The 49,999-nt window shown below is 73.5% G+C and carries 50 protein-coding genes and 1 rRNA gene; 32 read left to right on the plus strand and 19 right to left on the minus strand.

The window, feature by feature from the left end; translation table 11 throughout:
• Positions 1-8 precede the first annotated feature (8 nt).
• From rrf to LPA54_RS29585, 9 genes are all read left to right on the plus strand, one after another.
• Positions 9-125: ribosomal RNA gene (gene rrf / locus LPA54_RS29545) — 5S ribosomal RNA — on the plus strand.
• A gap of 69 nt (positions 126-194) precedes the next feature.
• A complete protein-coding gene (locus LPA54_RS29550; protein ID WP_228983517.1) occupies positions 195-839 on the plus strand; it encodes an HAD family phosphatase in 645 nt (214 codons plus the stop codon).
• Positions 840-882: 43 nt separating this feature from the next.
• Complete coding sequence (locus LPA54_RS29555) at positions 883-2,142, plus strand: MFS transporter (RefSeq protein ID WP_228983519.1); 1,260 nt, start codon at positions 883-885, stop codon at positions 2,140-2,142.
• Positions 2,111-3,289 carry an acetoin utilization protein AcuC gene (locus LPA54_RS29560; RefSeq protein ID WP_228983521.1) on the plus strand — a complete coding sequence of 393 codons (1,179 nt, stop codon included), beginning with the start codon at positions 2,111-2,113 and terminating at the stop codon, positions 3,287-3,289. The genes LPA54_RS29555 and LPA54_RS29560 overlap by 32 nt, the downstream gene beginning before the upstream one ends.
• Before the next feature lie 242 nt (positions 3,290-3,531).
• Positions 3,532-4,347, plus strand: a complete 816-nt coding sequence (locus LPA54_RS29565) for a phosphatase (RefSeq protein ID WP_228983523.1) — start codon at positions 3,532-3,534, stop codon at positions 4,345-4,347.
• Positions 4,348-4,474: 127 nt separating this feature from the next.
• On the plus strand, positions 4,475-4,687 hold the full coding sequence (locus LPA54_RS29570) for a helix-turn-helix domain-containing protein (protein ID WP_058944276.1): 213 nt from the start codon (positions 4,475-4,477) through the stop codon (positions 4,685-4,687).
• Between the two features lie 163 nt (positions 4,688-4,850).
• Complete coding sequence (locus LPA54_RS29575; protein WP_003948845.1) at positions 4,851-4,949, plus strand: AURKAIP1/COX24 domain-containing protein; 99 nt, start codon at positions 4,851-4,853, stop codon at positions 4,947-4,949.
• Between the two features lie 183 nt (positions 4,950-5,132).
• Complete coding sequence (locus LPA54_RS29580; protein WP_228983524.1) at positions 5,133-6,191, plus strand: NAD-dependent epimerase/dehydratase family protein; 1,059 nt, start codon at positions 5,133-5,135, stop codon at positions 6,189-6,191.
• A gap of 196 nt (positions 6,192-6,387) precedes the next feature.
• Positions 6,388-7,407 (plus strand): lysophospholipid acyltransferase family protein, encoded by a 1,020-nt coding sequence (locus tag LPA54_RS29585; protein ID WP_228983525.1) that lies wholly within the window; start codon positions 6,388-6,390, stop codon positions 7,405-7,407.
• Positions 7,408-7,512: 105 nt separating this feature from the next.
• Here LPA54_RS29585 and LPA54_RS29590 read toward each other — a convergent pair whose 3' ends face one another.
• The 3 genes from LPA54_RS29590 to LPA54_RS29600 all read right to left on the minus strand — a co-directional run bounded on the left by LPA54_RS29590 (position 7,513) and on the right by LPA54_RS29600 (position 11,123).
• Positions 7,513-8,715 (minus strand): DUF5667 domain-containing protein, encoded by a 1,203-nt coding sequence (locus tag LPA54_RS29590; protein ID WP_228983526.1) that lies wholly within the window; start codon positions 8,713-8,715, stop codon positions 7,513-7,515.
• Positions 8,716-9,000: 285 nt separating this feature from the next.
• Positions 9,001-9,783: an ECF subfamily RNA polymerase sigma factor, BldN family gene (locus LPA54_RS29595; protein WP_058944271.1), complete on the minus strand. Its 783-nt coding sequence runs from the start codon at positions 9,781-9,783 to the stop codon at positions 9,001-9,003.
• 419 nt (positions 9,784-10,202) lie between these two features.
• Positions 10,203-11,123 carry an HAD family phosphatase gene (locus LPA54_RS29600; protein WP_228983527.1) on the minus strand — a complete coding sequence of 307 codons (921 nt, stop codon included), beginning with the start codon at positions 11,121-11,123 and terminating at the stop codon, positions 10,203-10,205.
• Positions 11,124-11,237: 114 nt separating this feature from the next.
• Between LPA54_RS29600 and LPA54_RS29605 the strand changes: the two genes are divergently transcribed.
• The 5 genes from LPA54_RS29605 (at position 11,238) to LPA54_RS29625 (ending at position 16,675) form a co-directional block, all read left to right on the plus strand.
• Positions 11,238-11,507, plus strand: a complete 270-nt coding sequence (locus LPA54_RS29605; protein WP_228983529.1) for a glutaredoxin family protein — start codon at positions 11,238-11,240, stop codon at positions 11,505-11,507.
• A gap of 368 nt (positions 11,508-11,875) precedes the next feature.
• Entirely contained in the window at positions 11,876-12,667 is a 792-nt protein-coding gene (locus tag LPA54_RS29610) for a redox-sensing transcriptional repressor Rex (protein ID WP_228983531.1), read from the plus strand.
• Positions 12,664-14,019, plus strand: coding sequence for a glutamyl-tRNA reductase (locus LPA54_RS29615; RefSeq protein ID WP_228983532.1), 1,356 nt, complete (start codon positions 12,664-12,666; stop codon positions 14,017-14,019). The genes LPA54_RS29610 and LPA54_RS29615 overlap by 4 nt, the downstream gene beginning before the upstream one ends.
• The gene (gene hemC / locus LPA54_RS29620) at positions 14,016-15,011 is read left to right on the plus strand and encodes a hydroxymethylbilane synthase (protein ID WP_228983533.1); all 996 of its coding nucleotides are present in this window, start codon (positions 14,016-14,018) and stop codon (positions 15,009-15,011) included. Before LPA54_RS29615 ends, hemC begins: the two co-directional genes overlap by 4 nt.
• The gene (locus tag LPA54_RS29625; RefSeq protein ID WP_228983536.1) at positions 15,008-16,675 is read left to right on the plus strand and encodes a bifunctional uroporphyrinogen-III C-methyltransferase/uroporphyrinogen-III synthase; all 1,668 of its coding nucleotides are present in this window, start codon (positions 15,008-15,010) and stop codon (positions 16,673-16,675) included. Before hemC ends, LPA54_RS29625 begins: the two co-directional genes overlap by 4 nt.
• Before the next feature lie 64 nt (positions 16,676-16,739).
• On the opposite strand, the gene LPA54_RS29630 is transcribed toward LPA54_RS29625, so the two are convergent.
• Positions 16,740-17,000, minus strand: a complete 261-nt coding sequence (locus LPA54_RS29630) for a DUF397 domain-containing protein (RefSeq protein ID WP_228983538.1) — start codon at positions 16,998-17,000, stop codon at positions 16,740-16,742.
• The gene (locus LPA54_RS29635) at positions 16,997-17,830 is read right to left on the minus strand and encodes a helix-turn-helix transcriptional regulator (RefSeq protein WP_228983540.1); all 834 of its coding nucleotides are present in this window, start codon (positions 17,828-17,830) and stop codon (positions 16,997-16,999) included. The genes LPA54_RS29630 and LPA54_RS29635 overlap by 4 nt, the downstream gene beginning before the upstream one ends.
• A gap of 165 nt (positions 17,831-17,995) precedes the next feature.
• Here LPA54_RS29635 and LPA54_RS29640 point away from each other — a divergent pair, with 165 nt between their 5' ends.
• Together LPA54_RS29640 and LPA54_RS29645 are read left to right on the plus strand one after the other, a co-directional pair.
• Complete coding sequence (locus LPA54_RS29640; protein ID WP_228983542.1) at positions 17,996-18,445, plus strand: ATP-binding protein; 450 nt, start codon at positions 17,996-17,998, stop codon at positions 18,443-18,445.
• Between the two features lie 208 nt (positions 18,446-18,653).
• Positions 18,654-19,574 (plus strand): serine hydrolase, encoded by a 921-nt coding sequence (locus LPA54_RS29645; protein ID WP_228983544.1) that lies wholly within the window; start codon positions 18,654-18,656, stop codon positions 19,572-19,574.
• A gap of 157 nt (positions 19,575-19,731) precedes the next feature.
• On the opposite strand, the gene LPA54_RS29650 is transcribed toward LPA54_RS29645, so the two are convergent.
• Entirely contained in the window at positions 19,732-20,277 is a 546-nt protein-coding gene (locus tag LPA54_RS29650) for a DinB family protein (protein WP_228983547.1), read from the minus strand.
• Between the two features lie 100 nt (positions 20,278-20,377).
• Here LPA54_RS29650 and LPA54_RS29655 point away from each other — a divergent pair, with 100 nt between their 5' ends.
• On the plus strand, positions 20,378-21,340 hold the full coding sequence (locus LPA54_RS29655) for a YafY family protein (RefSeq protein ID WP_228983549.1): 963 nt from the start codon (positions 20,378-20,380) through the stop codon (positions 21,338-21,340).
• Between the two features lie 74 nt (positions 21,341-21,414).
• Here LPA54_RS29655 and LPA54_RS29660 read toward each other — a convergent pair whose 3' ends face one another.
• A complete protein-coding gene (locus tag LPA54_RS29660; protein ID WP_228983551.1) occupies positions 21,415-21,951 on the minus strand; it encodes an SMI1/KNR4 family protein in 537 nt (178 codons plus the stop codon).
• A 188-nt stretch (positions 21,952-22,139) separates the two neighbouring features.
• Here LPA54_RS29660 and hemB point away from each other — a divergent pair, with 188 nt between their 5' ends.
• Positions 22,140-23,135: a porphobilinogen synthase gene (hemB, locus tag LPA54_RS29665; RefSeq protein ID WP_228983556.1), complete on the plus strand. Its 996-nt coding sequence runs from the start codon at positions 22,140-22,142 to the stop codon at positions 23,133-23,135.
• An 89-nt stretch (positions 23,136-23,224) separates the two neighbouring features.
• A complete protein-coding gene (locus LPA54_RS29670) occupies positions 23,225-23,776 on the plus strand; it encodes a DUF1963 domain-containing protein (protein WP_228983557.1) in 552 nt (183 codons plus the stop codon).
• Between the two features lie 115 nt (positions 23,777-23,891).
• On the opposite strand, the gene LPA54_RS29675 is transcribed toward LPA54_RS29670, so the two are convergent.
• From LPA54_RS29675 to LPA54_RS29695, 5 genes are all read right to left on the minus strand, one after another.
• Complete coding sequence (locus tag LPA54_RS29675) at positions 23,892-24,626, minus strand: hypothetical protein (RefSeq protein WP_228983559.1); 735 nt, start codon at positions 24,624-24,626, stop codon at positions 23,892-23,894.
• Positions 24,623-25,165, minus strand: coding sequence for a SigE family RNA polymerase sigma factor (locus tag LPA54_RS29680; protein WP_228983561.1), 543 nt, complete (start codon positions 25,163-25,165; stop codon positions 24,623-24,625). The genes LPA54_RS29675 and LPA54_RS29680 overlap by 4 nt, the downstream gene beginning before the upstream one ends.
• Positions 25,166-25,346: 181 nt before the next feature.
• A complete protein-coding gene (locus LPA54_RS29685; protein ID WP_228983562.1) occupies positions 25,347-25,904 on the minus strand; it encodes a hypothetical protein in 558 nt (185 codons plus the stop codon).
• Positions 25,905-26,151: 247 nt separating this feature from the next.
• Positions 26,152-26,691 (minus strand): SRPBCC family protein, encoded by a 540-nt coding sequence (locus LPA54_RS29690; RefSeq protein WP_228983564.1) that lies wholly within the window; start codon positions 26,689-26,691, stop codon positions 26,152-26,154.
• A gap of 228 nt (positions 26,692-26,919) precedes the next feature.
• Complete coding sequence (locus LPA54_RS29695) at positions 26,920-27,714, minus strand: ATP nucleotide 3'-pyrophosphokinase (protein WP_228983565.1); 795 nt, start codon at positions 27,712-27,714, stop codon at positions 26,920-26,922.
• Positions 27,715-27,848: 134 nt separating this feature from the next.
• Between LPA54_RS29695 and LPA54_RS29700 the strand changes: the two genes are divergently transcribed.
• Positions 27,849-28,118, plus strand: a complete 270-nt coding sequence (locus LPA54_RS29700; protein ID WP_228983566.1) for a DUF1876 domain-containing protein — start codon at positions 27,849-27,851, stop codon at positions 28,116-28,118.
• Between the two features lie 150 nt (positions 28,119-28,268).
• Here LPA54_RS29700 and argS read toward each other — a convergent pair whose 3' ends face one another.
• Positions 28,269-30,044 carry an arginine--tRNA ligase gene (gene argS, locus LPA54_RS29705; protein WP_228983567.1) on the minus strand — a complete coding sequence of 592 codons (1,776 nt, stop codon included), beginning with the start codon at positions 30,042-30,044 and terminating at the stop codon, positions 28,269-28,271.
• A 277-nt stretch (positions 30,045-30,321) separates the two neighbouring features.
• On the opposite strand from argS, the gene lysS reads away from it, so the two are divergent.
• Together lysS and LPA54_RS29715 are read left to right on the plus strand one after the other, a co-directional pair.
• On the plus strand, positions 30,322-32,064 hold the full coding sequence (gene lysS / locus LPA54_RS29710) for a lysine--tRNA ligase (protein ID WP_228983568.1): 1,743 nt from the start codon (positions 30,322-30,324) through the stop codon (positions 32,062-32,064).
• 150 nt (positions 32,065-32,214) lie between these two features.
• The gene (locus tag LPA54_RS29715) at positions 32,215-32,424 is read left to right on the plus strand and encodes a hypothetical protein (RefSeq protein WP_228983569.1); all 210 of its coding nucleotides are present in this window, start codon (positions 32,215-32,217) and stop codon (positions 32,422-32,424) included.
• Between the two features lie 123 nt (positions 32,425-32,547).
• Here LPA54_RS29715 and LPA54_RS29720 read toward each other — a convergent pair whose 3' ends face one another.
• The 3 genes from LPA54_RS29720 to LPA54_RS29730 all read right to left on the minus strand — a co-directional run bounded on the left by LPA54_RS29720 (position 32,548) and on the right by LPA54_RS29730 (position 36,123).
• Positions 32,548-34,065, minus strand: a complete 1,518-nt coding sequence (locus LPA54_RS29720) for a DUF2637 domain-containing protein (protein ID WP_228983570.1) — start codon at positions 34,063-34,065, stop codon at positions 32,548-32,550.
• Between the two features lie 206 nt (positions 34,066-34,271).
• Positions 34,272-35,003, minus strand: coding sequence for a DUF3558 domain-containing protein (locus LPA54_RS29725; RefSeq protein ID WP_228983572.1), 732 nt, complete (start codon positions 35,001-35,003; stop codon positions 34,272-34,274).
• A gap of 169 nt (positions 35,004-35,172) precedes the next feature.
• A complete protein-coding gene (locus tag LPA54_RS29730) occupies positions 35,173-36,123 on the minus strand; it encodes a DUF3558 domain-containing protein (RefSeq protein ID WP_228983574.1) in 951 nt (316 codons plus the stop codon).
• Positions 36,124-36,295: 172 nt separating this feature from the next.
• Here LPA54_RS29730 and LPA54_RS29735 point away from each other — a divergent pair, with 172 nt between their 5' ends.
• Positions 36,296-37,489 (plus strand): RtcB family protein, encoded by a 1,194-nt coding sequence (locus LPA54_RS29735; protein WP_228983576.1) that lies wholly within the window; start codon positions 36,296-36,298, stop codon positions 37,487-37,489.
• A 131-nt stretch (positions 37,490-37,620) separates the two neighbouring features.
• Here the strand turns inward: LPA54_RS29735 and LPA54_RS29740 are convergent, their stop codons facing one another.
• Positions 37,621-38,385 carry an SDR family NAD(P)-dependent oxidoreductase gene (locus tag LPA54_RS29740; protein ID WP_228983578.1) on the minus strand — a complete coding sequence of 255 codons (765 nt, stop codon included), beginning with the start codon at positions 38,383-38,385 and terminating at the stop codon, positions 37,621-37,623.
• 231 nt (positions 38,386-38,616) lie between these two features.
• On the opposite strand from LPA54_RS29740, the gene LPA54_RS29745 reads away from it, so the two are divergent.
• Both LPA54_RS29745 and LPA54_RS29750 read left to right on the plus strand, forming a co-directional pair.
• A complete protein-coding gene (locus LPA54_RS29745; RefSeq protein ID WP_228983579.1) occupies positions 38,617-39,090 on the plus strand; it encodes a hypothetical protein in 474 nt (157 codons plus the stop codon).
• Between the two features lie 217 nt (positions 39,091-39,307).
• On the plus strand, positions 39,308-40,012 hold the full coding sequence (locus tag LPA54_RS29750) for an AAA family ATPase (protein WP_228983594.1): 705 nt from the start codon (positions 39,308-39,310) through the stop codon (positions 40,010-40,012).
• A gap of 112 nt (positions 40,013-40,124) precedes the next feature.
• Here LPA54_RS29750 and LPA54_RS29755 read toward each other — a convergent pair whose 3' ends face one another.
• Together LPA54_RS29755 and LPA54_RS29760 are read right to left on the minus strand one after the other, a co-directional pair.
• A complete protein-coding gene (locus LPA54_RS29755; protein WP_228983581.1) occupies positions 40,125-40,859 on the minus strand; it encodes a Mut7-C ubiquitin/RNAse domain-containing protein in 735 nt (244 codons plus the stop codon).
• An 85-nt stretch (positions 40,860-40,944) separates the two neighbouring features.
• A complete protein-coding gene (locus LPA54_RS29760; RefSeq protein ID WP_228983583.1) occupies positions 40,945-41,577 on the minus strand; it encodes a hypothetical protein in 633 nt (210 codons plus the stop codon).
• A gap of 434 nt (positions 41,578-42,011) precedes the next feature.
• Here LPA54_RS29760 and hemL point away from each other — a divergent pair, with 434 nt between their 5' ends.
• From hemL to ccsB, 7 genes are all read left to right on the plus strand, one after another.
• A complete protein-coding gene (hemL, locus tag LPA54_RS29765) occupies positions 42,012-43,328 on the plus strand; it encodes a glutamate-1-semialdehyde 2,1-aminomutase (RefSeq protein ID WP_228983585.1) in 1,317 nt (438 codons plus the stop codon).
• Positions 43,329-43,366: 38 nt separating this feature from the next.
• Positions 43,367-44,014: a histidine phosphatase family protein gene (locus tag LPA54_RS29770; protein ID WP_228983595.1), complete on the plus strand. Its 648-nt coding sequence runs from the start codon at positions 43,367-43,369 to the stop codon at positions 44,012-44,014.
• 298 nt (positions 44,015-44,312) lie between these two features.
• Complete coding sequence (locus LPA54_RS29775; protein WP_228983597.1) at positions 44,313-45,563, plus strand: hypothetical protein; 1,251 nt, start codon at positions 44,313-44,315, stop codon at positions 45,561-45,563.
• Positions 45,564-45,650: 87 nt separating this feature from the next.
• Entirely contained in the window at positions 45,651-46,268 is a 618-nt protein-coding gene (locus LPA54_RS29780; RefSeq protein WP_228983586.1) for a TlpA disulfide reductase family protein, read from the plus strand.
• Between the two features lie 3 nt (positions 46,269-46,271).
• Positions 46,272-47,009 (plus strand): cytochrome c biogenesis CcdA family protein, encoded by a 738-nt coding sequence (locus LPA54_RS29785; RefSeq protein WP_228983588.1) that lies wholly within the window; start codon positions 46,272-46,274, stop codon positions 47,007-47,009.
• 7 nt (positions 47,010-47,016) lie between these two features.
• Positions 47,017-48,819 carry a cytochrome c biogenesis protein ResB gene (locus LPA54_RS29790; RefSeq protein ID WP_228983590.1) on the plus strand — a complete coding sequence of 601 codons (1,803 nt, stop codon included), beginning with the start codon at positions 47,017-47,019 and terminating at the stop codon, positions 48,817-48,819.
• A complete protein-coding gene (gene ccsB, locus LPA54_RS29795) occupies positions 48,816-49,907 on the plus strand; it encodes a c-type cytochrome biogenesis protein CcsB (protein ID WP_228983591.1) in 1,092 nt (363 codons plus the stop codon). Before LPA54_RS29790 ends, ccsB begins: the two co-directional genes overlap by 4 nt.
• The last annotated feature ends 92 nt before the right edge of the window (positions 49,908-49,999 follow it).

A 49,999-nucleotide genomic window follows, 5' to 3' on the forward strand; every position in this document is an offset into this window, starting at 1 on the left:
CATAGTGTTTCGGTGGTCATAGCGTTAGGGAAACGCCCGGTTACATTTCGAACCCGGAAGCTAAGCCTTTCAGCGCCGATGGTACTGCAGGGGGGACCCTGTGGGAGAGTAGGACACCGCCGAACAAATTGTGGCCCCGGCCCCGAGGAATCCGTTCCTCGGGGCCGGGGCTTTTTTGCGTCTAGGGTGATGTCATGCGCTACGACCTGGTCATATTCGACAACGACGGCGTCCTCGTGGACAGCGAACCCCTTTCCAACGCCCTCCTGGCCGGCTACCTGACCGAACTCGGGCACCCGACCACCTACGAGGAGTCCCTGCGGGACTACATGGGCGGGGCCATGCACCGCGTGCACGACACCATCCTCGAACGGACCGGCCAGCAGCTGCCCGACGACTTCGACCAGACCTTCCACACCCGCGTCTTCGCCGCCTTCGAACGGGACCTCACCGCCGTCCCCGGCGTCACCGACGCCCTCGGCAAACTCGTCGCCGCCGGCGTCCCCTACTGCGTCGCCTCCTCCGGCAGCCACGAACGGATCCGCGTCGGACACCGCAAGACCGGCCTCGACCTCTGGTTCGCGCCCGACGCCGTCTTCAGCGCCCAGGACGTCGGCCGCGGCAAGCCCGCCCCCGACCTCTTCCTCCACGCCGCCGAGCGCATGGGCATCGCCCCCGAACGCTGCGCCGTCGTCGAGGACAGCCCCCTCGGCGTACAGGCCGCCAACGCCGCCGGGATGGACGTGTACGCCTTCACCGCCATGAACACCGCCGCGCAACTCACCGGCGCCACCGGATACTTCGACGACATGGCGGACCTGCCCGACCTCCTCCTGTGACAGGTCTGTCCACGACCCGACCCCCGCCCTACCCTTTCCGGCCATGACGGAAGCGGCGAAGACCCCGGTGCGGCTGCGGCGCGGGCGGACAGCGCTGGCCTTCTCCTTCCTCACCCAGGGCATCACCTTCGCCCTGCTCGTCACCCGCGTCCCCGCCGTCCAAAGCCGCTACGGCGTCCCCGACGCGGCCCTCACCGCCCTCCTCGCCGCCGTGCCCCTCCTCGCCGGCGTCGGCAGCCTCACCACCGGGACGCTCGTCACCCGCGTCCCCGCGCGCACCGTCCTGCGGTGCAGCCAACCCCTGGTCCTGCTCGCCCTACTCGCCGTCGGCACCGGACACCACACCTGGCACCTCGCCGTCGCGCTCGGCACCTTCGGCCTGGCCGTCGGCGCGCTCGACGCCTCCATGAACATGCTCGGCGTCAGCCTCCAACACGCCCACGGCCGCAGCATCATGCTCGGCTTCCACGCCGCGTACAGCCTCGGCGGGATCGCCGGAGCCACCCTCGCCTGGGCCGCCGTACGAGCCGGCCTGCCGCTCGGCCTCTCCTACGCCCCCGTCGTCCTGCTCCTGCTGCCCGCCGTCCTCCTCACCGGCCCCCGGCACACCGACGGCGCCCCGACGCCCCCCACACGCCACCAGGCCCCGCAGAACGCCGCCACGCCCACCCGCGGCGCCCGCCGGCCCCGTGGCACCGGCGGGCGGGCCCTCGTGCCGCTGTGCGTCGTCATGGCGGTCGCCTACATCGGCGACTCGACCGTCTCCAACTGGAGCGCCACCTACCTCCGTGACGTCCTCGGCGGCTCCGAAGCCCTCGCGACCCTCCCGTACAACGCCTACGCGGCCACCACCCTCCTCGGCCGGGCCGGCGGCGACCGGGCCGTCCGGCGGTTCGGGGCGCCGGCCGTCGTACGGGGCGGCGGGCTGCTCGCCGCCTGCGGGTTCGCCGCCGTCGCCGCGGCCCCCGGGCCCCTCACCGGGCTGGCCGGCTTCACCGCGCTCGGCCTCGGCCTCAGCGTCCTCGTCCCGCAGACCTTCGCCGCTGCCGGACGCGCCGCCCAGGGCCGGGGCCCCGGCGCCACCGACGCCGCCGTCGCCCGGCTCAACGTCTTCACCTACCTCGGCTACCTCGTCGGAGCGCCCCTCGTCGGCGCGCTCGGCGCGGCGTGGGACCCCCGGGGCGCCATGGTCGTACCGCTCCTCCTCGTCCTCCTCGCCGTCGCGTACGCCGGATCGTTCACGGAGCAACCAGACCGATACGGTGGCGGTCATGAGCGGCCGCGCACTGTTGATGTGGGATGACGCAGCGACCCGGTACGACTTCGGGCCCAGCCACCCGATGGACCCCGTACGGCTCGCGCTGACCGTGGAGTTGGTGCGGGCCCTCGGACTCGACCGGTCCGTCGACGTGGTCTCGGCCAAACCCGCCGGGGACTCCACCCTGCGCCTCGTCCACCGCGAGGACTACGTCGCCGCCGTCCGTGCCGCGTCCGCCGACCCCGCCCGCGCCGACCAGGACTACGGGCTCGGCACCCTCGACGACCCGGCGTTCGCCGGGATGCACGAGGCGTCCGCGCTCATCGCGGGGCTCTCCGTCGGCGCCGCCGAAGCGGTGTGGCGCGGCACCGCCACCCGGGCCGTCAACTTCACCGGCGGCCTCCACCACGCCATGCCCGGCGCCGCCGCCGGCTTCTGCGTCTACAACGACGCGTCGCTCGCCATCGCCCGGCTCCTGGAGCTCGGCGCCGAACGCGTCGCCTACCTCGACGTCGACGTCCACCACGGCGACGGCGTGCAGGCCGCGTTCTGGGACGACCCCCGCGTCCTCACCATCTCCCTCCACGAACACCCCCGCACCCTCTTCCCCGGCACCGGCAGGCCCGAGGAGACCGGTGCCCAGGGCCCCGGCGAAGGGAGCGCCGTCAACGTCGCCCTGCCCGCCGGCACCGGCGACGCCGGCTGGCTGCGCGCCTTCCACGCCGTCGTCCCCGAACTGCTCGCCGACTTCCGGCCCCAGGTCCTCGTCACCCAGCACGGGGCCGACACCCACTTCGAGGACCCGCTCGCCCACCTCGCCGTCTCCCTCGACGCGCAGCGGGCCGTGCAGTTGGCGTGCCGCGCGCTCGCCGACGAACACGCGGAGGGCGGCCGGTGGATCGCCCTCGGCGGCGGCGGGTACGCGGTCGTCGACGTCGTCCCGCGGTCCTGGGCGCACCTCGTCGGCATCGTCGCCGGCGCGGACGTACCCCCGGACACGGACGTCCCGCCGGCCTGGCGCGACCTCGTGTACGCGCGGACCCGGCAGCCCGCGCCCCGGCGGATGACCGACGGCCGGTGGCCGGTGACCTGGCGGGCCTGGGAGGACGGCTACGACCCGGAGGACCGTCTCGACCAAGCCGTCCTCGCCACCCGCCGGGCCGTCTTCCCGCTGCGCGGCCTCCTCGTCTGACCCGGCCCCCTCACCTGAACCCCCGGGACCCCGGCCGAGCCCCGCCCCACCGGAACCCGGCGAGCCCCGCCCCACCGGAACCCGGCGAGCCCCACCCCACCGGAACCCGATGAGCCCCGGCCCGCCGGAACCCGGCCGAGCCCCCGTACCGGCCCCCGGCCCGCGCGGCGGCGTTACGCCGACCGTGCGGCGGCCCGGGAAATCCGGCGCGCGCGGCCGCGCCGTGCGGCAGCATCGACGGGGTGCTGACGACCGCGGCGCTGCGCGCGCACCTGCTGGCGGCCGGGCTGGCCGGCCGCGTGGCCACCCTCCGCGAACGGAGCCTGCGCAACTACCGGCTGTTCGCCGCCGGCGACCCGCGGGCCACCCTCGGACTCGACCCCGACCGGCCCTGGGACGAGTCGGCCCTGTTACGGCTCATGGCGGACAGGTGCGGCGTCTCCCCGGACCCCCGGCACCGGACCGGCGCCGACGTCATCGACCCCGACCGCACCCTGCGCGCTCTCGACGCCTTCGCCGAACGGCTCGCGGCCGCGGCCGCCCGCCGCGCCCCCGTGCTCCTCGGCACCGGCCACCCGCACCGACTCCTGCCGTTCTACGCCATGTTGGCAGACGCCATGTCGTCGGCAGGATGTCTCGTTCTCACCCCCGCGCAGGGGAGATCTGTCGACATAACGACCCGATTGGGTCTACGCACGTACAACCTCGACTACGTACGGGGAGTCGCGATGGTGCGGGAACCGCAGGTCGGAGGCGCCGGTTGTGAGCCGGGCGCACACACCCACTCGCCGCTGCCCGTGCGGGTCGCCCTGGAGGCCGCGGCCGAGGGCGGCGGGCCTCTCCCGGAGCTGGTGGTGGGGGACCACGGATGGGTCTGCGGAGCAGGTCAGATGGGTATCGAGGCCATCGGGCTGGCCGACGCGGACGACCCCGCGCCGTTCGTCGCGGAGGCCGAGGGGCGGGTCGCCGTGACCGTGCCGCTCGACGACGGGGTGCGGTCCGATTACTACCGGCCGCTCACTCGCTATGTACTCAATCGGGCGTGTCTGTCACAGTAGGCGGCGGATGGCTGCTCCTCTTCCCCACCCGTATCAACCGCCCCTAGTCTGGGGAGTGAGCGCACAGCGACGAAGAGTCACCGGAGGGGAAGCCGGTGGCGTCATGTGCGGAAGGTACAGGTGGGTCATGGTTGCTGCTGGCGAGACACCTCTCAACGAGGTCAAGTTCCTGACCGTGGCAGAAGTTGCCTCGGTGATGCGCGTATCGAAGATGACCGTGTACCGGTTGGTGCACAGCGGTCATTTGCCGGCCATCCGGGTGGGGAGGTCCTTCCGGGTGCCGGAGCAGGCGGTGCACGAGTACCTCCGCGAGTCCTTCGTGGGGGTGGAGACCGCATAAGACCGCACGGTCCGCACAGGGCGGAGTCCCGTCCCCACCCTCGGATTACGACCTCGGCGCTTCGACGGGTAGGCTAGGCCGACGTAGGTCGTGTGGGCCCAGACGCCCCGCACCGAGATCCCCGCTGATGCGGGGGTGTTCCGAGAAGTGAGCGAGGGTAGTCGTGGGCTCTGTTATCAAGAAGCGGCGCAAGCGGATGGCGAAGAAGAAGCACCGCAAGCTTCTGAAGCGCACCCGTGTGCAGCGTCGCAACAAGAAGTAAGCGGCGGCTTCACGTGCGCCTCGCGGCCCTCCCACCGGTGACGGTGGGAGGGCCGCGGTCATGTCCGGGCCGCGCCCGGCGGCCTTCGGTTCCGGACGTTTCCGCGTCGGCGGTCGTCACAGCGCGACAGCCACCCGCTACGGTGGCAGCCACACGCTCGGGACCGAACGGAAGGCGCTGATCTTGGGCAGGGTCGTGCTCGTCACCGGGGTGGCCCGGCCGCTCGCCGGCCGTTTCGTACGACGCGTCACCCGCGATCCCGACGTCGACCGCGTCATCGGGGTGGACGCCCTCGCCCCCGCCCACCCCCTCGGCGGTGCCCTCTTCGTCCGCACGGACATCCGGCAGCCCGCCTTCGGCCGCCTCCTCGCCGAGCACGGGGTGGACACGGTCGTCCACCTGGACGTCTCGGCGACCCCGCTGGGCGGCGGCGGCCGGACCGCGGTCAAGGAGACCAACGTCATCGGCACGATGCAGCTGCTCGGCGCCTGCCAGAAGTGCCCCACGGTCACCCGGCTCGTCGTCCGCTCCAGCACCGGCGTCTACGGCTCGGCCCCGCGCGACCCGGCCGTCTTCACCGAGACGACACCGCCCAAGTCGCTGCCCCACGGCGGCTTCGCGAAGGACGTCGCCGAGGTCGAGGGGTACGTACGGGGCTTCGCCCGGCGCCGCCCCGACGTCGCCGTGTGCGTCCTGCGCTTCGCCAACATCCTCGGCCCCGGGGCCGACTCCCCGCTCGCCGAGTACTTCTCGCTGCCCGTGCTGCCGACGGTCCTCGGGTACGACCCGCGGCTCCAGTTCGTCCACGAGGACGACGTGCTGGACGTGCTGCGGATCGCCTCGTCGGAGCCCCGCCGGGCCACGCTCAACAGCGGCACCTTCAACATCGCGGGCGACGGCGTGCTGACGCTCTCTCAGTGCGCCAGGCGCCTGGGCCGGCCGACCGTCCCCGTGCTGCCGCCCGCCGTCACCTGGGTGGGCACGGCGCTGCGGACGGTCGGCCTGAGCGACTTCTCGCCGGAGCAGGTCCGGCTGCTGACGCACGGCCGGGTGGTCAGTACGACGCAGATGCGCGAGACCCTCGGCTTCACGCCGTCGTACACCACGGCCGAGACCTTCGCGGACTTCGCCCGTCACCGGGGGCCGGGGATCCTGCCCCCCGCCGCCATCGCGGCGGCGGTCGACGGCGTGGCCGCCCGCCTCGGCGACGGCGTCGCCCAGTGGACGGCGAAGCGGTCGTGACGCCGGGGCGCGGGCGGGTACCCGCGACGGCGCCGGCGCGGGCGGGAACGCCCGGCGGCGGCAGGGGCGCCGGCGGCGGGAGCGGCGGGGACGCCGGGGGCGGCGGGATGATCGGCGCCGCGCCACCGGGGACCGGTACGACAGCCGGGACGGAAGCATCAGCCGGGACGGACGGGACAAGGAGCGCGGGCTAACGATGGCGGACGCCAAGGTCATCCCCTTCGACGAGGACCGGCCGCGCGGCGGTGCGCCGCGCGCGGCCCGCAGGCGGTCGGCGGCGGGGGGCGCCGCGGCGGGGGTGACCCCGCTGCCGGGCCCGCCGACGCCCCCGGCCGCCGACCCCGCGCCGCCGCCGGCCGAACGGCCCGCGGACGGCGGCGCGTGGGAGCGCCGCGTCGCCGGCGGCCTCGCCTTCCTGCGCCGCCGCCTCACCGGCGAGTACGAGGTCGACGAGTTCGGGTACGACGAGGAGCTCACCGACCAGGTCCTGATGTCGCTGCTGCGGCCCCTGTACGAGAAGTACTTCCGGGTGGAGGTGCTCGGCGTCGAGAACATCCCCGCCGAGGGCGGCGCCCTGGTGGTGGCGAACCACTCGGGCACGCTGCCGCTGGACGGGCTGATGATGCAGGTCGCCGTCCACGACCACCACCCCGCCGACCGGCACCTGCGGCTCCTCGCCGCGGACCTGGTGTTCATGCTGCCCGTCGTCAGCGAGCTGGCCCGCAAGGCCGGGCACACGCTGGCGTGCGCGGAGGACGCCGAGCGGCTGCTGCGGCGGGGCGAGGTCGTCGGGGTGATGCCGGAGGGCTTCAAGGGCATCGGCAAGCCGTTCAGCGAGCGGTACAAGCTCCAGCGGTTCGGGCGGGGCGGTTTCGTGTCGACGGCGCTGCGGGCGGGCGCGCCGATCGTGCCCTGCGCGATCGTCGGCGCCGAGGAGATCTACCCGATGGTCGGCAACGCCAAGACGCTGGCGCGCCTGCTGGGCTTCCCGTACTTCCCGCTCACCCCGACCTTCCCGTGGTTGGGGCCGCTGGGGGCGCTGCCGCTGCCGACGAAGTGGACGATCCAGTTCGGTGAGCCGATCCCCACCGACGGGTACGCGCCGGAGGCGGCGGAGGATCCGATGCTGATGTTCAACCTCACGGACCAGGTGCGGGAGCAGATCCAGCACACGCTGTACAAGCTGCTGGTGCGCAGGCGGTCGGTCTTCTTCTGAGCCGCGCCCGCGAAGGTGGCTGCGCGGCGAGGGGCGTACGGCGACGGGCGCCGCTCCGTGGGGGAGCGGCGCCCGTCGTACGGCCGCGGGGGTGCGGGCGCCGCGCTAGCGGGCGTCGTCCTGGTCGATGCCGAGGCCCGGGAGGATGCCGGGCAGCAGTGGCGGCAGGGTGACGTCCGGCGCGGGGACCGGTGCCTCGGGCGTGCCGTCCTGGTCGGGCGGTGCCGATGTCGCCGGTCCGTCCGGGTCGAGGAGACCGCCGGTGTCGCCGCCGATGAGGCCCTGGTCCGCGGAGGGCCGGGAGTCGGTCGGGCGGGGGCTGTCCCCGGTGCCGCCGGGCGGCTGGGCGTGGGGGCTGGACGGGGACTGGCGGGACGGGGCGGGGCCCGTCGAGCCGCCTGGTGTCCCCGGCTTGGCGGAGCCGCGGCCGTCGCTCTTCTGCGGGGTGCTGGGCAGTTGCGCCTGGAGCGGGCCGACCTGTTCGTCTATGGCGTCGAACACGGACGTCACCTGGTCGCGGACGTCGGTCAGCTGGGGCGGCAGCTTGTCGCGCAGGCCGTCCCACGTGCCGCGGTGGTTGCGGGCGAACGAGTCGAGCGTCGCCATCGGGCCGATGCGGCCGTCCCGCTCGTAGGCGAGGCGGAGGAGTCGGTGGCCCTCGGACACGTCGTGCTGCATGCCGTTGAGGACGCGGCGGATCTCGTTGAGCGACTCGTGGTCCAACTGGCCGACGCGGCCGCGCTCCATCAGCCGCCGTGCTTCGCTGAGCCGGGTGGAGGCGTGGTCGAGGTAGATCTCGCCCCGGTCGGCGTCGTCGTCCGCCAGACCGAGTGTCAGATCCTCCATGCCGCGCTTCAACCCGTACAGCGAGTCACCCGGGAGGGCGTCGGAACTGGCAGCGGCCACCCCGCTGAACGCCCCCGCCGCCACGCCCACGGTCAGGCCGCCGGCGGCCAACCCCTTCGACCAGCGGCTGCGGGGCCGCAATTTCCGGAGGGCGGTGGCGCGGTGCGCGCCCCGGCCGCTCGACGTCCGCTGCTCCGGAACCGTAGGGTCCGCGGACGCACCGCCCGCGGCCGTGCCTTCCTGGAGCATCGCTTCCATGGCGGCGACGAGCTGCGCTCGCTGCACCACCTTCACCTCGGGGTCCAACGCCGGCTTGGGCAGTTCGCCGAGGCCGTTCGCCACGGCCAGCAGCGGACCGTGCTCGGTGGGTCCGGCCGACGCCTCGGGCTGCTGGGCCGCCTGATCTTCCAGGGCCTGGGCGAAGGCGTTCGCCCGCCGGTGCGCCGATACGTTCGCGATCACTGGCGGCACCTCCTCTCGTCATGACGGTCGACTCCCCAAGGGGTCCGGAAGGTTGCACACCTTGAACACATCCACACGAACGAGTGAGTGGCTGTGGACACGGCGCGACCACAGGGAGCCTGCATCCCGCACAACGAGCGTCTCGGCACTTGGGTTACGGACGGAAGATGATCGGACCAGCGCGTCATGAGGTGGTCACCGGGGTCGGTCGACGGGGAGGGGGACGGGCGGGACGGACGGGGCGGGCGGGACCCGAGGGACCGGCGGGCCGGTGGGGCGGTCGGCTCAGCGGGCGTCTTCGGGGAGGAGCCGGGCGAGGGTCCGCACGGCGCGGTACTGGAGGGTCTTGATCGCGCCCTCGTTCTTCCCCATGACGCGCGCGGTCTCGGCGACCGACAGGCCCTGGAGGAAGCGCAGGGTGACGCACTCCTGCTGCTGCGGGTTCAGCTTGCGCACCGCTTCGAGCAGGGCGGCGTTGGAGAGGGACTCCAGCACCGAGTCCTCCGGGCTGCGCTCGACCTCGTTGGCGTCGAGCATCTCCCCGGTGGTCACTTCGAGCCGGAACCTGCTCGACTTGAAGTGGTCGGCGACCAGGTTCCGCGCGATCGTGACCAGCCAGGCGCCGAAGTCCCGCCCCTGCCAGGTGAAGGTGGAGATGCGGCGCAGGGCGCGCAGGAACGTCTCGCTGGTGAGGTCCTCCGCGGTCGCCTTCCCCCCGACGCGGTAGTAGATGTAGCGGTAGACGGTGTCGCTGTACTGGTCGTACAGGCGGCCGAACGCCTCGGCCTCACCGGCCTGGGCGCGCTCGACCAGCTCCATCATGCGGGCGCTGTCGCTGTCGGCGGTGGGCCGCCGGGCGGCGGTCGAGGTGCCCGAGCCGCCGCGTCCGCCCCGTCTTCCGACGGCGGCGGCACCGCCGTCGGCCAGGGCGTAGCAGGGACCGGCGGGGGCCGGTACGGCGAAGGCGGGGACGGCGTACGCGGTGGGGACGAAGCCGCGCAAGTGGTCGAGGACCGTTGCGCGGAGCGTAGCCAGGCCCGAGGCGTCAACCCCGACGTGTGGGTACACGGGACTCCCAGAGGCAGAGCTTCCATCACGTGCAGTGCGGGACCGTTCACTCGTCGTGGCGACGTGTGGGGGGTTCCGTATGCGTCTGAGGAGAATAACGCTTCGTGCAGGGAGCGCTACACCGAGTTGCTCAAATCATCGATTCAGTCGCTTCTCTTACGGCTGCGCGACGGATCCAGGCGCAGTTGGTGACCGTTTGCTGCCTGGATAACTTCGTTTTCTGTCTGACCGCTGGATGAGTTGTGGTCGAGTGCGTCGGGCGCGACTGGGGCCCGCGCCAGGCGGGTAAGACCGGTGATTGGCCCGCGCACGCTCCGGTGCGCCCCCGGGCCTCACCTGGACGGCCCTGGACGCCCGGGCGGGGCGGCGGCGGGGGTGCTTCAGCGGTGGCGGGGCGGCGGAGGCGCGTCGGCTGCGCGTCAGCGGCGGCGGCGGTGCAGGGCGACCGCGGCGGCCGTGCCGCCGGCCAGGGCGCCGACGCCCGCGGCGGCCGGGATGCCGACCTTCGCGGCCTTGCGCCCGGTCCGGTAGTCGCGCAGCCGCCACTCCCGCTCCCGGGCGTACCGGCGCAGCTGCGCGTCCGGGTTGATGGCGTAGGGGTGGCCGACGAGGGAGAGCATCGGGATGTCGTTGTGCGAGTCGCTGTACGCGGCGCAGCGCTCCAGGTCCAGGCCCTCCTTGGCGGCGAGGGCGCGGACGGCCTCCGCCTTGGCGGGCCCGTGCAGCGGCTCGCCGACCAGCCGGCCCGTGTACACGCCCTCCACCGACTCGGCGACCGTGCCGAGGGCGCCGGTCAGCCCCAGTCGGCGGGCGATGATCGTCGCCGTCTCGACGGGCGCCGCGGTGACGAGCCAGACCTTCTGGCCGGCGTCGAGGTGGGCCTGGGCGAGGGCGCGGGTGCCCGGCCAGATGCGGTCGGCCATGTACTCGTCGTAGATCTCCTCGCCGATGGTCATCAGCTCGGAGACGCGGTGGCCGCGCACGATCGACAGGGCGCTCTCGCGGGCGTCCTGCATGTGCTCGGGGTCCTCGACCCCGGCCAGCCTGAACCAGGTCTGCTGCCAGGCGAAGCGGGCCAGCTCTCGGCGCTGGAAGAACTTCCGCTTGTACAGGCCGCGGCCGAAGTGGAACAGGGCGGCGCCCTGCATCACCGTGTTGTCCAGGTCGAAGAAGGCGGCGGCGCGGACGTCGCCGCGCACCGGGAACTCGGCTTCCGGTTCGGTCAGGAGCTGCAGCTGCTGCGAGGTCTTGCGCGCCGCCTCCGCCGCGGCCTCGCCGGCCAGCACGCTGCGTGCCGTGGCGGAGCGCCTGCGCGGGGTGAGCCATCCGAGTGCGGCCATGACGCGAGCATAGCCAGTGTGTTCGGTCCTGCCCGACACGCGGGGACGCCGTCAGGGGGAACGCCCGGCGGCCGGGGGGTGAACCGGGGCCGCGCGGGCGCGGACAATGGGCGCATGTTCGGACGCAGGAAGAAGAGGGCCGACGGGCCCCGGACGGTCACGCTCATCGGCAAGCCCGGCTGCCACCTGTGCGACGACGCGCGCGAGGTCGTCGCGCGGGTCTGCGCCGAGACGGGGGCCGCGTGGGAGGAGAGGGACATCACCGAGGACGAGGAGCTGCACCGCGCCTACTGGGAGCAGATCCCCGTCGTGCTGGTCGACGGCGAGCAGCACACCTTCTGGCGCGTGGACGCGGCGCGGCTGCGGGCGGAGCTGCTGGGCTGAGGCCGGGCGGAAGGGCTCCGGCCGGAGGGGCGGCGGGAGGGCGCCCGGGAGGGTCGGGCGGGAAGTCGGCCGCGAGTGGGCCGAATGGCGTGGTGACCGGGAAAAGACGGTTACCATCGTGTGCGTTTTGTTCGGTTTCGGGGGCGTCATCGTGGGGAGTGTGCTCGGTTTTGCCCTATCCAGAGATCGAACGCGTGGTGGCTCCCGCCGGTTCCGTGATGGCGCGATGGAGTTGCGTGACCCCGGTCACTTTGCACGGACAAAGCGGACATCATCTTTGTGCACGCGTTCACAAAGACATAGCCTGCTGTCGACGGGGCGGTCTCGGGACGGGCCGCCCGCAGCCCCGCTCATCCCGCAGGAGCACCGTGGCAACTGGCCGAACTCACCGACCGGCGACCCGTAGCCGAGGCATTCCCGAGGCCACCGTCGCCCGGCTCCCGCTGTACCTGCGGGCCCTCACCGCGCTGTCGGAGCGCTCCGTACCCACGGTCTCCTCCGAGGAGCTCGCCGCGGCTGCCGGGGTCAACTCGGCCAAGCTGCGCAAGGACTTCAGCTACCTCGGCTCGTACGGCACGCGGGGTGTCGGGTACGACGTCGAGTACCTCGTCTACCAGATCTCCCGCGAGCTCGGTCTCACACAGGACTGGCCGATCGTCATGGTCGGCATCGGCAACCTCGGCGCGGCCCTCGCCAACTACGGCGGCTTCGCCTCGCGCGGTTTCCGCGTGGCCGCGCTGCTCGACGCCGACGCCTCGATGGTCGGGCGGCCCGTCGCCGGCATCCCGGTCCGGCACATCGACGACCTCGAGAAGATCATCGACGACAACGGCGTGTCGATCGGTGTCATCGCGACCCCGGCCGGCGCCGCCCAGCAGGTCTGCGACCGGCTCGTCGCGGCCGGTGTCACCTCGATCCTGAACTTCGCGCCGACCGTGCTGTCCGTGCCGGACGGCGTCGACGTGCGCAAGGTCGACCTCTCCATCGAGCTGCAGATCCTCGCCTTCCACGAGCAGCGCAAGGCCGGCGAGGAGGCGGGTGTCGCGGACGCCGTCCTGCCGCCCGCGGCCGCCGCCGCCGTGCGCGAGGTCGCCGCCCCGGCCGCCCAGGGGGGCCGGAAAGGACCCGACGGGGACGTCCCCGCCGTGATGCCGGCATGAGTCTCCTCGTCGTCGGCCTCAGCCACCGCAGCGCGCCGGTCAGCGTGCTGGAGCGGGCCTCCCTCGACTCCGACACGCAGGCCAAGCTGCTCCAGGACACCCTCGCGGCCGAGCCGGCCGTCGAGGCGGCGGTCCTCGCGACCTGCAACCGCATCGAGCTCTACGCCGACGTGGACAAGTTCCACGCCGGTGTCGCCGAGCTGTCCACGCTCCTCGCCCAGCACAGCGGCGTGGGGCTGGAGGAGCTGACCCCCCACCTCTACGTGCACTACGAGGACCGGGCCGTCCACCACCTGTTCTCGGTGGCGTGCGGGCTGGACTCCATGGTCGTCGGCGAGGGCCAGATCCTCGGCCAGATCAAGGACTCCCTCGCCCGCGCCCAGGAGCTGCACACCGCCGGCCGGCTGCTGAACGACCTGTTCCAGCAGGCGCTGCGGGTCGGCAAGCGCGCGCACAGCGAGACCGGCATCGACCGCGCCGGGCAGTCGCTGGTCACCTTCGGCCTGGAGCAGCTCGCCGTCGGCCGGGCCGACGTGAACGCCTGGGCGAAGGGCAAGCGCGCCCTCGTCATCGGCGCCGGCTCCATGTCGTCGCTGGCCGCCGCGACCCTCGCCCGCGCCGGCGTCGACGAGGTCGTCATCGCCAACCGGACCGCCGAGCGGGCCGAGCGGCTCGTACGGATCCTCACCGAGCCCGGCGGCACGGGCGTGGCCGCCCGCGCGGTCGGCATGTCCGCGGTCGGCGACGAGCTGGCCCTGGCCGACGTGGTCGTCTCCTGCACCGGCGCGACCGGCCTCGTCCTGACCGGCCAGGCCGTCGAGAGCGCCCTGGTGGGCCGCACCGCGCCGCTCGCGCTGCTCGACCTGGCCATGCCCCGCGACATCGACCACGCGGTGCACGGCATGGTGAACGTGCGACTGGTCGACATCGAGTCGCTCGCCGAGGCGTCCGCGGACGCGCCGATGGCCGCCGACGTCGACCGGGTCCGCTCCATCGTCTCCGACGAGGTCGCCGTCTTCGGCGCGGCCCAGCGCGCGGCGCACATCACCCCGACCGTCGTCGCGCTGCGCACGATGGCCGCCGATGTCGTCGCGAGCGAGATGGCCCGCCTGGAGGGGCGCCTCCCCGCACTCGACGAGAAGCAGCGCGCGGAGATCAACCAGACCGTGCGCCGCGTCGTCGACAAGCTGCTCCACGCGCCGACCGTGCGCGTGAAGCAGCTCGCCAGCGAGCCGGGTGGCGCCGGGTACGCCGACGCGCTGCGCACACTCTTCGACCTCGACCCGGAGACGGTCGCCGCCGTCTCGCGGGCCGACCTGACGGACGCCGACGTGAACCGAGGGCGAGTATGACCGAGAGGGCCCAGAGCACCCAGAGGGCACTGAGGCTGGGAACCAGGCGGAGCAAGCTCGCCATGGCCCAGTCCGGGCAGGTCGCGGACGCCGTCCGCGAGCTGACCGGCCGCCCCGTGGAGCTCGTCGAGATCACCACGTACGGGGACACCTCCCGCGAGCACCTCGCGCAGATCGGCGGCACCGGTGTGTTCGTCACCGCGCTGCGCGACGCGCTCCTCGCCGGTGACGTCGACTTCGCCGTGCACTCGCTGAAGGACCTGCCCACCACGCAGCCCGACGAGCTGGCCCTCGCCGCGATCCCGCGGCGCGAGGACCCGCGCGACGCGCTCGTCGCCCGCGACGGGCTGCCGCTCGCGGAGCTGGCCGCCCCCTCGCGGGGGCGCGCCGCCCGCGTCGGCACCGGCTCGCCGCGCCGCATGGCGCAGCTCAACGCCTACGCCCGGGACCACGGCCTGCGGATCGAGACCGTCCCCATCCGGGGCAACGTCGACACCCGCATCGGCTTCGTCCGCGACGGGGAGCTCGACGCGGTCGTGCTGGCCGCGGCCGGCCTGAACCGCATCGGCCGGGCCGACGAGGTGACCGAGTACCTGTCGGTCGACACCGTCCTGCCCGCCCCGGGCCAGGGCGCGCTGGCGATCGAGTGCCCGGCCGCGGACACCGACCTCGTCGCCGTCCTGGCGCGGCTCGACGACCCGCACACGCGGGCGGCCGTCACCGCCGAGCGGTCCCTGCTCGCCGCCCTGGAGGCCGGCTGCTCCGCGCCCGTGGGCGCGCTCGCCGACCTGCCGCACTCCGGCGACCACGATGTTCATGAGATGCGCCTGCGCGGCGTCGTCGGCACGACCGACGGCTCCACGCTGGTGCAGTTGTCCACCACCGGTCCCGTACCCACGTCGCACCACGACGCGGTGGCCCTCGGTCGCGAACTCGCGTCCGAGATGCTCGCCAAGGGCGCGGCCGGTCTTATGGGGGAGCGAGCACTTTGAGCCCCACCACCGCATCCAAGGCTTCCTCGGCGTTCTCCGCGTGGGGGCACGTCACCTTCCTCGGCGCCGGACCCGGTGATCCGGGGCTGCTGACACTGCGCGCCGTCGAGGCGCTCGCCGGCGCGGACGTACTGATCGCCGAGCCGGACGTGCTCGACGTCGTACGCGGCCACGCGCGGGCGGGCGTGAGCACGCCCGAGCTGACGGTTGTCGACGATGCGTCAACAGCCGCCGTCGTCCCGGTGTTGAGGGACGCGGCCAATCTTGTCATGGAGGCCGCGCGCAGCGGCAAGCGGGTGGTGCGTGCGCTGAGCGGCGACCCGGGGCTCGACGGCAACGCGGGCGCCGAGATGCTCGCCTGCGCCTCGGCGGGCATCCCGTTCGAGGTCGTGCCCGGTGTCGCCGCCGCCGTCGGCGTGCCCGCGTACGCCGGTGTGCCGCTGCGTGACGCCGAGGGCGCGGACGTGCGCTTCGTCGACGCCCGCACCGCCAGCGACCGCTGCTGGACGGAGGTCGGCGCGTCCGACGGCACCGTGGTGGTGTCCACGACGCTGGACGCCGTCGCCGCGGCCGCCGGCGAGCTGGTCGCCTCGGGCCGCAAGCCCGACACCCCCCTGACGGTCACCGTCGCCGGGACGACCACCCGGCAGCGGACCTGGACGGCCACGCTCGGCTCCATCGCGCAGACGCTGAAGCAGGCGAAGGTGCTGCCCTCGCCGGACGGCCACCAGCCCGTCATAGCCGTGGTCGGTGAGCGCAGCGCCGCCGCCCAGCGCGACCGGCTCGCCTGGTTCGAGTCGAAGCCGCTGTTCGGCTGGAAGGTCCTCGTGCCGCGCACGAAGGAGCAGGCGGCGTCCCTCTCCGACCAGCTCAGGTCGTACGGCGCGGTGCCCAGCGAGGTGCCCACCATCGCCGTCGAGCCGCCGCGCACGCCGCAGCAGATGGAGCGCGCGGTGAAGGGGCTCGTCACCGGCCGGTACGAGTGGATCGCCTTCACCTCGGTCAACGCCGTCAAGGCCGTCCGGGAGAAGTTCGAGGAGTACGGGCTCGACGCCCGCGCCTTCGCCGGGATCAAGGTCGCGGCGGTGGGCGAGCAGACCGCCCGCGCGCTCGTGGAGTTCGGCGTCAAGCCGGACCTGGTGCCGAGCGGGGAGCAGTCCGCGGCGGGGCTGCTGGAGGACTGGCCGCCGTACGACCCGGTCTTCGACCCGATCGACCGAGTGTTCCTGCCGCGCGCCGACATCGCCACCGAGACGCTGGTGGCCGGGCTGATCGAGCTGGGCTGGGAGGTCGACGACGTCACGGCGTACCGGACCGTGCGCGCCTCGCCCCCGCCGGCGGAGACCCGCGAGGCGATCAAGGGCGGTGGCTTCGACGCGGTGCTGTTCACGTCGTCGTCGACCGTGCGGAACCTCGTCGGCATCGCGGGCAAGCCGCACAACGTCACGGTGATCGCGTGCATCGGCCCGGCGACGGCGAAGACGGCGGAGGAGCACGGCCTGCGGGTCGACGTCCTGTCGCCGGAGCCGTCGGTGACGAAGCTGGCGGAGGCGCTGGCGGAGTTCGGCGCGAAGCGCCGCGCGGCGGCGGTGGAGGCCGGCGACCCGGTCACCCGGCCGTCCGAGCGGCGCCCGGGGGCGCGGCGGCGGCGCTCCACGACGTAGGCGCGAGCGCACACCGCGGCCCCGTACCCGAGCACTCGGGTACGGGGCCGCGGTGTCGTCCGGGTCAGCGCCCGGAGGCGTAGGGCACGAAGGCCGCCCAGGTGGTGGGGGCGAGGGCCAGGCGGGGGCCGGTGGGGTTCTTGGAGTCGCGGACGAGGATGCGGTCGGGGGCGGTGGCGACCTCGACGCAGTCGGGGCCGTCGGAGGTGCTATAGCTGCTCTTGATCCAGGCCACTTCGACGCAGGAGGGGGTGTCTGCGCCGCTGTAGCTGCTCTTTATCCATTCGATCACTGTCCCGACCCCGCAGGCGGGCTTGAAGCTCATGGCTCTCCCAGCATTTTCTCGATGAAGGCAAGGGACTCTTCGGGCGTGAGCGCCTGGGCACGGATGATCCCATAGCGGATCTCAAGGACCTGTACGAGTTTCGGCTCGACGATCGCACGACTGGTGAGCTGCACCTCGTTGTAGCCCATCGTGGTCCCGTCTTTGAGCCTGAGTACCCGGAAGGGGCCGTCGACCCCGGCGTTGCCCTCACGCGCGAGGGGCATGATCTGAATATCGACACTCCGCAACTCGCCCATTTGCAATAAGTGTTCGAGTTGCCTGCGCATCGCCATTGTGCCCCCGTAAGGCCGCCGCAGAGTCGACTCACACTGGACGAAGCTAAGGACGGGCGAAGCGGCAGCACTGGTCACGATCTGTTGACGTGCCGTGCGTGCGGCGACCTGCTGCGTCAGTTCCTCCTCCGTGAACGGAGGCCGACGGGAAGCGAACACCGCCCGCGCGTACTCCTCCGTCTGCAACAGTCCGTCGATGACCGAGTTGTTGTAGGAGCAGATCTCCACCGCCTCGGCCTCCAGGCGCTTCACGTCCCGGACCTTCTTCGGGTACCTGACCTCCGCCAGTTCCTCCTTCATCGCCGCGACCTTGCCGCCCGCGCCCAGGGCCTCGTCCGCCGCGTCCAGGTACTCCGGGCGCGGGATGCGGCGGCCCCGCTCCACGGAGGAGACCAGTTCCTCGCCGTAGCCGATGGCGCGGCCGAACTCGGTCTGGGTGAGGCCGGCCGCCTCGCGCCACAGCTTCAGTTGGCGGGTGACCGCGCGCACCACCGCGCCCGCCTCCTCGTCGTCCAGACACGAGTCGCCGTCGATCACGTCTGCCGCCCTCCCTCCGCCGTCGGCCCTTCCCTGCACAACGGTGTGGGCGGCGTCCCGGTAACCCCGGACAGCCCGGACGTGAGTGGGACGGGGGCGGACAGCGGGTGTCCGCACGGGCGGCCGTCCTTCAACCGGCGGCCGGGCGCGGCCACGCTGGGCGGCGTGACTCGTGAAAGCGCTGCCGTCGGCCCGCTGTGCGCCGACTCCCCGCACCGGTTCTCCGTACCGCTGTCCGCCACCCGGCGCGGCGCCCGGCTCGCCCGGCTGCTCGCCGCCGAGCGGCTGCGGGAGTGGGAGGTGCCCGACGACCCCGCGCTGCTGATCGTCGCCGAACTCGCGGCCAACGCCGTGCTGCACGGCCGGGTGCCGGGGCGGAGCTTCCGCCTCACCCTGGCCCTCACCGGCTCGGGCACGCTGTGCGTCGAGGTCACCGACACGCGGGGTGACCGGACGCCGGTACGGGGACGGCTCGCCGGCGAGGTGCCGGGGGAGTGCGGGTACGGGCTGCTGCTCGTCGAGGAGCTGGCGGACCGCTGGGGCGTGCGGCACGGGCCGGTGCCGTGCAAGACGGTGTGGGCCGAGCTGGACCCTGCTCCCGGCGACGGCCCGTGAACGGCGGCGTACGGGCCTCCCCGGACCCTCCTCGGACCCTCCCGGCCGCACGTCGGGGTGCCCGCTCCGGAGGGCCGGCCCTGGAGCCCTTCGCTCCCTGAAACCCGCGTACAACCTCCGATCGCCCCGGTGAGTCCCACGAGGCGATGCCCGCGTGCGCCCGACGGCGCTCGGGGGACGCCCGTAGGACCTCGAGAAGGACTTCTGCATGACTCGCCGGACCATAGGCCGGGGCGGCGCGCTCGCGGCCGTCGTCAGTACCGCGCTGCTCGTACCCGCCCTCATTCCGACCACCGCCGTCGCCGCCACTCCGACCGTGAGCTGCACGTCGGCCAAGGACGGCCTCGCCGCCAAGCTGAAGAAGGACATCACGGCCGCCCTCGCGGGTCGCAAGAGCACCGTCGCCCTCGGCCTCTACGACCGCGCCACCAAGACCAGCTGCACCCTGCGGGCCACCCACTCCTACGACTCGGCCAGCACCGTCAAGGTCACCGTGCTCGCCGCACTGCTGTGGGACGCCAAGAAGCAGAACAGGTACCTCACGGGCAGCGAGCAGTCGCTCGCCACAGCCATGATCACCAAGTCCGACAACGCCGCGACCAGCAAGCTCTGGAAGCAGCTCGGCACTACGAAGATCAAGGGCTTCCTGAGCGCCGCCGGCATGACCGGGACCGTGCCGGGCAGCGGCGGCTACTGGGGCCTGACCCAGGTGAACGTCAGGGACGAGCAGAGGCTGCTGTCGCTCATCACCGCCAGGAACAGCGTGCTGAGCGACAACGCCCGCGCCTACATACGGAAACTGATGGGCCAGGTCGTCTCCTCGCAGCGCTGGGGCACCCCGGCCGGCGTCCCGTCCTCCGTCTCCGTGGGGGTCAAGAACGGCTGGCTCCAGCGCTCCACGCACGGCTGGCGCGTGCACAGCCTGGGCACCTTCCAGGGCGCCGGCCACGACTACGCGATCACCGTGCTGACGCACGACAACAGCACCATGGACTACGGCGTGACCACCATTCAGAAGGTCTCCCAGGCCATCCACAAGGCCCTGGTGCCGACCGGGCCCGGAATCACCCGCTTCACCCCGACCAGCCGGCCGAGCGAGGCGCTCGTCCCCGTGCCGCCGCAGGGCTGACGCTCCACGAGACCGCCGGTTGTCGCCCGGCGTCCCCCCGGCCCGCGTCCGGTGCCGTGCGGAGGGACGCCGGGCCGCCGCGGCCGCCCGGACGACGGTCCGGTCAGGCGGTGGCCGGAGGATGTCGTTCGGGTGCTTTTCGCGGGCGGCGTACCGGTCACCCCATCGTCTTGGCGCCGTCCAGGGACTCGCGGATGATGTCGGCGTGACCGGCGTGCTGGGCGGTCTCGGCGATGACGTGCAGCAGCGCCCGGCGGGCCGACCACCGGAGGCCGGGCTTGAACCACGGCGCCTCCGGCAGCGGATGGTCCATGTCCAGGTCGGGCAGGGCGGCGATCAGCTCGTCGGTCCGGCGGGCCACCGCCTCGTACTCGGCCAGCACACCGGCCAGCGTCTCGCCGGGCAGCAGCCGGAACTCGTCCCCCCGCGCGGCCTGGTCGCCCTCGGCCATGGCGTCGAAGTCGGGCATGGCCGACGGGCCCTCCACGATGAAGTCCACCCAGAGGCGCTCCATCTCGGCGACGTGCTTGATCAGGCCGCCCAGGCACAGGGCGCTGACGGTGGTCCGCCGCCCGGCCTGCTCGTCGCTGAGGCCCTGGGTGGTGAAGCGCAGGAAGTTCCGGTGCATGCCCAGCGTCTGCAACAGGTCGGCACGCTCGCCGGTGAGGGTGGCCGTCTCGTTCGGGTTCGAGGTCTCGGTCATGGTCTTCCGCCTCCGGTGGGTTCCGTGTTCCTCGTTCTACGACCACGGTAGGAGTCATAGCGGCCACTTTCCGTCCTGAATTCCCGGGAGAATCGGAGGCATGGCGAACACCAGCACCCGGACACTGCGACTGCTGTCCCTCCTGCAGACCCACCGCTACTGGCCCGGGAACGAACTGGCCGACCGGCTCGGCGTCTCCGTCCGCACGCTGCGCCGGGACGTCGACCGGCTGCGCGAACTCGGCTATCCGGTGGAGGCCCAGCGCGGGGTCGACGGCGGCTACCAGCTCGCCGCGGGGGCAGCGCTGCCGCCCCTGGTCATCGACGACGACGAGGCCGTCGCCCTCGCCGTCGGGCTGCACACCGCCGCGGAGGGCGCGGTGGAGGGCATCGCCGAATCGTCGGTCCGGGTGCTGGCCAAGGTGGCGCAGGTGATGCCCGCCCGGCTGCGCCACCGGGTCGAGGCGCTGCGCGCGATGACCGTGCCCGCCGGCTGGGGCAGCCCGGACCGGGCGGGCGTCGACCCGGGCGTGCTCACCACGCTGGCGCTGGCCTGCCGGGACAGCGAACGGCTCCGCTTCGGCTACACCGCCGCCGACGGCCGCCGCACCGACCGGGAGGTCGAGCCCCACCGGCTGGTCCGCCTCGCACGCCGCTGGTACCTGGTCGCGTACGACCTCACCCGGCAGGACTGGCGCAGCTTCCGGGTCGACCGGCTCACCGCGCCGGAGGGCACCGGCACGCCGTTCCGTCCGCGCGCCCTGCCCGCCGCCGACGCCGCCGAGTTCGTCCGCGCCGGGATCGGCGGCCTGCCCCGCCCCCACCGAGTGACGGTCCTGGTGGACGCGCCGGCCGCGACCGTACGGCAGCGGATCGGGCGGTGGAGCACGGTCGAGGAGGTGGACGCCGAGCACTGCCGGGTCCGCATGACCAGCGACTCGCTGGACTGGCCGACCCTGGCCCTGGGCTCCCTGGGCGCCGAGTTCCGCGTGCTCGACCCGCCCGAGATGTTCGACCAACTCCGTGACTGGGCAGCCCGGTTCGACCGCGCGACAAGGGAATGACCGCCCGGCCGGTCCGGGCGGCTCCCGCTGCCGCCGCCCCGGCCTCCTGAGCGGCCGGGGGCGTCAGCCGGACGTCAGCGGCACAGTTCGTCGAGGTCCTCGGTGAAGGTGGGGAACTCCGCGCGGGCCTCGGTGATGATGTCGCGGGCCGGGCGGCGCGGGGTGGTCGCGTGGCGTTCGGCGAGCGCGGTGAGCTCGGTGCGCGGCACGCTCGGGCGGGGCTCGGGCGCCTCGTACAGGACGGACTCCAGCGGGCCCACCCCGTCGGCCACCACCCACAGGAAGTCGGACAGGCTCCCGGCGACCACGCCGCTCTCGCCCTCCGAGCCCATGAACACCACGGGCTGTTCGGGGAGGGGCCGACCGGGGCGCGCGAACCAGACCGCCGCGAGCCCGCCCGAGCCGTCCTGGCCGAAGACGCGGTAGGGGACGTCCTCCAGCTCGTGGTTGCCCGTCCAGTGGCGGAACCAGTCGGTGGTCTCGTCGGCGGGGTGGAAGGCGTCGTACGGCTCGAAGTCGATGCCGTCGCCCCCGTCGTAGTCGAAGCGCCGTCGGGCCAGTTCGGCGAGGGCGGGCGGGAGGCGGCGGTCGTCGCCGGGCGTCTGCGTCACCCGCGCAGGCTAGCCAGCCGCACTGACAGCCGCCTCACCCGGGCAGGCCGACGGGGAGGGAGCGGTGACCGGCGGGTGCGGCCTGCCGAGCGGGTGGCACCGACCGGCGGCGCCCACCGGCGGCGCCCACCGGCGGCGCCGACTGGGCGTCGGCAAAGGCACCGGTGGGGCGGGCGTAGCGTGAGGGCATGACTGTGTACGGATCCTTTCCCGGGGCGCGGCCGCGGCGGCTGCGTACCACGCCCGTGATGCGGCGGATGGTGGCGGAGACGCGGCTGCATCCGGCGAACCTGATCCTGCCCGCGTTCGTGCGGGAGGGCGTGAGCGAGCCGGTGCCGATCTCGGCGATGCCCGGCGTCGTGCAGCACACGCGGGACACGCTGCGGAAGGCCGCCGTGGAGGCGGTAGAGGCCGGGGTCTCCGGGATCATGCTGTTCGGCGTGCCGGAGGACGAGAAGAAGGACGCGGCCGGTACGGCGGGGACCGACCCGGACGGCATCCTCCAGGTCGCCATCCGGGACGTGCGGGCCGAGGTCGGCGACGACCTGGTGATCATGTCGGATCTGTGCCTCGACGAGTACACCGACCACGGGCACTGCGGCGTGCTGGACGCCGACGGGCGCGTCGACAACGACGCCACCCTGGAGCGGTACGCCGAGATGGCGCAGGTCCAGGCCGACGCGGGCGTCCACGTCGTGGGGCCGAGCGGCATGATGGACGGCCAGGTCGGCGTCATCCGCGACGCGCTCGACACGATCGGCAAGGAGGACGTGTCGATCCTGGCGTACACCGTGAAGTACGCCTCCGCCTTCTACGGGCCGTTCCGCGAGGCCGTCGGCTCGTCCCTGAGCGGTGACCGCAAGACGTACCAGCAGGACGCGGCCAACCTGCGCGAGTCGATGCGCGAGCTGGCGCTCGACCTCGACGAGGGCGCCGACATGGTGATGGTCAAGCCGGCCGGGCCCTACCTCGACGTGCTGGCGAAGGTCGCGGACGCGGTGGACGTGCCGGTCGCGGCGTACCAGATCAGCGGAGAGTACGCGATGATCGAGGCGGCGGCGGAGAAGGGCTGGATCGACCGGGACCAGGCGATCCTGGAGTCCCTCACCGGCATCCGGCGCGCGGGCGCGCAGATGATCCTCACGTACTGGGCGACGGAGGTCGCGCAGCGGCTGGGGCGGTAGCCGGCAGCCGGTAGTGGGGGCGGTCGGCTCCGGCAGCGCCCGGCCCCCCTGCCGGTCGGAGGGGGAAAGGGCGCGCCTAGGCTTCGGCCATGCTTCTGGTACACGGCGGGACAGCCGCATCCGACGCTCCCGGGCCGCGCACGGGGGGAGTGCCGCTCGTCCCGGAGGGATTCGTCTGGCCCGACTGCCGCGAGTGCGGCGGGCCCATGCTGTTCCTCGCCCACCTGCCCCTCGACCCGGGGGTGATCGGCGTCTTCCTCTGCCAGAACGACCCGGGCATGTGCGACGACTGGGACGCCACCTCCGGTGCCAACCGCGCCTACGTGTTCGAAGGACCGCTGTCGGCGGCCCCCGTCCCCGCCGGGGGTGAGACGCTGCTCGGCGCGGTGACCGCCCTGCGCCCCCACCCGGCCGACACCCCGACCGCGGAGCCGGTGCTGGGGCGGCTGGGCGGCGAACCCGACTGGATCCAGGGCGACGAGACTCCCGGCTGCCCCTCCTGCGCCGCCCGTATGAGCTTCGCGGCCGAACTCGAAGAGGGTCACGACTTCGAGACCTCCGCCAACTTCGGCGGAGGCGGCCGCGGTTACGTCTTCCACTGCCGCCCCTGCGGCGAGGCCGCCTTCCTCTGGCAGCGGTGAAGGCTTCCCGCTGAGTGCGTCCGGAGCCGGAGACGGATCGCCGTGACAGGGACCGTGCCCGGGGTGGTGCGAAGCCTCTGCCCGAGCGGACCGAGGTGTGTCGTCCGGACGGGACCTAGCCCGGTAGCTCGGCGAGGAGCGTGCCGGCGGCGTCGTACAGGGCGAGGCGTCCGCCGCCCGCGTCCGCGTCCGGCGGGGGCGGGGTGGTGGCGTACCAGACGCCCCAGCCGGGTGAACCGGGGAGTTCCAGCAGGGTCGCGGGCGTCCTGGCGCCGTCCGGGCCGGTGAGCTCCACGCGGGCGGCGCCCTTCGTGCCGTGGTAGAGCCCCGAGTGGAACGTCCCCTTCCGGTCGCCTTCCGACTGGTGGCTGAGACCGGGCCGGCCGAGGTCGACGTTGCCGTCGGTGACGCTGCGGAAGTTGTCGTACCCGTCGGGGCCCGACCAGTGCTTGCCCTCGGCGGTCAGCCAGACCTGCCAGCCCCCTCCCGCGTCCACCCGCTCGCCGGCCGCCACCACCTTGGGCGGTGCGGCGGGCGGGGACGCGGGCCGCGACGGGGCCGGGGGCGGTGGCGGCGGCACGGACGGTCCCGGGACGGGAGTGGCCGGGGCGGCCGGGGACGGGGACCGCGCCGGCGCCAGGACCTGCGTCAGGGTCAGGGCCACCGCCGTCACGGCGAGGGCGCACCCCGTGGCCAGGGCCGCCGAGCGGCGGCGCCGGCGGGCACGGCCGGCGCGTTCGATGGCCGCCAGCGGCACCGGGCCGGGGGTGACGTCGCGGGCGGTCTCCGTGAACACCGCCCGCAGCCTGCGGGCGGCGGCCTCGGCGTCCGCCGGGGGTGTCGGGGTCATCGCTCTGCTCCCGGGGAGGCGTGGAGGTGGGGGTCGAGGGCCGGGTGGGTGCGCAGCGCCTCCAGACCGCGCCGGGCATGCGTCTTGACCGTGCCGACCGAGCAGTCGAGCACCTCCGCGATGTCGTGCTCGTTCAGGTCCTCCCAGTACCGCAGCACCATCACGGCCCGCTGCCGGGGGGAGAGGTCGGCGAGCGCCCGCACGAGCGCCGTCCGCTGGTCGATCGTGTCGGCGTGGCCGGCGTGGGAGTGGCGGACGGTGTCCGGCAGCAGCGGCGTCAGCAGGTGCACCACCCGCCTGCGGCGCAGCCGGCTGAGGTTGTTGTTGACCAGGGCTCGGCGCACGTACAGGTCGACCTGGTCGCGGGGTACCTTCCGCCACCGGCCGTAGAGCTTGGCCAGCGTCGTCTGCACCAGGTCCTCCGCCTCGTGGAAGTCGCCGGTGAGGAGGCGGGCGGTACGCACCAGGCGGGGCCAGGCGGCCGTGGCGAAGTCGGCGAAGTCGGTGGCCTCGGCGTCGGTGTCGGACCCGTGCGGCACGGTGCGGAACCTCGCGTTCGTACGGCGGTGGTGATGGTGGGGGCGGTGGCGGGGTGGGTGGTGAGGGCGGGGTGGGCGGTACGCGGCGGTGCCCGGTCGGTGTGCCGGGTTCTCCCGCGGGGGTGTTTCCGTGGCAGGGCCCGCCCCGAACCGGGCCCTGCCACGAGACTCGGGGGACGGGTCAGAAGTCCCAGGCGGGCAGCTCGGCCAGGAGCCGGCCCGAACGGTCGTACAGGGCCACGCCCGGAACGCCCCCGCCCGTCGCCGGCGGCGTGTGCACGTACCAGGCGCCCCAGTCGGGGGTGCCGGGCAGCCGGACGAGGGACGCGGGCGTCCGCGTACCGTCGGCGGCGACCAGTTCGACGCGGGCGGCCTTCTTCGCGCCGTGGAACACACCGGAGTGGAACATGCCGTCCCGGTCGCCCTCCGACTGGTGGCTGACGCCCGGCCGGGACCGGTCGATGTTGCCGTCGACGACGCTGCGGAAGTTCTCGACGCCGTCCGGGTCCGACCAGTGCTTGCCCTGCGGGGTCAGCCACAGCGTGTAGCCGCGCCCGGTGTCGACGCGCTCACCCGGCCGTACCGTGCGGATCGGGGACTTCGCGGCGGTCTGCTCCGCGGGCGCGGCCACCGCGCCCCGCGGCGGGGCGGGCCGCTCGGCGGCGTATGCCCCCGTCGGCACGGCCGCCAGGACGGCGGCCACGGCGGCGGTCGCCGCGTACTGCTTCATCCGGGTCATGGATGCGGTCTCCTCGGGAAGTGCGGGTGGACTCGACGGAGTGGCGCCTCTCCACCCGTATGAACTCCTCCCGGCAGGGACCCGGATGACACGGTGTCGGAAATTCTTCCGACGGAACCCCGCCCTGTCCGGTGGCCGGTCGGCACCCGCCGGCAGGGCGCCGCGGGCTCAGAGCGCCGGGGTTCAGGGCGCCGCGGGCTCAGAGCGCCGGGGGTTCAGGGCGCCGCGGGTTCAGGGCGCCAGGGGTTCAGAGCGCCGCGCGGTCCTCCGCCAGGGCCCTGATGCCGCCGAGGGTGGCCGCCATGCCGGTACGCAGCTCGGCGAGGCGTCCCGCCACGATGCGCTCCTCGCGGTCCGGCGCCCGGTCGACGGCCAGGCTCACCCCGGACCGGGCGGGACCCAGGCGCACGCCGAGACGCAGCAGGGTGGCGCCCCCGGGGGCGGGGCACAGCTCGAACCGCCAGGTCGCCAGCGGCCGGTCCGGGTCGGCCTCCCCGCCGCCGAAGCGGTCGTCGGGGTCGGTGACCGCCCAGGCGAACACTCGCTGCTCGACCAGTTCCACCACGTACGAGTGGGTGCGCCAGGTGCCGACCCGGGGGTGCTCGTTGCGCCCTTCGAACCTCGCTCCGAGGGCAGGACCGGTCGCACCGTCCAGCCAGACGGCGTGGCGGAGTTCGGGGCTGAGGCGGGCGGGGAGGCCGATGTCCGTGACGAGCTCCCACAGGAGGGCGGGGGGTGCGTCGACCGTGGTCTCGGCGGTGGCGGTCGGGCCGTCTGCGTAGCGCATGGGGGGATCGTAGGCGGGCGGGCCGGGCGGGGTGTCGGCCACGCGGGGAACGTGGCCGGGGTCACCCCGCTCCGGTCTCCCCGCTCCGGTCCCGCGCCCCGGTCTCCCCGCTCCGGTCCCCCGCCCCGGTCACCCCGCCCGGGTGGTTGGGGGAGTCCGCCGGGCCGTGGTGGCGGTCAGGGCCGGCCGGGTGCGGGCGTCAGGGCCGGCCGGGGGTGGTGGTCCCGGTCAGGGCCGGCCGGCGGGTGCGGGGGCCGGTGCGTCGGCGGGCTGCGGCCGGCTCGGGGTGGTGGCCGGGGCGGGCGTCGGGGCGGTCAGCCGGTCGGCGCCCTCGGGTACCGGGACGGCGGCGAAGAGGGCGTCCTGCTGCTCCTGGAGCTCCTTCCTCCGGGTCGGGGAGGTGCCGGGGAGGCGCTGCTCCTCGTACAGCTTGTGCGTCTCCTCCTGGGCCCGCTTGCCGGCCGGGGTGTGGAACTGGATCTCGAAGCGCATGCCCGAGCGGGGCGCCGCCCACGCGGAGTTGACCGCCTTGTACCCCTGCGCGGCGCCCCAGGTGTTCTTCCAGCGGATGCTGTCGTTGCCCCAGGAGGCGAGGTGGGACGAGGCCGCGGCCACCCCGGCGGTGTAGCGGGCGTCCGGCCACTGGAGGGTGTAGCGGACGGCGTCGTTGATCGTGGCGAGGGCGGCCTCGACGCTCCGGCCGGGCGTCTCCTCCATCGCGGTGGCGACCTTGCGCTTGAGGGAGTCCGGGGACTTCAGCCGGGCGTCGAACCCGACCAGTTCGGCGCCGGTCAGCCACGCCGCCGCGCGGACCTGGGGGCTGATGGAGCGCTCCGCCTCGCGGGCCTCGGCGGCGAACGCGTCGACCCTGGCGTTGTCGGCGGCGTCCAGGCGCAGCCCGTCCTGGTGCCAGCCGCCGTCGGCGTGGTCCGCCAGGGCGGTGGTGGCCGGTGCGCACAGGGCGAGCGCCGCGGTGATCGCGGCGGCCGTGATCGTGCGGGGGAGCGCGTGCGGGGTGTTCATCTCCGGGGTCCGTTCCTCTCCGGTGGGGGTGTTTTTGGAGGGAGAACAGGGGGCGGACGACCGGGGTTGCGGTGCGGTGGGCGCGGTGCGGCCGGGCGGGGGATTCTGGAAGGGAACCACCGGAGGTGATCCGCATGCACACACTCGTCGGATGGCACGTCGACATGGAGTTCCGCGAGGACGGCGACCGCACCCGGGCCGCCGCCCTGGTGCGGCTCGGTGACGGGACCGAGGTGCGCGGGCACGGCCAGGCCCAGCGCCACCCCTCGGACTCCGGGCAGCTGCGGGTCGGCGAGGAGATCGCGGGCGCCCGCGCGCTGATGGACATCGCCACCCAGCTGCTCCAGAAGGCCCACGTGGAGATCGACGAGGCGAGGGGTAAGCCGTCGCGGCCGTTGATCTGAGCCGGGGGAGGGTGTGGGGGACACCGGGAGGGGCGGACGTCGGAGGGGCGCGGGACACCGGGAGGGGCGGGACGCCGGAAGGGGCGCGGGACGCCGGAGGGGGGCGGCGCCGTGTGGCGCCGCCCCCCTCCGGTCTCCGCTCCCGCGTCGTCAGAGGCGCTCGGGCGTCCGGATACCCAGCAGCGCCATGCCCTGGTGCAGTGTGCGGGCGGTCAGGTCGCACAGGAACAGCCGGTTCTCGACCTGCTCGGGGGTGTCCGCCTTGAGGACCGGGCACTCCGAGTAGAACGACGTGTAGAGCGACGCCAGCTGGTACAGGTACGCGGCCAGCTTGTGCGGCTCGTACGTCTCCGCCACCTCGCCGAGCGTCTCGCCGAACCGGTCCAGGTGCAGGCCCAGCGCCCGCTCGGCCGGGGCCAGGGCGACCTCCGGGTGGGCGACGGGCTCCGCCTCGCCGGCCTTGCGGATGATCGACTTGATCCGGGCGTACGCGTACTGGAGGTAGACGGACGTGTCGCCGTTGAGCGACACCATCTGGTCCAGGTCGAACTTGTAGTCGCGGGACGCGGAGGTGGACAGGTCCGCGTACTTGATCGCGCCGATGCCGACCTGGGCGGCGCGCTCGGCGATCTCGTCCTCGGTGAGGCGCTGCGCCTCGGGGACGTCCTGGTTCTTCTCGCGGACCACGGCCGCCGCCCGGTCGATCGCCTCGTCCAGCAGGTCGACCAGCCGGACGGTCTCGCCCTCACGGGTCTTGAACGGCTTGCCGTCCTTGCCGAGGACCGTGCCGAAGGCGAGCTGCACCGCGTGGGTCCGGTCGTTCAGCCAGCCCGCGCGGCGGGCCGTCTCGAACACCATCTTGAAGTGCAGCGACTGGCGGGCGTCCACGACGTACACCAGGGTGTCGGCGCCCAACTGCTGCACGCGGTCGCGGATGGCCGACAGGTCGGTGGCCGCGTAGCCGTAGCCGCCGTTGGACTTCCGGACGATCAGGGGGACCGGGTTGCCGTCGGGGCCCTTCACGTCGTCGAAGAACACGCACAGGGCGCCCTCGGAGCGGACCGCGACGCCGGACTCCTCCAGCAGGCGGCACGTCTCGTCGAGCATGTCGTTGTACCCGGACTCGCCGACCACGTCCGGGTCCTCGATCCGCATGTCCAGCTTGTCGAAGACGGAGTAGAAGTAGATCTTCGACTCGTCGACGAACCGCTGCCAGAGCGCGAGGGTCTCCTCGTCGCCGGACTGGAGGGCCACCACGCGGTCGCGGGAGCGGGCCTTGAACTCCTCGTCGGAGTCGAACAGGGCGCGGGCCGCCTTGTAGAGGCGGTTCAGGTTGGACATCGCCTCCTCACCGGAGACGTCCGCGTCCTTGTGGTCCAGCTCGTGCGGGTGCTCCATCAGGTACTGGATGAGCATGCCGAACTGGGTGCCCCAGTCGCCGATGTGGTGGCGGCGGATCACCTTCTCGCCCGCGAACTCCAGGATCTTGACCATGGCGTCGCCGATGACGGCGGAGCGCAGGTGCCCGACGTGCATCTCCTTCGCCACGTTCGGCTGGGCGTAGTCGATCACCGTGGTGCCGGCCTTCTCGGCGTACGGGACGCCGAGGCGGTCGTCGGCGGCGCGGGCGGCGAGGGTCCCGGTGATCGCCGCGTCCGTGACGGTGACGTTGAGGAAGCCGGGGCCGGAGACCTCGATGTCCTTCACGACGTCGTTCGCCGGGATGGCCGCCACGACCCTCGTCGCCAGCTCGCGCGGGTTGCCCTTGAGCTTCTTGGCGAGGGCCAGGATGCCGTTGGCCTGGAAGTCGGCCCGGTCGCTTCGTCGCAGCAGCGGGTCGGCGGAACCGGCCTCCGGCAGGGCTGCCGAGAGGGCGTCCGCGAGGCGCTGCTGCACGGTCGAAGCGAGGGAAGGGACCGAGGCCATGAGCTTCCGTTCCTGTGTCGGGGTCTGTGGGTGCCGGGCGCGCGGCCGCACGGCCGCGCGTGGTGCTTTTCCGGTTGTCAAGTGTCCCATGGCCGAGCAACCTCTTTCCCGGGACCGCTGCGAGGTCCCCGGGGCCTGTGGACAACCTCGGGTCCCGTCGTTCCGTCTGGGAGAATGGCGAGCGAGGGGCGGTACCCCGAGCGCCGACCCCAGCACCACCCGCAGAATCCGCACCACCCGCACCACCCGCAGAGAAACCCGCAGAGAATCCAAGGACGTGCCGATCGTGGCTCAGAGCAGCACCGAGACCGACTGGGTCTCCCGTTTCGCGGACGAGGTCATCGCCGAGTCGGAGCGACGTGCGCCTGGCAAACCGGTCGTCGTCGCCTCCGGCCTGTCCCCGTCGGGCCCCATCCACCTCGGCAACCTCCGCGAGGTCATGACCCCGCACCTGGTCGCCGACGAGGTCCGCCGCCGGGGGCACGAGGTCCGCCACCTGATCTCCTGGGACGACTACGACCGCTACCGCAAGGTCCCGGCCGGCGTCCCGGGCGTCGACGACTCCTGGGCCGAGCACATCGGCAAGCCGCTCACCTCCGTACCGGCCCCCGCCGGCTCCCCGCACGCCAACTGGGCGGAGCACTTCAAGGCCGGGATGATCGAGTCCCTCGCCGAGCTGGGCGTCGAGTACGACGGCATCAGCCAGACCGAGATGTACACCTCGGGCGCCTACCGCGAGCAGATTCTGCACGCCATGAGGCACCGCGGCGCCATCGACGCGATCCTCGACCGGTACCGGACGAAGGACAAGGCGACCGGCAAGCCGAAGAAGCAGCAGCAGAAGCCGGTCGACGAGGCGGAGCTGGAGGCCGCCGAGGGCTCCGGCGCCGCCGGCGAGGACGACGGCTCGGGCGGCGCCGGCGGGTACTTCCCGTACAAGCCGTACTGCGGCCGGTGCGGCAAGGACCTCACCACGGTCACCTCCTACGACGACGCGTCGACCGAGCTGGCCTACACCTGCGCCTGCGGCTTCGCCGAGACGGTCGAGCTGAGCTCCTTCGACCGCGGCAAGCTCGTCTGGAAGGTCGACTGGCCGATGCGCTGGGCCTACGAGGGCGTGATCTTCGAGCCGAGCGGCGTCGACCACTCCTCGCCGGGCTCGTCGTTCGTCGTCGGCGGGCAGATCGTCCGCGAGGTCTTCGACGGCGTCCAGCCGATCGGCCCCATGTACGCCTTCGTGGGCATCTCCGGCATGGCGAAGATGTCGTCCTCCAAGGGCGGCGTGCCGACCCCGGCGGACGCGCTGAAGATCATGGAGGCGCCGCTGCTGCGCTGGCTGTACGCGCGCCGCAAGCCCAACCAGTCCTTCAAGATCGCCTTCGACCAGGAGATTCAGCGGCTGTACGACGAGTGGGACAAGCTGGAGGCCAAGGTGGCCGACGGCACGGTCCTGCCGGCCGACGCCGCCGCGCACGCGCGGGCCGTCCGCACCGCGGCCGGCGAGCTGCCGCGCACGCCGCGCCCGCTGCCGTACCGCACGCTCGCCTCGGTCGTCGACATCACCGCGGGGCACGACGAGCAGACGCTGCGGATCCTCGGCGAGCTGGACCCGGCTGACCCGCTGACCTCGCTCGACGAGGCCCGTCCCCGACTGGACCGCGCGGAGAACTGGATCTCCACGCAGGTCCCGGCCGACCAGCGCACCATCGTCCGCTCCGAGCCCGACACCGAGCTGCTCGCCTCGCTGGACGAGGAGGGGCGCGAGTCGCTGGCGCTGCTGCTGGAGGGCCTGGACAGCCACTGGTCGCTGGACGGGCTCACCACGCTCGTCTACGGCGTGCCGAAGGTGCGGGCCGGGCTCGACCCGGAGGCCAAGCCGACGCCCGAGCTGAAGGTCGCCCAGCGGACGTTCTTCGCGCTGCTGTACCGGCTCCTCGTCAGCCGTGACACCGGGCCGCGCCTGCCCACGCTGCTCCTCGCCGTGGGGGCCGACCGGGTGCGCAAGCTGCTCGGCGCCTGACCGGCGGACCACCGCCGCGCCCGACGCGCGCGATCGGAGGGCCTCACCCCGCGGGGTGGGGCCCTCCGGCGTGTGCTGCATCCTTCGGACGACCGCGGGTTCGGCCCACGGCAGGACGCGGACGCGGGGCGACCGCGGGAGCGTGGAGCCATGAAGGAACTCGTGGCACTGATCGGTTGGGTCGCCGGCATCCAGGGCGCCCTGGGCGTCGCCGGGCGGTACTTCGGCGACCACCCGTGGGGGCTGCTCCAGAAGTGGTGGGACGTCCCGACACCGGCGTACGTGGCGCTGGCCGTCGTCGGCGCGCTGCTCGCCGCCTACGGCGAGACCGCCAGGCTCCGCGGCCGCTCCGGCCTCTGACCCGGACACCCGGCGGACGGGTGGTGCCGGTGGGTGGCGGGTGGTGCCGGTGGGTGCGGCGGCGGGTGGTCGGTGTGCGGCGGCGGCGCGGGCGGTCGGTGGTGGGTGCGGCGGGTGGTCGCGTCAGGCGATGTGCTCGGCTTCCAGCTCCGCCTGGTAGCGGGTCCGGAAATCGGCCAGCCAGCGGCGCAGGAGCACCTGGCCGCGCGGGTGCCGGTGGCCGTACGCCTCGGCCAGATGGGCGTCGAGGACGTCGGCGTCCGGCCAGTCGCCGTGCCGGCCGACGTACGCCCGGAACACCTCGTACGCGGCGCGGCGGAACTCGTCGTCCTCCTCCGCGTCGGGCGCCGGGACGGGGGCGGGGGAGGGGCCGGGCAGGGGCGTCTCGTCGGGGGTCGGGGTCGGGGCCGGGGTCGGGGCCGCGTTACGCGGGTCGGGGCCGGGGCGGGGGCCGGGCAGGGGCTTCTCGACGTGCGCCGCCGGGTCGTAGGAGCCGGCGTACGTGACGTCCTGGGGGAGCTTCGGGGCCGAGAACCAGGGGCTCACGTGGTTGACCGGCCCCGGGGGGCGCTCGCCCTGCGGCTGCCCGGGGTGCGGGGCCCGCGACGGCTCCTGCGGGTGCGGCTGCTCCTGCGGGAGCCGGGCCGCCTGCTGCTCGGGGCGCCCGTGCTGCCGCGGGTCCGGCTGCGGGTCCGGCTGCGGCTGCGGCTGCCCGTCGTGCTGCTCCTCGCGCGGCTGCCGCTCGTCCTGCGGATCCGCGTCCTCGTGCCGCGGGCCCGCGGGGCGCGGCTCGGGCCGGGCGTCCTGCGGCTGCCGGCCGGGCTGCTCCGGCGTGGCGGTGCGGGGCAGCTCCGCCGCGGCGACCGATGCCGGTCCGACCGCGGCCACCGCACCCGCCGCGGGCGCCTCCTGAGTGGCCGTCACCACGGCCGGCTGCGGCGGCAGGAGCACCGGCTCGATGCCCGCCGCGGCCAGCCCGGCCGGGGCGGTCTCGGCCAGCGGCACGCCGTACTTCGCCAGGCGCAGCGGCATCAGCGCCTCGACGGGCGCCTTGCGCCGCCAGGCGCGGCCGAACCGGGCCTGCAGGCGCGCCTGGTAGATCAACCGGTCCTGCTCCACCTTGATGACCTGCTCGTAGGAGCGCAGCTCCCACAGCTTCATCCGGCGCCACAACCGGAAGGTGGGCACCGGCGAGAGCAGCCAGCGGGTGAGCCGTACGCCCTCCATGTGCTTGTCGGCCGTGATGTCGGCGATGCGGCCGACGGCGTGCCGCGCCGCCTCGACGGCCACGACGAACAGCATCGGGATGACCGCGTGCATGCCGACGCCGAGCGGGTCGGGCCAGGCGGCGGCGCCGTTGAAGGCGATGGTGGCGGCGGTCAGCAACCACGCCGTCTGGCGCAGCAGCGGGAAGGGGATGCGCAGCCAGGTCAGCAGCAGGTCGAGGGCGAGCAGGACGCAGATACCCGCGTCGATGCCGATGGGGAAGACGAGCGAGAAGTCGCCGAAACCTTTCTTCTCGGCGAGTTCGCGCACCGCGGCGTAGGAGCCGGCGAAGCCGATGCCGGCGATGACCAGTGCGCCGGCGACGACGACACCGATCAGTACGCGGTGCATCCGCGTCAGCTGCATCGCGGCCACCGGCGGTCCCCTCCCGTGTTCCCCTGCTTGATCTCGCGGGCACAGCCTGGCATATGCGTGCGGGATCCGGCGCTCCGGGGGGAGGCCGGATCACGGCGGCCGCCCGTGGTGCCGGTCACGGCCGCCGCCCCGGCGGCGGGCGCGGGCCTCGCCCGGGCGGCAGCCTGCCCGCCGGGGTCCCGGCGGGCCCACCGTGCCGACGGCGCCTACTTGTTGGCCGCGGCGACGGCGGCGACGGCGTCCTTGACCGCCTTGACCGTGCCCTCCATCAGCTCGCCGGCGGCGGGCGTGTCGGCGCCCGCGTACCCGGTGCCGTTGTAGGAGACGGTGATCACGGCGTTCTCCGTGCGGGCGACGATCACGCCGTAGCGGAAGGTCTCGCCGGTCTTCTTGAGGGAGTAGCTGACAGCGCGGGCCTCGTTGCCGATGCCGGGGGCGGAGGAGGTGCGCACGTCGATCGCGCCCTCCGTCGCCTTCACCTCGGCGACCTTGGCCGCGTACTTGTCCTGCGCCCGCTTCTCGCCGCTGCCCAGGGCCTGCTCGGAGTCGAAGCGGAGCAGGGAGACGTCCAGCCAGCGGTAGTCCGAGCCCTTGACGCCCTTGTCCTCCAGGCCGTTCCACGAGCAGCTGCCGCGGCTGGCCACGTCGGACGACTTGCCCGGCGTACCGGCCTTGGTCTTCACCTCCGGGACGAGCTCCTCCACCGTCTTCGCGGTGACCGCCTTGCAGGCGTCCGGCAGCTTCGCGAACTTCGCGGGCGCGACGCTCGGCGTGGGCGCGGCCGAGGAGGGCGCCGCGGAGGGACCGGCGGCGGGCGAGGACGGCGACGCCGACGCGCTCGGGGCGGAGTCGTCCGACGAGCAGCCGGCGGCGACGAGCATCACCGGGACGGCGGCGCAGGCGAGTATGCGGGTGAGACGCGGGGCTGATCGGTGCATGGTTCCTTCAGTCGCTCTGTCGCTTGTCGTACGAGTCGGTCGTACCGGCCGGTCATACGGTCCGGGCGATCCGGCCCGGCCACGGTAGCCCGAGTCGGGGCCGGGTCGGGGCCCGTCGGCGTACCGCGGCGGGCGGTCGGCTGCCGGGCGGCGGCGGGCCCGGCACCCCTCACTCGTCGAACCGCTCGGCCAGACGCTGCGCCAGCTCGCGCGCCTTGCCCTGCAGTTCCTCACTGTCCGGAACCTCCCCGACACGCATCGGCTGGGCCGCGTACCGGACCGTCACGACGACGTTCGATGTGCGGAACACCACGCTGACGGTCCGCTGCTGGGCGGCCGGCCCGGCCGGGGCGAGCACGTCGTGGAGGAACGCGGCGTCGCCGAGGTCCGGCAGGACCCGGGACGCCAGCCCCTCCGGCGGGGCGGAGGACGCCGGGGCGGAGGAGGCGGGGGCGGAGGGCGCGCCACCGGGGGCGGACGGGGCGGGTGAGGCGGGGGAGGCCGTCCGCTTCGCCTGGGCGGCGGCGGTCGTGCCGGGGGCGACGGGGGCGCCCGGGGCACCGGCCGGGGAGGCGGCGGCCCCGGGCGCGCCGGCCGCGCCGGGGGACGCGGTGGGCGCGGGGGACACGGCTCCGGTGGCGGGCCCGCCGGGCGTGGCGGGGGTGGCCGGGGCGAGGCCGGCGGCGGACTCCTTCGTCGTGTACACCTCCTGCGCCCGCGTCTCGTCGCTGACGGACGGGTCGAAGGAGACGACGCGCTCGAAGTCGAGGCTGAGGTGGTGGATCGCGTCCGGCCCCTCCGCCTTCCAGGAGCACCCGGCGCGGCGGTCGGTGTCGTAGGTGACGGCGGCGGTGCCGCGCAGGACGCGGTCGCGCTGCTGGGGGGTGAGGGCGGTGACGGCCGGCAGCATGTTCTGCAGGGTGGCGCGGCTGACGGCGCCGCACGGCTCGTACAGGGTGCGGTACCGGCCGGGCTGCGCGACCGTGCCGGCGGTCGTGCCGGCCTTGGCGTCGACGTCGGAACCGCTCGTCCCGGAGCCGGAGTCACAGCCGGCGAGGGCGGTCGCGCTGAGGGCCGCGAGGAGTGCGGCCAGGCCGGTTGCGTACGCCCTTCGCTGCACGGTCCGGGGCTCCCTTCCCTGCGGTCACGGTGAAAACGGCTTGCCGGTACTCGGCGGCCGGTGGACACAATGTCTATCGCACGCACAGCCGTCGCTGCCGGTTTCCTGTCACTTATGTGCACTCTGGCACCGGTTTTTGCGTTTTCTGACTTTCTCGGGGGATGGGGTAGGTATGTCGTACGTCGAAGTGCCCGGGGCGAAGGTGCCCATCCGGATGTGGACGGACCCGGCGTCCGTGGAGGACGGCGCGCTGCGGCAGCTGCGGAACACCGCCACGCTGCCGTGGATCAAGGGCCTCGCCGTCATGCCGGACGTGCACTACGGCAAGGGCGCCACGGTCGGCTCCGTGATCGCGATGCGCGACGCGGTGTGCCCGGCGGCGGTCGGAGTCGACATCGGCTGCGGCATGTCCGCCGTCCGCACCTCGCTCACGGCGAACGACCTGCCCGGCGACCTGTCGCGGCTGCGGTCCGGCATCGAGGCCGCCATCCCGGTCGGCCGCGCCATGCACGACGAGGTCGTCGACCCGGCGCGGATCCACGGTGCCCGCGTCACCGGGTGGGACGACCTGTGGGCGCGCTTCGACGGCATCGCCGAGGAGGTCAGGTTCCGGCAGGAGCGGGCCGCCCGGCAGATGGGCACGCTCGGCGGCGGCAACCACTTCGTCGAGGTCTGCCTCGACACCTCCGGCGCCGTCTGGCTGATGCTGCACTCCGGCTCCCGCAACATCGGCAAGGAGCTGGCCGAGCACCACATCGGCGTCGCGCGGCGGCTGCCGCACAACCAGGACATCGTCGACCGCGACCTCGCGGTGTTCGTGGCCGGTACGCCGGAGATGGCCGCCTACCGCGCCGACCTGTTCTGGGCGCAGGAGTACGCCCGGCACAACCGCACGGTCATGATGGGACTCCTGAAGGACGTCGTCCGCAAGGAGTTCAGGAAGGCCGGGGTGACCTTCGAGCGGGAGATCTCCTGCCACCACAACTACGTGGCGGAGGAGCGGTACGACGGCATGGACCTGCTCGTCACCCGCAAGGGCGCCATCCGCGCCGGCAGCGGCGAGTACGGGATCATCCCGGGGTCGATGGGCACCGGCTCGTACATCGTGAAGGGGCTCGGCAACGAGAAGTCCTTCAACTCCGCCTCGCACGGGGCCGGCCGGCGCATGAGCCGGACCGCCGCGAAGCGCCGCTTCTCCACCCGGGACCTGGAGGAGCAGACCCGCGGGGTGGAGTGCCGCAAGGACGCCGGTGTCGTCGACGAGATCCCGGGCGCGTACAAGCCGATCGAGCAGGTCATCGACCAGCAGCGCGACCTGGTCGAGGTCGTGGCGAAGCTGAGGCAGGTCGTCTGCGTCAAGGGCTGAGCCGCCCGCGGTCAAGGGCTGAGCCACCCGCGGCGGGGGGCCTGGCACCGCAGGGCCCTGCTGCGCAGGGGCCTCCCGTGCAGGGCCCTGCGCCGAGGGGTCCGGTGCCGCGGGGGTCCGGCCGGGCGCGGTCAGCGCTCCCGGTGCACCTTGGTGTTGGACGCCTGGGCGCGGGGGCGGACGACCAGCAGGTCGACGTTGACGTGCGGCGGGCGGGTCACGGCCCACGTGATCGTGTCGGCCACGTCGTCGGCGGAGAGCGGGTCCGGGACGCCCTCGTAGACCTTCGCGGCCCGCTCCTCGTCGCCGCGGAACCGGGTCGTGGCGAACTCCTCCGTCCTCACCATGCCGGGGGCCACCTCGATGACGCGGACCGGGGTCCCGACGATCTCCAGGCGGAGGGTCTCGGCCAGGACGCGCGCGCCGTTCTTCGCGGCGACGTACCCGGCGCCGCCCTCGTACGTGGCGTGCCCGGCGGTGGAGGACACCACCACGACCGTGCCGCCGTCGCCCGCGGTGAGGGCCGGCAGCAGCGCCTGGGTCATGTGCAGCGTGCCGATCACGTTGACCTCGTACATCCGGCGCCAGTCCTCCGGGTCGCCGGTGGCCACCGGGTCGGCGCCGAGGGCGCCGCCCGCGTTGTTCACGAGGACGTCGCACCGGTCGAGGGAGGCGGCGAAGGCGTCGACGGCCGGGCGGTCGGTGACGTCGAGCGGGTACGCCTCCGCCCGGTACCCGGCGGCGGTGAGCTCGGCGGCCAGCGCCTCGACGCGGTCGCGGCGGCGGGCGGTCAGCACGACGTGGTGGCCGGCGGCCGCCAGCCGGCGTGCGGTCGCGGCGCCGATCCCGCTGCTGGCTCCGGTGACGACGGCGACGGGCTGGGCGGCGGCGGTCATGGTCGGCGTGCTCCTCGGGCCGGTACGGGGCGGTGGGCGCCAGCATATGCGCGGCCCGGCGGCGACGCGGTGTGTACATGATCACCGGTGTCCCGGGCGGGCCGGGGCCGACCGGAGCCGGACCGCCCGGGCCCTTCGGTGCGGCGGAACGGGCGACCGGCACGGCCCCCGCCTCCTCCGGCCCGCGTGGCTGACGGGGATCCACGGACGCCATATCGGTATCTTCCGGTCATGATGACGATGCGCAGGGCCGCTGTCGCGGTGTCCGTCGCGGTGGCGACGGTGGTCGGTACGGGCGGCTGGACCGGGGCGGTCGCCCCCGAGGCGGACGTGGCCCACCACGGGTACGCCACGCTCGCCGGCGACCGGCTGGACGTGCTGGTGCTGACCCACAACCACGGGCCGTCGGCCGTGGAGGACACCACGCTGCGCGTGGAGGTCTCCGCGCCGCTGGTCACGGCGGGACGCAGGCTCCCGGCCGGCTGCGTGTGGGGCGGCGAGCGGGCGGTGCTGTGCTCCACGGGCGTACTGCCCGCCGAGGGCGAGCGCCGCGAAACCCTGCTGGACCTGCGCACGGCGGGCATGACCCACGAGGTGACCGTCCGGGTGAGCACCGCCTGGAACGGCGGCGCGACGGACCGGATGCCGGAGAACAACGACCACCGCGTACTGGTACCGGCCACGGGCGACCCGTACGTCTTCTGACCGGCCGGTCGGCTGTCGGCCGCTGACGCTTCCGGAACGCTGACTTACGGACCGCTGACCTCCGGACCGGCCGAGCGCCGGTCGGCCGAGCGCCGACCGGCGGGCCGTCCATGCGGCGGGCCGTCCGTACGGCTGTCGCGGCGCGGCCCGTCGGCTTGCCTCCCGCCGGCCCGGTGACCAGACTCGGCCCGTGATCGTCGAACGCGCGTACGCCCACCTGCCCCCCGGAGAGCTCGACGGCGACGGCGGCTCCGCCGACCCGTGGCCGTGGTCCGTGCCGTGCGTACGCGCCCTGTTGACGGACGGGCTGCGCTTCACCGCGCCCGTCACCTTCCTCGTCGGCGAGAACGGATCGGGCAAGTCGACGCTGGTCGAGGCGCTGGCCGAGGGGTTCGGCCTGGACTCCTGGGGCGGCTCGCACGACTGGCGGTACGCCACCAGCCGCGGCCGGTCGGCGCTCGGCGAACGGGTGCGGTTCGACGCGGCGTCCCCGCGCGGGCGGCGGATGATGGCCTCCCGGGCGGCGCGCAAGGGCTTCTTCCTGCGCGCCGAGACGGCACGGGACGCACTCGACCGCGAGGGGCTCGCCCCGGACGCGGTGAGCCACGGCGAGGGGTTCCTCGCGGCGTTCCGCGGGAAGTTCCTCCAGCCGGGCCTGTACGTGCTCGACGAGCCCGAGGCGGCGCTGTCGTTCTCCTCGTGCCTGGAACTGATCGGCCACATCGACCGCTTGGCGCGCTCCGGCGGCCAGGTCGTGTGCGCGACCCACTCACCGCTGCTGACCGCCATACCGGGCGCGGACGTCATCGAGGTCGGCGAGCACGGCATGCGCCGCGTCCGGTGGGAGGAGCTGGCGCTGGTCGACCACTGGCGGCGGTACCTCGCCGACCCGCGGGCCTACCTGCGCCACGTCCTGGACTGACCACCCCGCCCGCCCGAGCCCACCCCGGCCGGGCCGCGCCGCCCCGCCCCAACCTGGCGGCCGCCCCGACCTGACCGGGCCGCCCCGCCCCGCCCCGACCGGGCTGGTCCGGTCAGGCGGGCGCGCCGCCGAACTCCGCCAGCGCCGTGCGCACGATCTCCTCCAGCCGCGCGTGGTGGGCCCCGCGCCAGTACACGCGCTCGCAGCCGGTGCACCGGGCGAAGACGTCGTAGGTGTGCCGCGTGCCGTGCTCCAGGAGCTCGCGCACCTCGTCCTTGTCGGCGCCGGTCAGCGCGCCGTTGCAGGCGGTGCAGCGGGTCCAGGGGGCGAGCGGCGGCGCGAAGCGGCCCAGCACGTCGCGCAGCTGCTCGTCGGGGCGGTGGCTGTACACGTACGCGCCCGCCCACAGCTCCCGGCGGCGCAGCAGCCCGCGATCGCGGGAGAGCAGCACGCGCCGCTCCCGGGCGGACCGCGCGGCCAGCGCGGGGTCGCCGATGTCCTCGCTCTCGTACGCCGCGTCGACGCCGAGCAGCCGCAGGCGGCGGGCGAGCGTGCCCAGGTGGACGTCGAGCAGGAACCGCAGGGGCGCGCCCGGCACCTCCTGCGGGCGCTCCACGCCGCGCACCTCGACCACGGCGCCCCCGGCCGGCACGTGCGCCGGGGCTACCCGCTCGCCGTCGACGAGCAGGGCGCCGACCTCGGTGAGCGGCACGCCGAGCGACTCGACGAGGTGGCCGAGCGTCGACACGCCGTCGGTCGTCACGGCCGTCCGGCCCGTGCGGCGCGGTGCCGGTACGAACAGGCCCAGTCCGGGCGCGAAGCTGATGTGGATCTCCGGTCCCCTCACGCGGCCAGGATGCCACCGGCCACGCGCCTGAGCCAGATCGTTTCGCCCGGGCCGCGCCCGCTCCCGATCGCGGTGGGACGCCGGGTCAGGGCCAGACGAGGCAGTACGGCTGGTGGCCCGCCTCGTGGAGGCGGACGGAGAAGTCCTGCCATTCGTGCAGCAGCTGGTAGACGTTGTACGCGTCGCGCGGGCCGCCGCGGTCGGGGACCGTGGACCAGATGAAGGCGGCGGCGCCCACCGACTCCTCACCGACCCCGCGCAGCGGGTCGACGACCGTCGTCGGGAGCTTCACCACCGCGTAGTCGGGGTGGAGCACCACGAGCTCCAGCGGCGGGACCCGGTTCAGCGGCATGCCCTGGAGGCCGGTCAGCACCATGGCGGCTATGGTCTCCGGCTTGATCTTGGTGAACATGCCGCCCATGCCCAGTTCGTCGCCGCCGAGTTCCTCGGGGCGCATCGAGATCGGCACCCGCGCCGCCGTGGCGCCGTTGGGCGCGCCGAAGTACTTGTAGGTCACCCCCATGCGGCCACCCCTGCCCCCCAGGGGGTCGGCCCCCATGGGCTCGCCCGGCGCGGGGATCCCCCGCTGTACGTGTTCGTCCCGCCGTACGGGTTCCCGCGGGGCGGGGTCGTCCCGCTGTCGCCGGTGTCTCCCCCGCCGGGCACGCTCGGGACCCAGATCGCCGGTCCCCTCGCCCAGTCCGCCACCGCGATGCATATCTCCACCCGACTGCTTGCAGGGTTGGCACGGCCCCCGCCGCGCGACCCGATCATCGTGTCAGTGACCTCCCCCGCGAGCGGATGGTGAAACACCTGTCCGCAAGAACGACCGGGCCTCTGACACCATGGTTTCCGTGAGCTCTCCCTATGACGCCCCAGTTTCGCAGACGCGGAGGACCGGCGCCCTGCCGAAATGGAGGTCCGGAAAACTCCGCGACCTCCGGCGCGGCCCGGCGGGGGAACCCCTTGTGAAACAAGATCGTGAGGGAAGGCGTCACGCCGAAGCAAGGCCATCGGCCTGATGTGGTGAAACCGGAGCCGTGAAAGGGAGCACGGCCCAGCTCCGTTCCCGCGGGACCGCCCCGCCGCCGCCCCGGCGGCAGCGCCCGCACCCAGCCGCCCGTCCACTCGTTCTCGCAGGTCAGGACCCACGTGTCGTATTCATACGAAGCCCCAGTCTCACAGTCGCTCTTCGATCGCGCCTCGCAGGTGACGCCCGGCGGCGTGAACTCTCCCGTCCGGGCCTTCCGCGCCGTGGGCGGCACGCCCCGCTTCATGGTCTCCGGTACGGGGCCCTACCTCACCGACGCGGACGGTCGCGAGTACGTCGACCTCGTCTGCTCGTGGGGGCCGATGATCCTCGGCCACGCGCACCCGGAGGTGATCGCCGCCGTCCAGGACGCCGTCGCGCGCGGCACGTCGTTCGGGACGCCCGGGGAGGGCGAGGTCGCGCTCGCGGAGGAGATCGTGGCGCGGGTGGCGCCGGTCGAGCAGGTGCGCCTGGTGTCCAGCGGCACCGAGGCGACCATGTCGGCGATCCGTCTGGCCCGCGGCTACACCGGCCGCAGCAAGGTGATCAAGTTCGCGGGCTGCTACCACGGCCACGTCGACGCGCTGCTGGCCGCGGCCGGCTCCGGCGTCGCCACGCTGGGGCTGCCCGACACGCCGGGCGTCACGGGCGCCCAGGCGGGTGACACGATCGTGCTGCCGTACAACGACCTGGAGGCCGTGCAGGAGGCGTTCCACCGCCACCCCGGCGAGATCGCCTGCGTGATCACCGAGGCGTCGCCCGGCAACATGGGCGTCGTCCCGCCCCGCCCCGGCTTCAACCAGGGCCTCAAGGACGCCTGCGCGAAGAACGGCGCCCTGTACATCTCCGACGAGGTCATGACGGGCTTCCGCACCTCGAAGGCCGGCTGGTACGGCGTCGACGGCGTCGCGCCCGACCTGATGACCTTCGGCAAGGTCATGGGCGGCGGCTTCCCGGCCGCGGCGTTCGGCGGCCGCGCCGACGTGATGGCGCACCTGGCGCCGGCCGGCCCGGTGTACCAGGCGGGCACCCTCTCCGGGAACCCGGTCGCCACCGCCGCGGGCCTGGCGCAGTTGCGGCTGCTCGACGACGCGGCGTACGCCCGCGTCGACGCGGTGTCGCGGGAGATCCAGGGCCTGGTGACGGACGCGCTCACCAAGGAGGGCGTGGCGCACCGGCTGCAGAACGCGTCCAACATGTTCTCGGTCTTCTTCGCCGACCGCGAGGTCCGCGACTACGAGGACGCCAAGCGGCAGGAGTCCTTCCGCTTCACCGCCTTCTTCCACTCGATGCTGGCGCAGGGCGTCTACCTGCCGCCGTCGGCGTTCGAGTCGTGGTTCGTCTCCGCGGCCCACGACGAGCGCGCCGTCGAGCGGGTCGCCGCCGCGCTGCCGGCGGCCGCCCGTGCCGCCGCGGAGGCGACGGAGGGCGCGGCGTGAGCGGGGCGCGGCCGGAGGACGTGACCGTCGTCCACCTGATGCGCCACGGCGAGGTGCACAACCCCGACGGCGTCCTGTACGGCCGCCGCGCCGGCTACCACCTGTCCGAGCTGGGGCGCCGGATGGCCGACCGGGTCGCCGAGCACCTGGCGGGGCGGGACGTCACGTACGTCGTGGCCTCCCCACTGGAGCGGGCGCAGGAGACGGCGACACCGATCGCCAAGACGCACGGCCTGGACCTGGCCACCGACGAGCGGCTGATCGAGGCGGGCAACGTCTTCGAGGGCAAGACCTTCGGCGTCGGCGACGGCGCGCTGCGCAGGCCGGGCAACTGGCGCCACCTGACCAACCCCTTCCGCCCGTCCTGGGGCGAGCCGTACATCGACCAGGTCGTGCGGATGACGGGCGCCCTGAACGCGGCGCGCGACGCGGCGCGGGGGCACGAGGCGGTGTGCGTCAGCCACCAGCTGCCCATCTGGATCGTGCGCAGCTTCGTCGAGCGGCGGCGGCTGTGGCACGACCCGCGGCGCCGGCAGTGCACCCTGGCGTCGCTGACCACCTTCACCTACCACGGCGACCGGATCGTGTCGGTCGGCTACTCCGAGCCGGCCCGCGACCTGGTTCCGCCCCATCTGCTGGCGGGTGCCAGGCCGGTGAAGGGAAAGCCGAAGGCATTCGGCGCGTGACGGACGCGGAGCGGGGCGGTGGCCGCCCCGCTCCGTCGCTTGTTCCGGTGTGCGTTTCCGGTGCGCCTTTCGCCGTATGCCTTTTCGGCGGGCGGTACGACCGGCCGGCGTGACCCCCGTTGCGGGTGGCGGTGACGGATACCGCGTGGTGAGTGAGTGACCGTTCGGTCACCCAGCGGACAGTAAAGCGTGTGATTATCGGCGGAACCCGCTGCTCCTTTTCCGCATCTTGCTCCGTACCGGTCCGGACTCATGTCCGGGCAGATGTCAGTGCGGATGGGGAACGACGATGCGCGGAATCGACGGAATCAGCCGAAGGGGATTGCTGGGAACGGGACTTGGGGCCGCGGCCGCGATCGGGGCGGCGGGCTGCGGGGTCCTCGGCGGGGCCGGCGGCGACGACGCCGGCCGCCCCGCCGCGGGCGGCGGGAAGGGCGGGGGCGCCGGGAGCGCGGGCGGCGGCAGGCCGCAGGGGCGGCCCATCGGCGACGGCTCCACCGCCGACACCGGCAGGCAGCCCAAGCAGCCCGGCCGGCCCGCGCCCCTCGAACCGGGGCAGACGCCGCCGCAGTTCGTGGTCTTCTCCTGGGACGGCGCGGGAGAGGTCGGCAACGGCCTCTTCCCCCGCTTCCTCGACCTCGCCCGCGACCACGGCGCGGCGATGACCTTCTTCCTCTCCGGGATATACCTGCTGCCCGAGTCGAAGAAATCGCTCTACCGCCCGCCGAACAATCCCGCCGGCGCCTCCGACATCGGTTACCTCACCGACGCGCACATCAAGGACACGCTGGAGAACGTCCGCCGGGCCTGGCTCGACGGGCACGAGATCGGCACCCACTTCAACGGCCATTTCTGCGGCGGTTCCGGATCCGTCGGCAAGTGGACGTCCGAGGACTGGCGCAGCGAGATCGACCAGGCGGTGAAGTTCGTCACCGAATGGAAGACCAACAGCGGCTGGACCGACCTCGACCCGCTGCCCTTCGACTACCGCAGGGAACTCGTCGGCGGCCGCACCCCCTGCCTGCTCGGCCAGGACGCCCTGCTGCCCACCGCCCGCAAGCTCGGCTGGCGCTACGACGCCTCCTCGCCCGGCGGCCGCCAGGTCTGGCCGGACAAGCGCCAGGGCCTGTGGGACCTGCCGCTCCAGGCCCTGCCGTTCCCCGGCCACTCCTTCGAGGTCCTCTCGATGGACTACAACATCCTCGCCAACCAGTCGAAGAACTCCACCAAGGGCGACCCCGCGCGTTATCCCGGCTGGAAGCGCCAGGCCACCGACGCCTATCTGGCCGGATTCACGCGCGCGTACGAGACGAATCGCGCGCCCCTCTTCATCGGCAACCACTTCGAACAGTGGAACGGCGGAATCTACATGGACGCCGTCGAAGAGGCGCTGAAGGGCATGGCCGGAAAGAAGGACGTGCGTCTGGTCTCCTTCCGGCAGTTCGTCGACTGGCTCGACGCGCAGGATCCCAAGATCCTCGCGAAGCTGTGCTCGCTCGGCGTCGGGGAATCCCCCACGGGCGGCTGGAAGGACCACCTGCGCGATTGACGGCGCTTAGCCCGCCTTCACAAGGGGCTTTACGGTCAGGCAGGGGGGCGGGCAAGATCCGGCAAACGGCCATGCGAAACTTTTCACATGAGCCACAGCCGCGCCCAACGAGGCATCCTGCTCACCGCCGGCGCCCTGGCGGCCGCGCTCGCGCTGACCGCGTGCAGCGGAGCGCCCAAGGGCACGTCCGGCGGTGGTGGCAACACCAACTTCGTCACCGACACCGGCGGCATCTCCACCATCGCCCGCGGCGAGCGACCGGCGACCAACGAGATCGCCGGTGAGACGCTCGACGGGGCCCGGCTGGACGTCGCCGACCTCAAGGGCAAGGTCGTCGTCCTCAACGTGTGGGGCTCCTGGTGCACCCCCTGCCGTGCCGAGGCCCCGCACTTCACGAAGGTCGCCAACGACCTCAAGCCGAAGGGCGTCGAGTTCGTCGGCATCAACACCCGGGACACGAAGAAGCTGGACGCCATCCAGTTCGAGAAGGACTACGGAGTCCCCTACCCGAGCCTCCGCGACCCCTACGGCGAGATCATCCTCAACGGCTTCCCGAAGGGCGTCGTCCACCCGCAGGCCATCCCCTCGACCGTCGTCCTGGACCGCGAGGGCAAGATCGCGGCGCGCTCCCTCAAGGCGGTCTCCGAGAAGGAGCTGCGGTCGATGATCGAGCCGGTGCTCGCCGAGAAGGCCGGCGGGCAGTAGCCGATGAACGAGACGGTCTTCAGCGGGGCGCTCCTGCTCGCCCTGCCCGTCGCCGTCCTCGGCGGCCTGGTCTCCTTCTTCTCGCCCTGCGTGCTGCCCCTCGTCCCCGGCTACCTCTCGTACGTGACGGGCATCACCGGCACCGACCTCGCCGAGGCGCGGCGGGGCCGGATGGTGCTCGGCGCCGGGCTCTTCGTCCTCGGCTTCTCCGCCGTGTTCGTCTCCGGCGGCGCCCTCTTCGGCTTCTCGGGCCAGACGCTGCTGGAGTACCGCGAGGTCCTGAGCAAGGTCCTCGGCGTGGTCATGATCCTCATGGGGGTCTTCTTCATGGGGCTCATGCCGTGGCTCACGCAGCGCGAGTTCCGCTTCCACCGGCGGCCGGCCGCCGGGCTGGTCGGCGCGCCCCTGATCGGGGTGCTGTTCGGGATCGGCTGGACGCCGTGCGTCGGCCCGACCCTCACCGCCGTCAACGCCCTCGCGCTCAACGAGGCGAGCGCCGGGCGCGGCGCGCTGCTCACCCTCGCGTACTGCCTGGGCCTGGGCGCGCCGTTCATCGTCGCCGCCGTGGCCTTCCGCAGGGCGCTGGGCGCGTTCGGCTGGGTCAAGCGGCACTACGCCTGGGTGATGCGGATCGGCGGCGGCATGATGATCGCGACCGGTCTGCTCCTGCTGACCGGGGCGTGGGACGCGCTCGTGCAGGAGATCCAGGGCTGGTCCAGCAGCTTCCAGGTGGGGATCTGAGGTCACCATGAGCAACACCGAACAGACCGGACAGGCCGGACGGACCGACCGGGCCGGGTCCGCCGGGTCCGCCGGGGAGAACGGCCAGGACGGGCAGGGCGGGGCCGCCGCGGCCGACGAGCAGTCGCTCGGCGCCGCCGGCGCGCACCTTTCCACGGCCCCCTCCCAGGAGGTGGAGTCCGCCGAGGTGACCCTGCCGCGGCTCGGCGTGATCGGCTGGGTCCGCTGGTTCTGGCGGCAGCTGACCTCCATGCGGGTCGCGCTGATCCTGCTCTTCCTGCTCTCGCTGGGCGCCATCCCCGGCTCGCTCATCCCGCAGACCGGTGTGGACGAGACGAAGGTCGAGGCCTTCAAGAAGGCGCACGGCACCCTCGCGCCGATCTACGAGAAGCTCCAGCTGTTCGACGTCTACAGCTCGGTGTGGTTCTCCGCGATCTACATCCTGCTGTTCGTCTCCCTGATCGGCTGCATCCTCCCGCGCACCTGGCAGTTCGTCGGCCAGCTGCGCAGCCGTCCGCCGGGCGCGCCCAAGCGGCTCACCCGCCTCCCCGCGTACACGACCTGGCGCACCCGGGCCACGCCCGAGGAGGTCCGCGAGGAGGCGCTGCGCCTGCTGCGCAGGAACCGCTTCCGGACCCACGCGGCCGGGGACGCGGTCGCCGCCGAGAAGGGGTACCTGCGCGAGGTCGGCAACCTCCTCTTCCACGTGGCGCTGATCGTGATGCTGCTGGCGTTCGCCGCGGGGCAGCTGTTCAAGTCCGAGGGCGGCAAGCTGATCGTCGAGGGCGACGGCTTCGCCAACACGCTCAGCCAGTACGACGACTTCCGCTCCGGCTCGCTCTTCGGCCTGGACGACCTCGGCCACTTCAGCTTCGAACTGGACTCGTTCACCGGCACCTACGAGACGGACGGCCCGCAGCGCGGCACCCCCCGCACCTTCGAGGCGGCCGTCACGTACGCGGAGCGCGGCGGGCCCGACAAAAAGGCCGTGATCCGGGTCAACGAGCCCCTGGAGGTCGACGGCGCCAAGGTGTACCTGATCTCGCACGGGTACGCGCCCGTCATCACCGTCCGCGACGGCCGCGGCAAGATCGTCAGCCAGGGGCCCGTGCCGCTGCTGCCGATCGACGCCAACGTCACCTCGCAGGGCGTCCTGAAGGTGATGGACGGCTACACCGACAAGAACGGGAAGAAGGACCAGCTGGGCATCCCGGCGTTCTTCGTGCCGACCTACGCGGGCAAGGGGAAGGGCGACATGTTCTCCCAGTTCCCGGGGCTCGTGTACCCGGTGCTGAGCCTGTCCGCCTACCACGGCGACCTGCGCGTGGACTCGGGCCTGCCGCAGAACGTGTACCAGCTGGACACCAGCAAGATGAAGCCGTTCAAGGACGCCGGCGGTGACATCCTGCGCAAGCAGCTCACCCCCGGTGAGACGTTCACGCTGCCGGACGGGGCGGGTTCGATCACCTTCGAGAAGGAGATCAAGGAGTGGGCCAGCTTCCAGATCTCCCAGCAGCCCGGCAACGGCTGGGCGCTGACCGGCGCCGTCGCCGCGATCCTCGGCCTGATCGGGTCGCTCTTCATCCAGCGCCGCCGCGTCTGGGTCCGGGCCGCCCCGGGTGAGGACGGCGTGACCGTCGTCGAGATGGCGGGGCTCGGGCGCAGCGAGTCCGCGAAGCTCCCCGAGGAGCTGGCCGAGCTGGCGGCCGCGCTCCACTCCGCGGCGCCGTCGGCGCCCGCGGACGACGTCGTCGACCACGACGCCGAACCTGCCGAAGAGGCTGTTCCTGCCGAAGGGGCAAAGCAGTGACCATCGCCGCCGCCACCAACGAGAACCTGGCGCACATCAGCAACGTCCTCGTCTACTCGGCCATGGCCGTGTACACGCTGGCGTTCCTCGCGCACATCGCCGAGTGGGTGCTCGGCAGCCGCAGCAAGGTCGGCCGCACCGCCGCCGCCCTCACCCCCACCGCCGCCGCGACCGCCGGGCCCGCCGTGCGGGTGCGCGGCGCCGAGCAGTCCGCCGGGACCACCGTCCTGGACAAGCCCACCGTCGTCACCCGGGGCGCCGCGGGCGCGCGGGACGTCCCGGACGGCCCCGGCGCGGCCGGCGGCGACGCCAAGGGCGACCTGTACGGCCGCATCGCCGTGTCCCTGACCACGCTCGGCTTCCTGCTGGAGGCCGGCGGCGTCGTCGCCCGCGCGGTGTCGGTGCAGCGGGCGCCGTGGGGCAACATGTACGAGTTCTCGATCACCTTCTCCACCGTGGCGGTCGGCGCGTACCTCGCCCTGCTGTTCGCGGGGAAGAACGTCCGCTGGCTCGGCCTGCCGCTGGTCACCACCATCCTCCTCGACCTCGGCCTCGCCACGACGTGGCTGTACACCGAGAGCGACCAGCTCGTCCCGGCCCTCGACTCGTACTGGCTGTGGATCCACGTCTCCACCGCGATCTTCTGCGGCGCGGTCTTCTACATCGGCGCCGTCGCCACGCTGCTGTACCTGTTCCGCGACGCGTACGAGGCGAAGGTGGCCCGCGGGGAGACGCCGAGCGCGTTCGCCCGGTCCGTCATGGAGCGGCTGCCGGCCGCCGCGACCTTCGACAAGCTCGCCTACCGGGTCAACGCCGCGGTGTTCCCGCTGTGGACGTTCACGATCATCGCCGGCGCCATCTGGGCCGGTGACGCGTGGGGCCGCTACTGGGGCTGGGACCCCAAGGAGGTCTGGTCCTTCATCACCTGGATCGCCTACGCCTGCTACCTGCACGCCCGCGCCACGGTCGGCTGGAAGGGACGCAAGGCCGCCTACCTGGCCCTCGTCGCCTTCGGCTGCTGGCTGTTCAACTACTACGGCGTGAACATCTGGGTCGACGGCCTGCACTCGTACGCCGGCGTCGAGTGACCCCGGCCCGGGGCGGCGGGTGACCCGCCCGCCCCGACGGCCGTCCCGCGGGGGCGGGGGGGGCCATCCCCGCGCGGGCGGGGAGCACAGGC

This window comes from Streptomyces sp. DH12, from assembly GCF_020873895.1.
Classification (GTDB): Bacteria; Actinomycetota; Actinomycetes; order Streptomycetales; family Streptomycetaceae; genus Streptomyces.

Coding starts and splice junctions, on each gene's coding strand:
- LPA54_RS29550 (WP_228983517.1), top strand. CDS start 195: ATGCGCTACGACCTGGTCATATTCGACAACGACGGCGTCCTCGTGGAC.
- LPA54_RS29555 (WP_228983519.1), top strand. CDS start 883: ATGACGGAAGCGGCGAAGACCCCGGTGCGGCTGCGGCGCGGGCGGACA.
- LPA54_RS29560 (WP_228983521.1), top strand. CDS start 2,111: ATGAGCGGCCGCGCACTGTTGATGTGGGATGACGCAGCGACCCGGTAC.
- LPA54_RS29570 (WP_058944276.1), top strand. CDS start 4,475: ATGGTTGCTGCTGGCGAGACACCTCTCAACGAGGTCAAGTTCCTGACC.
- LPA54_RS29585 (WP_228983525.1), top strand. CDS start 6,388: ATGGCGGACGCCAAGGTCATCCCCTTCGACGAGGACCGGCCGCGCGGC.
- LPA54_RS29600 (WP_228983527.1), bottom strand. CDS start 11,123: ATGGCCGCACTCGGATGGCTCACCCCGCGCAGGCGCTCCGCCACGGCA.
- LPA54_RS29605 (WP_228983529.1), top strand. CDS start 11,238: ATGTTCGGACGCAGGAAGAAGAGGGCCGACGGGCCCCGGACGGTCACG.
- LPA54_RS29615 (WP_228983532.1), top strand. CDS start 12,664: ATGAGTCTCCTCGTCGTCGGCCTCAGCCACCGCAGCGCGCCGGTCAGC.
- hemC (WP_228983533.1), top strand. CDS start 14,016: ATGACCGAGAGGGCCCAGAGCACCCAGAGGGCACTGAGGCTGGGAACC.
- LPA54_RS29630 (WP_228983538.1), bottom strand. CDS start 17,000: ATGAGCTTCAAGCCCGCCTGCGGGGTCGGGACAGTGATCGAATGGATA.
- LPA54_RS29645 (WP_228983544.1), top strand. CDS start 18,654: ATGACTCGCCGGACCATAGGCCGGGGCGGCGCGCTCGCGGCCGTCGTC.
- LPA54_RS29650 (WP_228983547.1), bottom strand. CDS start 20,277: ATGACCGAGACCTCGAACCCGAACGAGACGGCCACCCTCACCGGCGAG.
- LPA54_RS29655 (WP_228983549.1), top strand. CDS start 20,378: ATGGCGAACACCAGCACCCGGACACTGCGACTGCTGTCCCTCCTGCAG.
- hemB (WP_228983556.1), top strand. CDS start 22,140: ATGACTGTGTACGGATCCTTTCCCGGGGCGCGGCCGCGGCGGCTGCGT.
- LPA54_RS29670 (WP_228983557.1), top strand. CDS start 23,225: ATGCTTCTGGTACACGGCGGGACAGCCGCATCCGACGCTCCCGGGCCG.
- LPA54_RS29675 (WP_228983559.1), bottom strand. CDS start 24,626: ATGACCCCGACACCCCCGGCGGACGCCGAGGCCGCCGCCCGCAGGCTG.
- LPA54_RS29685 (WP_228983562.1), bottom strand. CDS start 25,904: ATGACCCGGATGAAGCAGTACGCGGCGACCGCCGCCGTGGCCGCCGTC.
- LPA54_RS29690 (WP_228983564.1), bottom strand. CDS start 26,691: ATGCGCTACGCAGACGGCCCGACCGCCACCGCCGAGACCACGGTCGAC.
- LPA54_RS29695 (WP_228983565.1), bottom strand. CDS start 27,714: ATGAACACCCCGCACGCGCTCCCCCGCACGATCACGGCCGCCGCGATC.
- LPA54_RS29700 (WP_228983566.1), top strand. CDS start 27,849: ATGCACACACTCGTCGGATGGCACGTCGACATGGAGTTCCGCGAGGAC.
- argS (WP_228983567.1), bottom strand. CDS start 30,044: ATGGCCTCGGTCCCTTCCCTCGCTTCGACCGTGCAGCAGCGCCTCGCG.
- LPA54_RS29715 (WP_228983569.1), top strand. CDS start 32,215: ATGAAGGAACTCGTGGCACTGATCGGTTGGGTCGCCGGCATCCAGGGC.
- LPA54_RS29725 (WP_228983572.1), bottom strand. CDS start 35,003: ATGCACCGATCAGCCCCGCGTCTCACCCGCATACTCGCCTGCGCCGCC.
- LPA54_RS29735 (WP_228983576.1), top strand. CDS start 36,296: ATGTCGTACGTCGAAGTGCCCGGGGCGAAGGTGCCCATCCGGATGTGG.
- LPA54_RS29740 (WP_228983578.1), bottom strand. CDS start 38,385: ATGACCGCCGCCGCCCAGCCCGTCGCCGTCGTCACCGGAGCCAGCAGC.
- LPA54_RS29745 (WP_228983579.1), top strand. CDS start 38,617: ATGATGACGATGCGCAGGGCCGCTGTCGCGGTGTCCGTCGCGGTGGCG.
- LPA54_RS29760 (WP_228983583.1), bottom strand. CDS start 41,577: ATGCATCGCGGTGGCGGACTGGGCGAGGGGACCGGCGATCTGGGTCCC.
- LPA54_RS29770 (WP_228983595.1), top strand. CDS start 43,367: ATGCGCCACGGCGAGGTGCACAACCCCGACGGCGTCCTGTACGGCCGC.
- LPA54_RS29780 (WP_228983586.1), top strand. CDS start 45,651: ATGAGCCACAGCCGCGCCCAACGAGGCATCCTGCTCACCGCCGGCGCC.
- LPA54_RS29785 (WP_228983588.1), top strand. CDS start 46,272: ATGAACGAGACGGTCTTCAGCGGGGCGCTCCTGCTCGCCCTGCCCGTC.
- LPA54_RS29790 (WP_228983590.1), top strand. CDS start 47,017: ATGAGCAACACCGAACAGACCGGACAGGCCGGACGGACCGACCGGGCC.